Genomic DNA, 57671 nt, shown 5'->3' with positions numbered 1-57671 from the left:
TGGCTGCATGGTAGCAAACAGCTCACAGCCTTTCTGACTGGGGAAGTCCCGTGGCAGACTCCCGGCCTGAATACGCGCTGCGACAGACAGTTCCGTCGCAATACGTTCTCTCTCGGCTGCTGCCTGCTCCAGTTTCTTGATATAGCGCCGCAGCTCATCAGTCATTTGATTAAAACTTTCTGCCAGCTGCTCAATCTCATCGCCTGTTTTAAGCGAGAGCTTTTTTTCCAAATTGCCGCTGGATATATCACGCACACCGGCCGTAAGGGTGAGCAGTGGCTGCACAAAACGGTCTGCTGCCTTGCGGCTGGCGTAGTACAACATCAGCAGCAATAGCAACAGGAGTACCGCCGTACGCAGCAGATTATCCCGGAAATATTTGCTGAAAGCAGCAAAAAAGTTCTCCGCCTGTGTCAGCAGATGGTCCTTAGCTGCCTGTGCCGGCTGAACCACAACGTCCTTTTCTATCAGGGTGCCATAACTCCACTTCATGGACGGTATCGGCGCATAGGCAATATAATACTCCTTCCCCTCTACCAACACCATGTCAACCGCAGATTGTCCCTCTACCATGCTCACAGCTTTGGCCGCTAAATCCTGCTCTGTGCCCTGCCGCAGGTCGTCTCCTTTTTCAGCCGCTGACAGCACACCAGCCTTCTCCGATGATAGTACCACCTGCCCCTGGGCATTCAAGATGAAGTTAACATTCGTTCCTTCCAACTCATTGGTGGCGAGCTGTTTATAAAGTGAATCGATATTATGTGCTATGCCAGCGCCCCCGGCAAAACCATTTTTATCATAGTAAGGTGCCATGCAGGCAATGGCTGGATACCCTTCTATGCCTACGAAAACATTCGTGAATATAGTTTTTCCTGTGGCTTTAGCCTCCTTGTACCAAGGACGGTTTCGCGGGTCAAACGATGGCGCATACCACTCATCATAAAACTTTACATTCTCATTGCGGTCTGCCATGACATCTACGCTGATAATATAACCAAGCTCAGCGGCATAAAAATAAGTCAATTCATGGCCTGGTTCATAGGTATTCGCCCACAAGGCCATAGTATCAGCGGCATTGGCGGCGATATCAGCCTCAGGCATAACATCGGCGATATGTCCGCTCGCGCGCAGTGCCGGTGTAAAAAACAGATAAGGCTGGCCGGAGGCAATAGGTGTTTCCCCACCAACAGGCAAACGGCGGGGCAGATATTTATCCGGCTTTGTCAGAATCTGCGTCATTGTCTTGGCCAGCAGTTCCGTGTCCTCTTTAATTCTGGCCATTTCACTGTCTATACGCTTGGCCTTTTCCCGCGCCAGCAGCGCAAACCGCTGCTTGGCCTGTTCATCAGCCACTTGCTCAGCAAAAGCAGCCGACGCCGCGCCCATTTCCTGCCCCTGTTCTATCGTATACCGGCGTACATCATTGAGTCCATAGAAGGAAACTGCCTCAAAAGCCAGAAAGCATACGATTCCTGTCCAGAGAACCAGACGGAACAAGCGCTGCTCGATACTCATTCTGACCTTCACGTTGATTCCCCCCTGCTTTATTCATATATGGCTATGTCTTTTTCATAACCTTAATATAATAATTTTCTCCTTTTCTATTGTCTATTCCTCCTAAATCGCTGTATATTTCTTTTCTCTCCCCTAATCGTTTGCCATAAAAAAGCGGATATAGCAATGAAACCATTGCTATATCCGTCCCCAAAGCTTTATATTTCATCATCAGCTTGTACTTTCCCATACAATAAGTCCTCAGCGCTGTCATTCGATTTCTTTATTGTTTTTTTCCTGCAGGGCGGGATTACCTGCAGCTACTGCCATATCCAGTTCCTCATCACTGAGGTTCTTGCTCCATTGAGCTGACATATTATCCATACGGTGCATAGTGAGCAGCTTGCCCAACAAGGTCTCTTTAATGTTATGGCACTGCGAAAAATCAAACCGTTCCAATTTGTTATCAAGTAATTTGTCTTCCATTTTATATTCTCCTCTCTTGCTTTACCGAATCTTTGTTTTTCTTTTGCTCTTTATATCCCTGACAAAGCAAAAAAGTGTATTGGTTTTAAAAAAATTTATTCCTTATCCTCCAACAATTTTTTCAGTTTTTCACGGGCTTGCCGCAATGTCGTACGGACTGTGTTAGCATCAATCCCCAAGGCCTCCCCTATTTCTCCTGACTTCATGCCCAGCCAATAGGTCATTTCGACAATTTTCTGCTGACGTTCGGACAAGCTTGCCAAAGCCTGCAGCAATTCCTCATTTTCTTCCCGCGTCAGTGCCTGCTTTTCCGGTGTGTACTGTTCCGGTGCGGCCGGGTCAAAATTTTCTTCCCAGGGTGCATGCATAGTAACAGTTTTGCTGCCGTAATGCTTGTAGAGCACATTTTGTGCGATACGAAACAGCCATGTGGAAAATGCTCCTTTATCCGGGTCATAATCTTTGAGATGCTGATACATGCGGATAAAGGTATCACTTACCATCTCATCCGCCAGTGCAGAATCCTTTGTCTTTCCCATCAGGTGCTGGTACACACGGGGAAAGAAATGTTCATACAGTTCCGTAAATGCCAGTTCGTCCGTCACTGCGCGCTGGGCCAGGCGGCCCCAGTAATCACTGTCTTTTTTTTGGGGAAAGGTTACAATTCCTTTATTCATAAGTGAATCTCCTTACTTACCGGCAAACTCCTGTCCAACCGCACCAGCGTCCAAGACTTTTTCCGTGTCGTTTTTCTCTTTTACAGGACTGTCTTTGACAGCTGCTGCCTGCAAAGCACTATTGGCGGCGGCACCTTTACGTTCAGCCTCGGCATAAAGGGCAGCGTCAAAGCCCACTGGTACTCCCATGGCTTTTTCCAGGGTAGCACGGTACAGATTGTACTGGTAAAGTGCTGTGCTGTAATTGGAACGCGCCTGAGTGAGTTTTTCCTGTGCGTCCGTCACGGAAAGCAGGATATCCACGCCTTCCTCGTAACGCACCTGCGCAATCATATAGCTTTCCTCAGCCTGCTTAACAGCTGCGGCTGCGGCATGGATATTTTCCTCTGCCGTTTTCATCTGAATATATGCTGTGCGTGTTTCCAAGCGGATAGTTTTCTGAGTACGTGCGGCTGATTTTTTCGCCTGTTCCACCAGCGCCCCGGCCCGCTTGACATTGGCACTGGTCACACCATTGTCAAAAACACTCCAGTTAACGCTAATACCTGCCTCCCAACCATTACTGCGTTCACTGCGGAAAGGAATATTGGATGAGATACTCTGACCTGCCGTTCCTGTAACTCTGGGACGATAACCGGCCTTAGCCGCATCCTGTTGTGCCTGTGCAGCTTTTACAGCATAATCGGCGGACAGGCCATCGGGACGATGTGCCAGTGCGTAATCCTCACAAGCAGGCAGGTCACGGGGATAGGGCTCATAAGTGAAAATATCTGTCGGCGAAACCACACTGTCCTGCGGCAATCCCACAATACTGGCCAAGGTACTGCGCGCCACATTGACTGCGCCCTTGGCACTTGACAGGTTCTGCCGGTAATTGGCCAGCCGTACCTCCATCATCAGTACATCGGCCTTGGCTACCATACCTTCGCTGTATTGGTCGGAAATCAGCTTTAGCTGGGTATTGCCCATGTCTACAGCCTCCTCAGCAATACGCTGCAGATTCTCCCGGTGGAGCAGGTTGGCATAAGCCTCGGCCGCCCGGTAACGCACCTGCTGACGCGTGTTCTCCAGATCGAGGTCAGCCTGATTTAACTGATACCTGGCACTATCAATCTGTCCTTCACGCTGCCCTCCCGTATAGATGGGGATAGTAAGTGTCCAGCTATTGGAAAAGGTGTTGTTATAAGCATTAGCATTATCACCCAACAGTTCACGCATAAGCTTGCGGGATTCATAATCCCTGCCGCCCAGACGTAAGGCACGCGATGACCAGTCGACAACCGGTCCGGTGCCACGCCGCGCACTGGACAGCTGCCATTTCGCCGCGTCCCGGCCATCTTCACTGGCCCCAATGCTCTCATCTGTATCCAGAGCCATCTGCACACACTCAGCCAGGCTCAGGTCTACAGCCGCGCCCGTTTCCTGTTCTCCGTATGGTGCTGCACCAGCCTCCCCCCACAGGCAGGAGGCCGCTACCAAACTTGCTATAATCATTTTCTTCATAAAAGGTCACATCCTTATGCTACTTGCCGTTTCACCAGTTCGGAAAAGATTCCGCCTTTCTCTACCAACTCATTGAAGGTTCCCATCTCGGCAACACGTCCTTCATCCATAACGATGATACGGTCGCAGTTGCGTATGGTGGAAAGACGATGTGCTACGATAATGCGTGTAGCATGGAGACGGTCAAGGCTTTTGGTCACGATGCTTTGCGAACGGTTATCCAGGGCACTGGTTGCCTCATCAAATATGAGTATGGACGGCTTGCCCACCAAAGCCCGGGCAATGAGAATTCGCTGCCGCTGTCCGCCGGAAATATTGCTGCTGCCTTCACTGATGACAGTCTGCATGCCCATGGGCATTTCGGCAATATCTTCAGCAATACCGGCAGCCTCGGCCGCCTGCCAGGCATCATCCTGCGTTAATAGTTTCGTCCCCACGATATTGGTGTAAATATCGCCGGTCATCAGCTGGCCATTCTGCAGCACCACGCCCATCTGGGAACGAACCGAAGGCAGGTTTACATCAGAAAGGTCATGCCCATCAAAGTACACAGCACCACTCTTGGGTACTTCAAAGCCCAGCAACAGGCGTACCAAAGTACTCTTGCCGCTGCCGGACTTGCCTACGATAGCGACATTTTCGCCGGCAGCCACGGAAAAGCTCACATCATGAAGGACTTCATCGCCCTCAACTTCCGTAACATTACCTTTCTCGTCAGGAACCATATTGGTGTAGGAAAATGTAAGGTGGCTTACCTCCAAGGCACCGGATAATTTACCGGCATCCTGCTTGTCGCCAGCACTTTCTGGTACAGCCTCTAATATCGGCCGCAGATTTTCCAGCTGGGGCTGAATCCCAAAATACTGGCTGATCAGTCCGATAATACCGCCCATAACCCCGTTGAAACTGGAATACGCCGCATTAAAGGCGATGAACTGGGCATAGCCAATACCCTTCTGCACGGTCTTGCCGTCCGGCCCCAGCTCATTCATGCCATAAACAGCAATCCAATAGAGAATCAAGGTGAGGATAAAGGGCTGCATACTGGAAATAATGGAAGTATAGTTGTTCTGCCAGCGCAGTTTCAAGCTCCAGTTCCAATGCTCACCAAAGGTACGTGTCCACAGGCTGTAGGCCTGCTCCTCCGCCCCCTGTACACGGAATTTAGCCAGGCCGGCAAAAATCTGCTGTACCGTCCCGGCGGTCTTGTTCCCGGCAGCAATGATTTTCCGCTGGAAGAACAATACCCTGCGCAATACCACAGCAACAAACAAGGCATAAACAATCCAGACAACGATAGCCGCTGCCGTAAGTTTAATACTGTAATAGCACATGAGGAAAATACTCCAGAAGGAAAATATGAAAGACAAGATTGACCCCACAAATTCCCCGGAGGCAATGCTCTTGGCAATACCAATGCCCCCCATGCGGCTGGCCAGTTCGCCCACTGTATATTTGCGGAAGAACTTGGTAGGCAGCTGTGTCAGCCTGCCCCACATAGCAGCCTCCGCGGCAATTTCAATGCGTGTACCAATACGCATAACAGCAATGGCACGCACAATCCCTAAAGCAGCGGTAGTAAAACTGGTCACCATCAGTGCCTGCGTAACTGTTGCCAGCCCCTGACGGTCAAGAATCGGTATGATATCCTGAAAGATTGTTTCCGTAATTATCGGTGTTGCCAGCGGTATTAAGCCGCCAAACATACTGCAAAGAATAATCGTGCGATAATCAGCTGTCCAGCACTGCCAGAACATGAATTTGATTAAATCCCACAATTTGAGGGCGCGTGACGGAAAACCGGCATAGCATTGAAAAGCGTCTTTGCCAATGCGCCCGGCCTCGGCATCAGTCAGTAAAATGCCCTCCGGCCGTTGGCGAAGTACGATGCGGTAGCGTTCCGGTGTTTCAGGAATGAACGCCGCCATTTCTTTTTCTGCTGCCCCGGGAGGTGTATAGAAACCAATCATAACACCGGTGTCTTTCTTGTACCAGTTTTCGGGCAGCGTCACCAGACGCATCTGCATATTACCCTTTTGCATGAGACGCCGGAGCAGAGCCACATAGTCCAAATCCCGCGCTGTTTCCTCAGAAATGCTAATCGTATCAGTCGGCATTTTGAGAGCTTTGGCCACCTGCTGCACGATAAAAGACGCGTCCTCTACCTGCCTGCCGGTGCTCGGATTATCCGCCTCGCCAACAAACAGCATTTCCTCGCCTAACAGACTGCGAATACCATTTTCCACGAGGAGCTTTCTGGCTTTCTCCCGCAGCAGAATTCGCCGTGAAAGGCGCTTATCTTCTGCACCAAATCGCATGCCCATAAACATGGACAATACTTCTTCATGTTCGGCAAACTCGGCCAGCAGTTCTTCTTTGCTGTCCAGCTTGCGGAAAACACGCCCCTTCTTCCATTCCTGCAGCATGTCGTCGCCCTTGTCTGCCATTAACCGTAGCCAGGGCAGCTCAACCAGCCGTGAGAACCAGCGTGTCATGTGGGCGCGCAATGCCTCCGTTTCCACATTTTCCAGGGGACAAAGTGTATATTCCATCTCCTCCAGCGCATAAATCTGCACACGGATTTCTTTGAATTCATCAATAGCCGGAAAAGCAGCTTCTCCCGGTCCGATATCCATAAGATAACAGCGGCGGAAAGAAAGTGCATCTTCCGTCCCATCTTTTTTTCTGGTCACGCCATAGACTTCAGCACTGCCTTTGGTGACCTGCAACAATACCGCATCACTCTTCAGGAGAAGGCGCTGTCCTGCGGAAAGTATTCCCTTTTGTTCCACGTCTTTGCCTCCTTCCTCATTCTTCCAAACTCCCTGTTTCCTCGTTTTCCCGTTCCTCAATCAGTCGTCTGTACGGCCCGTCATGCTTTACCATTTCCCGGTGCACGCCGCGCTCGACAACTTTTCCTTTTTCCAGAACGATTATCTCATCACAATCGCGGATAGTGGACAACCGATGTGCCACAATAAGACAAGTACAGCCACGATGACGGATATTCTTCAGCACCTGTTTTTCCGTAATGGGGTCCAGGGCACTTGTCGCCTCATCAAGCACCAGAATAGCGGGATTTACCGCCAATGCCCGGGCGATTTCGAGTCTTTGCCGCTGGCCGCCGGAGAAATTCATGCCGCCTTCAGCCACCTGGGCTTCATAACCGCCGTTCAATTTGAGGATATCATCATGAATGCAGGCATCTTTAGCCGCCTGTACAATGTCACTTTTCCGCACCGTATGGTCAAAGAGTGCAATGTTTTCCGCTACCGTACCCGTGATGAGAAAAATGTCCTGGTCTACAGCAGCCAGTGAACTCAGAATAACCTTACGCGGCAGTTTTCGTCTGGGTACGCCATCAAAAGCCAATATGCCGCCCCATTCCTCATAAAGGCCGGTGACAATCTTGGCCAGGGTAGATTTACCGCTGCCCGAGGCCCCCACCACAGCAATCCATTCTCCAGGCTCCGCATGGAGGTCAAAGTTTTCAAGGAGCGGCTTTTCCAGCGGGCTGTAACCAAAACTTACATCAGTCAAACGCAAATCACCAGAAAGACGGTCGGCGGAGAAAGATTTTTGCAATTCTTCCTCCTGGGACGGAAAGTTCAGATTATCCACCTCATAACGGCGCACATCATTCAGACGCTGCATCTGCATTTCTGTGGTCTGCAGGGTAGAGCCAAGTCCCACCAAAGCATTTACCGGTGCCTGAAAACTGCCCATCAGGTGCTGGAAAGCCATGAACATACCAGCCGTCATGGCACCTTCCATAATGGAGAAACCACCGATGGTCATAATCAGCGCCCCGTTAATACCAGAAAGCAGCGTGGGCAACATCTTTACCGACATGGCCCACAAAGTTGTTTCCTGCGAGGCGGACAAAACCTTTGTCTGATAACCGGCCCATTTCGTGAAAAAGTCTGACTCGTCACCATTGGCCTTGATGGTTTCTATCATCCGCAGACCATTCATGGCTACACCATAGGCCTTACCTGCATCCTGCTGGATACGCATATTAAGGTCAGTCAGATGCCGGCGCATGGCAAAGAACAAAATGAGTTCCACCGAAGTAAAAGCAATGCCGATAAGCGTCAAGGTCACATTGTACTGCAGGAGCAGCAACAAGTAGAAAATAGCCACAAATAAGTCCAGCACAGCCGTCGCTGCCGGGCCCGAAAGCACACCGGCAATTGACTCATTAAAACCTACACGCCCCGCTACTTCTGCGGCATAACGCTGATGAAAGAACTGCATGGGCAGCTTTAGCAGATGCCAAAAATAACTCGAGGAATCGGCCAAAGTCAGCTTACGCTGCCACTTGGTCAGCACCACCGCACGCAGCCAGGCAATGATACCGGACAGGATAAATGATACCACCATCGCTATGCAGAAATTCACCATCCAGTCCGGATGTTTTTTGGTCAGAATATCATCAAGGAAAATCTGGCTCATAACAGGACTGGCCAGACCGGGAATAATAGCACAGAGCTCCAGAATAAAAATAAACAACGCTGCCCATTTATCCTCCAGGAGCTTTCGGCCCATATCCTTAAACACATTATAGCGATGTCCTGCTTTTTGGAAATTCTCCCCCGGCACTATATAGAGGGCGACACCCGTATACGAGGTACGAAATTCATCAAGCGGCACTGTACGCCGTCCCATAGCCGGGTCGTTTAAGTACGCCCTGCCGTTTTTTATCCCCTCGAGCACCACAAAGTGGTTGAACTCCCAATGAATTATCAGCGGAAAGGGATTTTCGGGCAAGAGTTCCAGAATATCGTTTACCGTCCAGCGATACCCATCGGCCTCGCAGTTACGGTTACGGGCAGCCTTGATAACACAGCTGGCTTTGGAACCATCGCGGTTTACGCCGCATTCCGCACGAAGTTTTTCCAAGGGAATCCACAGGCCGTAGTGAGCCAGTATCATGGCCAAGGACGCTGCCCCACACTCCGTAGCCTCCATTTGAAGAATAGTAGGCACTTTGACACGATTTCTGTTACGGGAAAAAATGCCTTGCAATTTATCAATAAAGCTCATGGACTCACCTGCTTCTCAGCCATTGGCTCAACTTATAGAACACTTTTTCAATAGGCGGCCGCCGTTCAATGATAATGGAACCAGTACAGAAACTGCCTGCCGTAACCGGCTTGTGCTCCCCAACTTTAGATGTCCAGAGATAACCGGACTTGGAATCGGGGTCTTTCACCAGGTCAAAACTCACTTCCATAACCGCGCCCTGCGAACCCTGAATAATCATTTGTGCCAACTGTTCGTTGCCACCCAGATTCTTCTTCATGGACTGCAGCGTAGCCGGATACTGGGATACACTTCTGACCACACCGATAAGGCTGCCGGTCTGGGAAATATCCACACCGCCGGGTGCCAGCTGAATGCTTTGTCCCATCTCAACGCGTTTGCCCTTATCTACCGGAATGTACAGAATGCCCTTAAGGTCATTTTCCCGGTTGTCCAGCCGTACGCTGATAACCGGTGTTCCACTGGTTACGATACCACCGTTTTCCACCAAGACTTCATCAGCAATACCATCATAAGGAGAATAGATATATTCCGCCGTTTCCTTCTGATAGCGCTTGGAATCAAACTCATGCACCCGGCTGATGACATCACGGCTGCTGCCGGCCATTTCTGGACCATACTGGGCCATACGCGTGGCGGCATTTTCCTGCGCCAGATTCACATGCGCAATTAAAGCACCCTTCTTTACCCGTTCACCGGGATGCACATATATTTCATCCATCGTCCCATTAGCCATCGCTGAAATCTTAGCAACACCGGCCGAATCCATAATCAGTCCCATGCCGTTTGCCTTGACCGTGAAGGAACCAAAAATGGACCAAATGACCACCGCCAGCAGCATTACCGCTACAGAAATCAGCCCAATCCAGCCCATGGGCGTAGTAATGGAAAGTACCGTATCCAATTTCTCCGGCGAGCGCATCTTGTCAAGGGCTTCCTGACTGAAAATCTGCTTACCGCCTTGGTTCCAGCGTTCTGTATAGCTGGTTTGCTGTGCCTCAGCAGTCCCAGTCTGCTTATCTTTTTCCTGCATCAGCCATTCTCCCCTTCCAGTATGATTTCCGCTTTCATGCCCTCAGCCAGGCCTTCCATGCTGTCCACTACCACTATATCTCCGGCAGACAGTCCGCTATAGATTTCCACATTCTTGCCATCGTCCGAACCAACGGTGACTTCTTTAAGATGCAGGATACCATTCTCATCAATAACGAAAACTTTATTACGGGCAGCGTCTACCATGGCTTTAAGCGGCACGGTCAGACAATGATAGGACTGGCTCATCTGCATGGTCACGCCCGTATAAGTCATTGGTTCCAAAAGTCTGGTACGATTGTCAACTTCCCAGACAGCACGCCGTACATCAGCCGGCTCGGAAAGGGGCGGAACAACCTCCAGCAGCTGGGCACTCACTTTCTGATTCCAGCCCTGATTTCCTGCACCATAATCCGTATCATAGGCTTTGCCCATCGTCCAACGGTCCGGGAAAGTTAACAGCGCCTTATCACCCACCTGTAAATGACGGGTATCAGCGTCAGCCAGATTGAGGGAAAACTTCAGTCTGTCAAAATTACCTACTAAGGCCACAGGCATGCCAGCCTGTACGGCCGCCCCCTCCCGCTGGTAAATGATTAACACTTCACCGTCCACTGGTGATGTCACGTTCAGCCATTCCTGCTGCAGGACATTCTGCGCGCGCTGTGCCTCTGCTTCCTGCAGAGCTTCCTGTGCGGCCAGATACTGCGCCTCAGCAGCCTCGTACTTCTCCTGCGAAGTAGCTTTTTTGGCGATAAGCCGGCACTGACGCTGATATGCACTATAGGCCTGCGCCAGCACGGCCTCTGCCTTGCGGACGGAACTGTTAGACTGCTGTATCTTCAAAGGAATCTGCTCATTATTCATGGAAAGAAGAATATCACCCTTATGCACAGCACTGTTTTTTCCTACATACCAATTCTGAATGCGGCCATTAGTAAGCGCAACGGCATCGGTCATATTGTCGCTGGCAAAACGCACAGCCTCCATATTTATAACCGGGTGCATATCCTGCACTGTTGCCCTGGCCCCTTTCAATTGCAAGGTACGGCTGTCCATGCGTTTGGCAATCTGATTCTCGTCACTATAGTTCAGCCATGCTCCATAGCCCACCATAGCCATAGCCATCAGCAGGATGATAGCTATACCGAGATAAAAATATTTTTTCATGCTTTATACTCCCTTCACATGCTATATGTGCCCCAAATAGATTATTGCAATGAATAGAATAATAATACCCTAATTTTTTTATATAAAATATAAATTCGACATTATAAAAGGAAATCCTCCCCTTTCCATCTCTGTCCCCTTGCCCACAACGGCCTTATACCGGCACAACAGAATATGCGGCAGGAAATTTACCCATTTTGTAGAAAAATAAACATATTATCACGCGAGGAATTTGCGCCGTAATGTCCAAAGGAGGGACGTCATGGTTTTTTCGTCAAATATATTCTTATTCATGTTTCTGCCCATGGTACTCATGTTATATTACAACCCCTTTTGCCGTGGCAGAAAGTTCCGTAATGTGCTGCTGTTATTAGCCAGTCTCTTTTTCTATGCCTGGGGAGAACCTTTATTTGTATGGCTGATGATTATTTCCATCATCGCCGGCTGGCAGGCAGGGCTGAAGATAACCAAGGCAGATTCGCCTGGTGAGCGCAAACTGTGGCTTACCCTGGGGACAATTTTTCATTTGGGTATGCTGTTCGTCTTTAAATACCTGACCTTTGCCGCAGCCCAGCTGGGGCTTTTACTGCAGAAAGATTTTTCTGCCATTCATCTGGCACTGCCCATCGGTATTTCCTTCTTTACCTTCCAGCTGCTTTCCTACTTGTTCGATATTTATTACGGGAAAGCCAGTGCCCAGAAAAACGTTCTGCATGTAGGACTATACATTTCCTTATTCCCCCAGCTCATCGCCGGCCCCATTGTACGTTATGCAGACATTGAACGGGAAATTCTCTACCGTCAGGAGACGCGGCAGGATTTCACCAATGGCATGATACGTTTCAGCTATGGCCTGGCCAAGAAAACTCTGCTGGCTAATTATCTGGCTATCATTGCCATGCAAAGCAGATTTATGTCAGACCAGGAGCCCCTTTCCATAGCTGCTGCCTGGCTGGGGGCTGTTGCCTACACACTCCAGATATATTTTGACTTCTCCGGCTACTCGGATATGGCCATTGGACTGGGGCAGATGTTTGGTTTCCACTTTCGGGAGAATTTCAACTACCCTTACATTTCCCGCAGTGTAACCGAATTCTGGCGCCGCTGGCATATCTCCCTATCCTCCTGGTTCCGTGATTATGTCTACATACCACTGGGCGGCAGCCGGTGCAGCCGCAGCCGCCTGGCCCTTAATCTCTTTATCGTATGGTCATTGACAGGTTTCTGGCACGGTGCCAATTGGACATTTCTGCTGTGGGGATTGATTTATTTTCTATTGCTGATTTTGGAAAAGTTTACTGGGTTTACGGACAGGCTGGGGATATTAGGCCATGTTTACACCATGCTGGCTGTCATCATGGCGTGGGTTGTGTTCCAATTTCCCAGTCTGGAGCAAAGTCTTTCCTATCTGGGCATGATGTGGGGTCTGCCAGGCAATCCCTTCTTTGATGAACTGGCTGCTCATTTTCTTGCCAGCGGCTGGCTGGTCTGGCTAATGGGGCTTATATTTTCCCTGCCTATATATCCCTGGGCAGCCAAACATTGTCCGCTCTGGCATTCAGTTGCTGAGCCCTGTCTGGCCGCAGCCTTGTTCGTGCTTTCCGTTATAGCTACCGTAGCTGGGAATTACAATCCCTTTATCTATTTTAATTTTTGAGGTGCAGTTATGAGCATGCGTGACTATATTATGCGTTTTTGCGCCGGCCTGTTGCTTTTTACATTTTTCATGATACTTCTGCGCTGGTTTACTGTAGTGGTGCTGATTGACAGCTGCAAATGGGACAATGAACTGACGCGTCTGGTTCTTTGGGATAATTGGCGTCTGCCCGAGCTTATACATCCCAGGGAAAAAAATATCGCCTGGGCCAGTCTCTACCCCTTCCAGGAGCCGGAACCGGAAAAAAATCTGCTGGCAGAGCTGCGTCAGCAGGAAAATAACCTGCGCGTGGAGCAGTCACGGTTCGCACGCTGGAGTCAAACTTTTTTGCCGGGATATACGAGCATTGTCGAAACAGGCCGGCGCTATGACAAACTCATAGGCTGGGATATCAGGCCTATAGCTCCCGAAGGCGTGCAGGTACTATCAGATGGCTGGCTGTTTTATCCGAGCCTGCCCTTTGACATTCACGAACAGCTTGCCGAAACCGCCTCTTTTGCCGCGTTTTGTCAGGAGCAGGGCGCCAAATTCCTGTTTGTCCCCAACGCACCAGCCCTGGACACAAAGACCGATGGCCACCTCATCGGTCGGCTGGATTTCTGCCTGCAGAAAAAAGATAATATGGTGCAAGGACTGCAGGAACGCGGCGTAGCGACGCTTGACCTGTATCCGCGCATGCATGAAGATTTCCCTGATACGCCCTACCATCAGCTGTTCTTCCGCACGGACCATCATTGGCTGCCGACTACAGGCCTGTACGCCGCCCTGCAGATTGGCCGGTGGCTGCAAACTGAAGGCGGCGTCCCTCTTATAGATACGCCCCTGCGCCTGGAAAACTATCAGCAGAAGATTTACCCTGCCTATTTCTTAGGCAGTCAGGGGAAAAAGCTGACCACGGTTCTGACGCAGCCGGACGATTTCATGTTGCTTTATCCCCAATTTCCCACATACCTGCATTACGAAATACCTGGGCTTGACATCGACACCTATGGCGATTTTTCCATCACCTATGATATGCATGAAGTAGAACGTAAAGATTTCTATGGTTCCAATCCCTATGCAGCTTATAACTATGCCGATTGTTCCCTCATTCACATGGAGAATTTCGCCCCGGATGCGGCTAATGTAAAGATACTCGTGGTGAAAGATTCCTTTACCAACAGCGTAGCCCCGTTCCTTGCACTCTGCGTAAAACATATGGATATCTTAGACCCACGCTGGTTCAAAGGCAGTATCCGCAGCTATGTGCAAAAAACAAAGCCCGACTTCGTGCTGGTTATTCACACCGTCAAGATAGACTATCCTATAGAGCGTGAGTCTCATCAAAACGGCTATGATTTTCGCTAATAAAAAAATCTGTTGACGCATTTAGTCAACAGATTTTTTATATGGGGATTTTTTACCTACAGTGCACTACTCCCCTGTGCCATATTATCTTTGCCGCCGCCTTTTCCGCCCAGCTTTTTATTAAGTATACTTATACGTTCCCGGCAGCTGCCCGGTACATCAGTGCCCTGTGTCAAAATATAGTTAAGCCTGTTTTTAGATTTATAAAACAATGTAACCTGTGCCTGCGGATTCTCCGCCAGCCGCTGTGCTAATTTTCTGGCTGCCTCGGCCGATATATCGTCAAAATGTACTTCTATTACTTTAACCTCATTTGCAAGCTCCGCCTGCGCCAAAAGCTGTGGAGCTATTTCATTTATCCAGCGTTCTTCCGCCAAGGACAGTTTTTCCTGTAATTCCCTGTTTTCCGTCTGCAGCCGCTCTACCCCGAGCTTTATTTCTTCGTCCTTAAGGGACAGCAGCTGTACCGATGCGCTGAGCTCCTGCCAGCATTTTTGAATTTTTTCCATTGCCAGCCTGCCGCAAAGGAAATAAACACGCGTGCCAGCCTTATGTTTCTCTGTCCTAAAGATTTTGACCAGTCCAACCATGCCCGTCATGGGCGGGTGTGTGCCGCAGCAGGTGCAGGCGTCACTGCCAGCAATGCTGACAACTCGTACCAGGCCAGTCAGTTTGTCATTGAACTTGCGCGTGGCACAAGCGGCCGCCTGCTCAACATCCATCCAGGCCGTTTTTACCGGCAGGTTTTCCTGAATCTGCTGATTGGCCAGCGTCTCCACCTGCATAACTTCTGCCTCGCTGACTTCACGGTTCAGGTCAATTGTCACCATGTCCTCTGACATATGAAAGCCCACATTATCGGCCTGACATAATTTCCAAAAACCATAAGATAAAAGATGTTCACCGCAATGCTGCTGCATATGGTCAAAACGCACCTGCCAGTCGATTTCCGCCGTAACTTCCGTCCCCACAGCTACAGGCTCAGCGGTTTCATGCAAGATATGCCCGTCCTTCTCACGTACATGCGTGACCTTGACAGTTTTATTGTCAAAAAGCAGTTTGCCGGTATCGCTTAGCTGACCGCCGCCCTCGGGATAAAAAACCGTCTGCGCCAGCTCCAGCCCAAAACCATTTTTTAGTTCTACACAGGCTGTAACTACCGTCTGACAGCTGCGCAGCATGACCTGTTCATCATATAATCTTATGGTTTTTGTTTCTGTCATTTCTTTCACACCTCACCATTACGCATGGTCTGATTTTAAGCCGGCACCGCACACGGACAACAATACCCTCTGCGGTCTGCTATATCATTATTCTTGCCCGCTTGTCTTAATCCTGCTAAATACTGCCTTTTACTTGAAAAAAACCTCTTGTTTCCATAACATAGCAAACATAATAGGCGGTTCGCCGCCCCAACTGGTCTGAACCGCTCCCCGTCAAGAGGACAATAAAAAATTATAAGATTTCTTAGGCCGGTAGATTCGTCTGCCGGTCTTTTTATGCAGCTAAATACAAGGTGTGTTTCTCTATCGGTGTTAGGATTCCGAGATTACGTTGCACACGCTTGTAGTTGTAATACTGAATGTAGTTTTCAATCGAATCTATTAGATTCTGTTTGCTGGTAAATCGTTTGCCGTAGTACATCTCTCGCTTTAGGATGCCCCAGAATCCTTCCATAGGCCCGTTGTCAATGCAGTGGGCTACACGGGACATACTTTGGGTCATTCCCTGTTTTTCCAATTTGTGATGGAAATTCCTGTTCGTATATTGAAAGCCTCTATCGCTATGGAACAGCGGATGGGCATCTGGATTGGCTTTTACCGCCTTGTCCAAAGTCTTGAATACCAATGGATTGTCGTTACGCTCACTAATGACAAAGGATACGATTCGTCTATCGTAAAGGTCAAGGATGGCACTCAGGTACAGTTTATGTACCACAGGCCCCTCATACCACTTGAATTCTGTGACATCGGTCAACCATTTCTCATTGGGCGTATCGGCATGAAATTTGCGGGAGAGGATGTTTTCTGCGATGTATTGAGGATTTTTCGCCCGTCTGGTGCAGCCATAGCTGCGGTACTTAATGGTGGATTTTATGCTTTTCTTCCGGCATATCCTAAGGATACGCTTGTCATTTACATGAATGCCGTGGTCGTGTCTTAGGTCATCATTTATGCGGCGATAGCCCTTGTCCGGGCGTTCATTGTGGATTTTTTCCAAAAGTTCAGCAATGGCTATGTTTTCCTGAATCCTGTCGACAGTTTTTCCAGAAGCCCATTTGTAATAGGCTGACCTCGATACATTCAGCAATCTACACAGTTCGTCAATGGGATAATCTTTTTCCTGGTGGCAGTCCCGTATAGTCTTGTAGGAGCGAATACGTCTTACTTGTCCAAGAATTCCCCCCTCTCCAGTTCGTTCAATTTTTTTAAGAGGTCACGCTCCATCTCAGCCATATACAGCTGATGTTTCAATTTCTGGATTTCAATCTGGGCCTTTTCCAGCTCAGTGCGTGGCGTCTGGTCTTTCTTACGCTTGCCACGGCGGTCCTCAAGCCCGGATTCGCCGAGTTCTATGTAACGCAAAGTCCATGTCCGTACTTGTTGATAGCTGACCTTGTGTTTCTTGGCCATTTCACCGTAGTTCTTATCTGAAGCCAGGCATTCCTGGACGATTTGCAGACGTTCTTCCTGTGTGGTGCTGCGTGCTTTGCTCATGTAGCTTCCGCCTCCTGAATATTTCATGGAGCTAAGGTCTCCATGAGCATTATACACCTTAATCCAGGTCTGAAGCTGGCATCTGGAACGAATTTTGTACTTCCGACAAATATCCAGCTGACCAGCCTTACCGTTTAAGTATTCTAGAACGGCCATTGTCTTGGTTTCTGGTGAATAAACTCTGTTACCGTTGTCCGTATAAAATCCGTCAACACCTTCTGCCTCGTAGCGCTTAATCCACATTTGTACTGAGGATAATCTTACTCCTGTAGCTTTGCTAATATCACCTTGAGTAATTTCTCCGCGCAGATAAGCTCTTACATATTCTATTTTTTCTTCTATTGCTATTTTCTGGTGTTTGGGCATAGAAAACTCCCCCTATGATGACAGTTATATTTTTTACTGTCTCTCATAAGGGGAGCATATCAGTCTGCAAACCGCCTATTATGATATTTCTCCTAAATTATAATTTACTCAAAATAAACTCTGCCTGTCCCTGCAACTGGTAATTCCCCAGCCCGGCCGGTACAAAAACCGTCCGTCCCTTATCAACAGTAAGACATTCATCATTACCAGTGAGCTTTAAAGCCCCGTCCAGCACCGTCAGGCACTGAAATGAATCTTCGCCGGCATGCATAGTGCTATCGCCATGCAAGCTGCCATGATATACCTTAAAATACTTGCACTCCGCCAATAATTTAACATCCATATTGGGGAACAAGTCAATGTCAACCATTTTATCAGACGTGGCTTGCGGCACTTCCAGTTCCGTCACGGCCAAAGCTTTATCAATATGGAGCTGACGCGGCTTGCCATCTTTGCCCACACGTCCATAGTCATAGACGCGGTAAGTAAGATTGGAACTTTGCTGTACTTCATAAATCAGAATACCACTGCCAATAGCATGTAACGTCCCTGCTTTGATAAAGAACACATCACCTTTATGTACAGGCACCTTATTACAAACATCCAGCAATGTGTTATCCTCTATGCGCTGCTTGAATTCTTCTTTACTGATTTTCTGCTGAAAACCATAAATAAGACTGGCACCAGGTTCTGCGTCCACCACATACCACATCTCTGTTTTGCCCTGCTCGCCTTCTTCCCGCAAAGCATATTCATCATCAGGGTGAACCTGTACAGATAATTCTCCTTTGGCGTCAATAAATTTAATCAGCAGTGGGAAATATGCCATATCTTTAGCCTTGCTGCCCAGCATGGCTCTGCCAGCCCCGGTCAAAAGTTTTGACAAAGTTTCACCTTTATACTCACCACTGTCAACCAGACTCAGGCCAGCCTCATGACAGGAAAGTTCCCAGCTTTCCGCAACTATATCCAAATCTGAAGTCTTGCCATATTCATTCTTCAAACGATTGCCGCCCCAAAGATAATCCTTCAACGGTGCTTTTAAAAGCATAGGTTTTAACATGAATGCATCACTCCTTGCTCATATATACGTATATTATATAGCGAATTACTTAAAAGTACAAACAAGAGCGCATTCGCTGTTTATAAGAAATTATCTTGTATTCGAATATTTTTGTGAAATGAACACCTTACCTTTCCAGGGTTCTAAACACACAAAACTAGGTTATGCACCCCAAAATGCAGAACCTGGTTTTCATATACAATGTTCAGTTCTATTTTATTCCTTTAGTAAACACTTGCCCAAGTCATAAGCCGCAGCACATTGCCGGGGGAACATCTCTTCACGATAGGCAGCTTTGGCCTGTGGGCCTTCATAAGCCACATGCACGGACTTGTTTTCATCAATGGCCTTGTTGCACAGGCAGCCTTTGTGGTCTTCGGGCTTGCCGATGGCATATTCTTGAGGTCAACTACCTTCTTTCCTCAATCTTTCAGCTTAAATACTTTCTTCGGCTGGCCACATAGCGGGCAGGCAAAATCATCCGGTTCAGCGTCCAAATCACCGACATGCTCATAGCCGCAGACCGAGCAGACATAGATTTTCTTGCCGGCAGCCTCCAACAGGCCTGGGCAATGTTTTTCCAGAATTTTCGCCAGAACAACGCCATGGTGGCCTTCCTGCTTGGCAAAAACTTCCATTTCGTCAGCAGCCTCAGCAAGGCCGGCCTCGCGGAATTTATCCGCCATGGCCTTAACTTTCTTTTCCCCGCTGGTTTCTGCGCTCATCAGGCCACGCACGAGCTGCCAGAAATCCTTGGGCAGCATGCCGTTTACCGTCGCATAGAAACCGGCATGAACAGCCTCTTGATTAGCCGCCTCGATAAATTGTTCGGCCACATCATCAAGCCCCTGCTCTTTGGCAAGGCGCGCCAGCGTATAATACATCATCGTCCCCTTGGCCTCACCCAGGGCCATCATTTCTGCCATTTTCTCCAGCGAGGTTCCCTTCGTTATACCATGTAAGCTCATGAAAATCTCTCCTTTACAAACCTAATACACATTAAATATAATACACATTTATAACAGCTTTTCGATTGCTGCCATCATCGCAGACGGACTGGTGGTCGGTTCAAAACGCTCTACCACATTACCATCTCTATCGATGAGGAATTTGGTGAAGTTCCACTTGATGCCATCGTCTTCCAGATACTCCGGATAGTTCTTTTTGAGCGCATCCATGAGTACCGCAGCAAATTCATGCTCTTTATCAAAGCCCTTGAAACCTTTTTCAGCCGTTAAATACTTAAAAAGCGGCTGGGCGGTTTCACCGCGCACATCACCCTTCTCAAAAATCTGGAAGCTTACGCCATAGTTGCGGCGGCAGAACTGCTGTACTTCGCTATTGCTGCCCGGTTCCTGTGCACCAAACTGATTGCAGGGGAAACCCAGGATTTCCAGCCCCTTGTCCTGATACTTATCATAGAGCTCCTGCAGTTCCTTATACTGCGGAGTGAATCCGCACTTGCTGGCGGTATTGACAATAATCAGTACCTTGCCTGCATAATCCTTTAAAGATTTTTCCACACCGCCATTCGTTCTGGCTGTAAAATCATAAACTGTCATCCTTATCTCCTCTCTGATCTCAATCTCTAACACGCTTTTGATTATAATGACCAATTGTGACCTCTATGTGACTTTTATTCGATTTTTTACAACCTTTTTGTAAAAAATCTATTTTGACGATATGGCGAGCACACAGGACTTGCCACTGTCAAGCGGCAGGGCAACTGTCATTTCCGTTCCCTTGCCCGGCTGACTTTGACAGTCAATCTGACCGCCCAGGAGTTCCAAAATACGTTTAACAATGGACAGCCCCAGTCCATGGCCTTTTTCCTGATGGGATTCATCACACTGATAAAAGCGTTCAAAGATATGCGCCTGTTTATCTGCAGGAATTCCCATACCTTCGTCACGAATGCACACGCAGATGGAATTTGATGCCAGTTCTCCTGATATATGTATGGTGCTGCCCTCTCCTGAATACTTCACTGCATTGTCAATCAGATTCAGCCACACCTGCTTAGTCAAATCCGGGTCGCTTTCAATCTGCAGGGGCGGCAAATCAATGGCAAAAGAAATATCTTTGACCTCCCATCGCTCAGCCAGCAAAATCACACACTGCCGTATTTGCTCGTCTACGGCAATATCTTCATGACGCATGACAATAGCCTGGGCATCGAGCCGCGATAAACGCAAAAGATTTTCCGCCAATCGCGAAAGCCGCAGAGCCTCCTCATGCACCAGCCCTGTATATTCCCGTCGTTCTTCCTCGGTCAGACCGCCCTCCAACAAGATTTCCGAAAAGCCGACAATGGAAGAAAGCGGCGTCTTGAATTCATGCGATACACTGCCCGTAAAACCTTTTTGCATATGGTCAATACTTTGCAGTTCCTTGGCCATGCGGTTGAAATTATCTATAAGCTGCACACCCTCTGCCGTACTTACAAAATCTTCTGGTGGTGGCACACGCACAGCAAAATCCCCCTTGGCGATACGCCCGGTGGCCTCTACCACTGACTGCGCCGGACGAATGTAAAAACCGGCCTCCCAGGCCAGCAGCAACGCCCCGGAAACAATCGTTAGCAAACTGCAGATAATGAGTGCCACCGGCAGTTCCAATTGCAGCCCCGTCAGGCTGTCCAACAGATAGACCAACAGGCTGGACACGCCACAGCACAAGGCCAGGGTGAGCAAGGTGGTCAGGCTATGATAAAGCCGCAACGGCAAAATAAACTGTTTCTTCATGTTGTTTCTTCCTTAAACACGGCCTTATACCCCAAGCCCCGCACTGTTTCAATGGCAAAGTCGGGATTATCGGCAAAGCGATGACGCAGTTTTTTGATATGGGCATCGACATTGCGGCTGTCCGTATCCTTATCTACGCCCCAAATCTCATCTAACAGTTCCTGCCGGGTAAAAATCTTGCCCGGCTGATTGAGCAGCTTGAATAACAGATAGAATTCCTTAGGCGGCAGAGTGTCCGTATTATCGCCGGTCTGCACCGTCAAAGATGCATAATCAAGCACCGTACTGCGAATCGTTAACCGTTTTTCACTCAGCAGCTGCGCCCGACGCAAGAGTGCCCCCACACGCAGCATAAGTTCCCGCAGCTGGATAGGCTTTACCATATAATCATCCGTCCCGGCGCGGAATCCTTTTTCCATGTCCTCCATCTGGCCTTTAGCCGTGATTATCAAAATTGGCAAATCCATCTTCGCCCCCCGCAGGGCACTCGTCAGTTCCAGTCCGTCCATACGGGGCATCATCACATCGCTGATAACGAGGTCAATATGCTCCCGCTCCATAATGTCAAGCGCCTCCTGCCCATCAAAGGCCGGAAAAACATTATACTGTTCCTGTTTCAGCTTTGCACAAATCATGCGGTTGAGATTTCTGTCATCCTCCGCTACTAATATTGAAAACATAGGCTGCCCCCTTTACATAGAAAATCGCATCTTATGTAAATTTTATTATCCCTATGTGACTTGTATATGACTTTATTTCGCCCTGCCAATATAAAATCCTGTTTACGCCATAAAGATAAATTGCAGTTTGACAGTTAGTGCCTGCTTATTTTTATTTGTTACAGCTCATCGAGGTGGAGGTGGTAATACTTTTCGCTGCTACACTAAATGTCCCACCAGCAAACGACTGGGCTTTTTAGCAGCCTTGCGCCGGGCAGGCCAGCGGCGCGATTATTCATCAAGGTGTCCAGCGACTATAGTTTGTGGGCCAGTCCTCACTTTGTTCGGACAGTCGTTCCGCTGCGAAAAGCATCACCACCTCCGCCCTAAGCGTCGTCCGTTTAAAAGAATTATTTCGCAGTGACAGGGAACAAGAACATCGATGTTCTTGTAACGGGAGCAACGAGTTCGTGGCAATTGTAAAGGCCGTGGCTAGGGGCGAACGGGGGAGTGATTTTTATGCAGGGAGCGACTGCCTGAGCGCAGCGAAGGCCGGCACACTGTAGTCAATCGCTAAGCAACTACGCTGAAAGGAGCGCCGTTGGCCTGCCCGGCGCAGGTAACTGGACAGTGCTATTTTCCGAGGTGTGTCGTTCAGCGGAGGCAGAAAAATTACTCCCCCGTGAACCCCATGCACGTATGAACGGGATACTTTTAAGAACTAATTAACTGTCAAACTGCAATTTATAATAAAAGTCCGCTGAATTTCGTCAGCGGACTTTTACTATAAGAGAATATTTCACCTGGCTCAGCCATTAATGACTGCCAATTTCTTTTCCAACACCAGCACACCGTGACGCACACAGTCGTCACAGTCGCAGAGCATTTTCCCGGTGTCTATGCCCTTTAACTCCCGGCAGATTGTCCCCCCGCCGGACATTTCCTTGAATTCCTGCAGCATATCTTTCGCAATCATCTTGCTAGGCGTATCGGATTTATTGAGCAGGCCTAATGCCATTACCGCCCCACATAACGCGCCGCAAGTTCCTTCCATGCCGCCCATGCCAGAACCAAAGCCGGAACCCATCGCCAAGATATCCTCTGTGGGCCTGCCCAGTTCCTTTTCATAGGCCATCAGCACAGCCTGTGCACAATTACAACGGTTATGTTTGTACTCCACAGCTTTTTCAGCTCTTGCACTTACTACGTCCATCTTTCTTACCTCCAAAATATAATCACAGTTACTACTTTGCTATTTATTATTTTTTTCCTCTTTTTTCAGCGGCGAACCATCCATAGGCAGATTTTCCTTTGCATATAGGAAACCAATATCGTAAAGCCGCCAAAACTGCACACATACCCTAGTGCCGTAATTCCCACCAGACTTTTACGCTTTTTACTTAGGTCATCACCAGCAAGCGGCAAGCCGTAGCGTAGTAAAGACTGAACGCAGTATACCTTAACGCTAAAAAAGTCCTGACACTTTGTGCCAAGCCTTTTTTAGCGAACAATCTTTTTCGCTCATTTATTTTTCCGGAACCACTGGCACCAGAAGATAACTTTCATATTTGCCGCCAACATGGATAATGTGTTTTCCCTTGTTGCGGGCAGCCGGTGCTTTGACAGCCAGTTCCGGGTGAGGGACTTCTGTATGGTTGCCGCCTAAAGTTTTCATGGCCGGTTTCTCGCCCGGCATAAAGGTATATCCCTCGGCGGGGACGGCAATCTTTGCTATGCCAAAAGGCGGCACGCTGTCGGCCTTGGGCGGCTGGTAAGCCGCTATGGTCAACTGCAGCTTTTCACCGGCATGGTATTTCATGCCCATGGGCCAGATACCAATATCCACAGGCACAATCTCGCCTTTTTTCAGTAAATCCTCATGGGTATGTTTTAAAACCGGCTCGGCAGGCGTGGATTTTTCCTTATCCAAAGCCCGCTGAGACACGCGCAGGTACCCTTCGGCAACAATGGGCATGTGCGTCATCTTGTCAACGATAGCCTTGCCATCTTTATCGAGTTTTTGCACTGTCACCTGCAGTTCCATATCATCAGCGCCGTCTGCCTCAACATACGTATGCAGGTTCATATAGCCGGTCAGTTCCGTATCCTGGTCAAAAGTCAGCACAAAGTTGGCCGCCGGCCGTTCGGCCTGCGTATCGTAACTGATAGTCTGTTCCTGCGTTTCTTTATCCCCGGCCAGCGTTTTTTGACTTGTCAAATACAGCTTTTTGTACTGCGTTCTGGCCAGTGGAAATTCCTGCTCGACTCTGTCCACTACGTCTTTATGCCCGGGGTCAAGCACCGACAGGCGCACGCGCGGCGTCTTTTCCCAGTCATTGTCCACGCCTTTTAAGTAATGGTCAAAGAACTTGCGCAAGTCCTCCACATGTTCCGGCTGGTAGTAATCTGCCCATTCATTGGTGTTGTGGACGCGCAGCCATTTATCCTTGCTGGGAATCTGACGGAAACCAGCAAAGGTGCCGTGCGTATGCACCGGATTGGTAAAGCTGGCCACGACATAAGCCGGTATGTGGATATTCTGCAGTTTGGCAATCTTGTCCTGCCAGTAGGCATCCAAAAGCGTATGCGTCACCACCATACGCGGCTGGTCCTCAATGTAATTCTTGCTGGCAAAAGTTTCAAATATCCCCTCCGGGAATACGGGATTCGGAATTCCCCCACGATTGGCCGTTTCACGGAAATGGTCAACAAAACCTTCCCAGGGGGCAATCGCTGCTAAATGCGGCGGCTGTTCGCCGGCAATAAACCACTGCGAAACTGTCAGCCAGGAATTGCCAGACATGCCGATTTTGCCATTTGACCAGGGCTGCTTAGCCGCCCATTCAATCGTATCATAGCCATCTTTAGAATTCTGACTGCCCCAGTAGTTTAAGTTGCCCTCCGAATGATAGGCACCGCGGCTGTCGGGATTGATGATGACATATCCCTGCGCCACCCAGTAAGCTGGGTCAGGAGCCTCAAATTTTTCCAGCCCGGAAGTTGCCAGCTGCGGCACCCCAGCCCGTCCCGGCACATCGTCGAGCCACTGGCCGCCGATTTCCTTGCCATAAGGGCTCCACGCCATAATGGCCGGGTGCTTGGCCTCGTCTACCGGCCGGAAAATATCCGTATAGATAACCGTACCATCACGCAAGGTGACCGGTACGTCCTTTTCAAACAAAATATCACAGGTTAGCGGCTTGGAACCTTCACGGCGGATTGAACCAGCTTTAAGCACCATCTTTTCCTGTTTTAATGCCGCAGCACGGGCACGCGCTGCCGAAACAGGCAAGCCTTTACGATAATATACCTCAATCGTTTCACCATTCGCCATCTTCTGCGGCAAGCTGATAGACGCCTTCTCCGCTGCCACTGTCCCCGGCACCAGCACCCCCATCGATAGTGCTGTCAGTCCCAGGCAAAGCATTTTTCGCATAGACCCCTTCATTTGATAGCCTCCCTATAATTAGAATTATTTATCTTTTTCCCTTGATATATTATAATACTTTTATATTGATTTGTTAAATTTACTATTCTTTTTAGCATAAGGAGCTTATTATGGTCACATATGCCTTTTATAATAGTCCTTTCGGCCTGCTCAAAACTGGCACTGCTGGCGGAAAAGTTATCCTCATCACCCTTGTGCCTAAGCAGGACGTGCGCAATCAGCCGACGTCTCTTAGCGAAGAAGTTTTTGCCCAGTTGCAAGCATACTTTGCCGGCAGGCGCACAGAGTTTTCCCTGCCGTATGAACTTATCGGCACAACTTTTCAAAAGCAAGTCTGGGCCCAAATCGCCAAAATCCCTTACGGTAAAACTGCTGCCTATAAGGACATCGCCGAGGCTATCGAAAAGCCCCGTGCTTTTCAGGCAACAGGCCGGGCGGTAGGGGCTAATCCGCTGCCCATCATCATTCCCTGCCACCGCGTTATCGGCAGCAATGGCACATTGACCGGTTATGCCCTGGGACTCGAAATGAAAAAAGCCCTGCTAAAACTAGAGCAGGGCCTTGCCATTCCTACGTTCTCCTCCAAACCTATTCCATGTTTTCCCACCACGGGGTAAATGAATCATTTTTTTGACCGTCAATATAGGCCAGTTCACCAATCTCCGGCGTTAACAGCTGATAGCCCTTGCCCTGGCTGGCCTTACTAAGTTCCCGATAAGGTTCCTGCCACGGATGACGGGACAGGGCAAACTTACCGCCATGCGCCGGCAATAACTGCCTGGCCCCCACGTCAACCGCGGCCTGCGCGGTTTCTTCCGGCAGCATGTGTATAGCATGCCAGGCCATGTTGTACTGGCCATTTTCCCCAAGCATCAGGTCAAAACCACCAAATTTCTTCCCAATGGCCTTAAAATGCTCACCATAGCCGCCATCACCGGTATAATAGACCTTGCGCTGCGGTGTCACAAAGGCAAAGCCACACCAAAGCGTGGGATTGGCAGTTAAAAAACGTCCGGAAAAATGCTGTGACGGCAGGATATGCACAGACAAATCAGCCGCCAATTTAATTTCCGTGTCCCAATCTTCTTCGTGCAGCAATTCTTTCGCAAAGCCCCAGCCTTCCAAATATTCCCCCACACCTAAAGGACAGACAATATTTTTCACCTTTGGCTTTAACGCCATTATCGTAGGATAGTCCAGATGGTCCCAATGGTCATGGGAGATAGCCAATACATCAATCGCTGGCATATCCTCTGCAGTATATACATTGCTGCCCGGAAAAGCCTTGTTGATAAAAAACAGCGGCGAGGCATAGGGGCTGAACACGGGGTCAATTAAAATGCGATAGCCACCCAGCTGCATAAAGAAACTGGAATGCCCGAGCCAGACCACCACATCATCATGCTGATTCAAACTGCGCAAATCCGTTTTCTTGGACAACATCACCTGCTTTGGAGATAAATGCGACTTATCCCCAAACAGGAATTTCGCCATAGCCACAAAACGGTTTTCGCCATTTTGTTCATTCATAACCTGTACGGGGACAAGATTTTGAAACCTGCCATTCACATAATGAGGTGATGCCTCCAGCCGTGCCAGGCGTTCTCCCTGCGGCAGCCGGCCAAATTCCGGACGCTGGGTAAACAGCACACCGCCGCCAGTTAATAAGCCCAAGGTTCCCAAACCTCCCATGATAAAAGTTCTTCTGTTCATTATATTCTCCTGCCAATAATTTCTATGTTGCTTTTAATTCTAACACTTGGAGCATACTTCAAGTCAAGAAAAATCCCCTTAAAGCCAAAAGAGCTTGCAATCATGCAAGCTCTTTTTGTTTACCTCTTACGGCAGTTTGTTATATTCATTTTCCGCTACCGGCTCACACCATTCATTGGAAGTGTTTTCGCCCGGCACTTCGATGGCGATATGCTGGAAAGCAGAATCCTTGGCCGCACCATGCCAATGTTTGACATTAGCCGGAATATGCACGACATCGCCGGTCTTTAATTCCTGTGCCGGCTTGCCCCATTCCTGATACCAGCCACGGCCAGCCGTCACTAAAAGCATCTGTCCGCCGCCTTTAGCCGCATGATGGATATGCCAGTGATTACGGCAGCCAGGTTCAAAGGTTACATTGCCAATAACCACCTGTTCCGTGGAAATCATATTGAGGTAGCTTTTGCCGTCAAAATACTGGGCATAGTTGACATTTTCGCCGCCCACCGGGAACATACTGGTTTCTTTGATAGTTGCTAAATCCATATTATTACTTCCTTTGTCAGCTTTATTATTCGCGGACGGCTCATTATAAACCTCTTTCGCCAGGTTAAAAGCCGCCCAGGCCTTAGGCCAGCCGGCATAGAAACCAAGCTGCGTGATGACTTCCGCCATTTCTTCCTTAGTCACACCATTTTTCTTGGCTGACTGCAGATGGTATTTCAACGAGCTGTCCACCATGCCGCTGGCGACCAAGGCCGAAACGGTCACAATACTGCGGTCATGCAGAGATAAAATGTCATTCTTCGACCAAACCTCACCAAAGAGAATATCATCATTGTAGCGGGCAAAGTCCGGGGCAAATTCCCCTAACAGCTGCCGGCCGGCGGTCTGCGTCACCTTTACTGCTTTTTTCGTCTGTGTCATAGCTGCCTCCGTATATGCAAAATTCGTCATCATCATTCCTGCTGCCAGTACTGCAGCGATTATCTTGTTATTTTTCATAGTACCTCCTTTATCCTTTACACTCATACTAGCACTTGGAGTTTACTTCAAGTCAAGCAGAATTTTACTGCATGCCCTGCGGTGCATTTTTCATCCATACCTGCTCTTTTTTATTGCCGTCCTGTGTATTCTGCGCCATTACCCCTACGAGTTTATGCGGAACATAAAGTTCTTCCAAATAAGCTATATCTTCAGCCGATAATTTAAGTTCCGCAGCCTTGGCCAGCTGGCAGGCATAGCAGTTGGCAATACCGATATAACGGACTTTTCCTGCCTTTACCTGCTTGTTTAAGCCGTCTAAAATATCGTAAACAGGCGTCTGATAGTCCCACATATGATAGATATATAAATCCACATAGTCCATGCCCAGGTGCTGCAGACTTAAATCCAGCTGTCTGGCAATATGTTCCTGACCGGTCACACCAGCTGCGATTTTCTGCTGGCTGCGCGGCAGGAATTTTGTAGCGACCACCACATTATCGCGTTTGGCATAATCCTTAAGTGCCCGGCCCAGATACTATTCACTGGTACCATTCTGATAAGCAATCGCCGTATCGAAGAAATTTATCCCAGCCTGCAAAGCATGTTTAATAATATCCCGGGTTGCAGACTCATCAACCGTCCAGCTATGCTGTCCCGTTGTGGCGTTGCCAAAGCCCATACAGCCCAGACAAATACGCGATACCTGCAAATCAGAATTACCCAGCTTTGTATAATCCATAACCTGCCGCCTCCTAAAAATGACACCATGTCAATAAAAAATCCACTGACAACATAGTCAGTGGATTTTTATTACCTGCGGCTTTTGGCCAATTTTTCTGCAGCAGTTGTATTGCCGCCTTTCATAGCCAGCAGCACACCAAAGCCACTGGTGTAATCACACCTACGGTCAGGCGGACAGCAATAAACATGGCGCCCCAAATACTGCCGGCCAGCGACAATAGCAGCGAACCGATTAGTAAATTACGCAAAATATTTTCTCCTTGTATATGATGTTTGCAGCGTCATTGTTATAAAACTTTTTTATATACATGACGGGCAATAACCAGCTGCAAAGCCACAAGCCCCGCCAGCAGGCCAAAGGCAGCATACAGACTGGTGGCATGAGCCAGGGCACCGATTGCCGCCGGCCCCATCAGGATTCCTAAATATCCTAAAGTGCTTACTGCCGGCACCGCCAGGCCAATGGGCATATCCTGCTGCCTGCCCAACAGTGAGAAAAATACCGGCACAATATTAGCACTTCCCACACCAATAGCAAAGAACCCAACATATAACAGCCAGGTCACTGGCGTAAAAATCACCGCCAGAAATCCCATAAAGGCCAGCATACTGCCGCCTAAAACAATTATTTTCTGTCCGAGTTTCTGTACCAGCTTGTCCCCCATCAGACGCATAACCAGCATAGCTGCCGAGAAAACTGTAAAACCTGTACCGGCCATTGACATGTCAAATCCACGCACCACAGTTAAAAACACGCCACTCCAGTCCATAATGGCCCCCTCCACCAGGAAGGCAATACAGGCGATAATGCCGACAAAAGCCACAATTCCCTTGGGCATAGCCAACATTTCCCCCCCGGCATCACCGCCAAAGGGCAGTAAAAAGCGGGCAAAAAATACGGTAACCATGGTCATAATCATTGCGGCAATTAACGTAGATACCACAGGCGTCAGCCCCAGCATTCCTACCCAGACACCAAAAAGGCCAGCGCCGACAAAGCCGCCCACACTCCACAGCGCATGCATGCCGGACATCAACCGCCTGCCAGAGGCTTTTTCCACAATGACCGCCTGTACATTGGCCACTACATCAATACAGCCCATAATCGCGCCAAAAAGCAATAACACGGGTATAGCCAGCAGTATTTCTCCCACCTGGCTGAGCAAAAACAACAGCAAAGCAAAGGAAATACTGGCAAAAGTCAGCACACGGCGGCACCCTAGACGCACAGCCGATGCTCCCGACAAGGGCATGGTTAGCAGAGAGCCCACACCGATACATAACAGGAGCAGCCCCAAAACATCTTCACCAACAGCCAGCCGCTCACGCAGCAATGGCACAAGCGGTGCCCAGGAGGCCGCACCAAAGCCGCCGACAAAAAATATAGCACTGGTGGCATACTGCGTCCATTTATCCGCCGGATTAAATTCTTCTGCTTGTATTGTATGTTCCATTCCGTAAATCCTTTCATCATGCTCAATAAGTTCTTCTATTATAGAAGTTACTTAAACAGAACACAAGTGCTACGGAACGAAACATAGCTTATTCATAAAAATATGACAATATCAACCAGTATCATATTACAGAGATTTTTTCATACTCAATTTACTTTTGGCTGCAATGGCCCATAGTAATAAGCGGCTGTCGCCCCGCCATCTACCAAAAATGTTGAACCAGTAATAAACTGCGCACGTTCACTCATTAAAAGCTCTGCTACATCAGCTACTTCATCGGCAGTTCCCGGGCGGCCTGCCGGGCATTTGGCAAACATATTCTTGTAAAAATCGCCACGCGGGCCATTGAATTCATCTATAGCCAAAGGCGTAACGATAATTCCGGGCGCAATATCATTTTATCTATCCCCTTTTTAGGCAAGATTCTTCTTTGCCCAGGCAGCCACTTTTTCTTCAGAACCTGCGGCAGCTCCCCCTTGTATAGCCAGGCCTTCACCGACCACGGCTCCCTGACAATACTTCTTTAAGGCCGCAGGAGCCCCGGCAATGCCGCTGCCCTCGTGTGTCATCACAGGGAATACCTTTTTCCCAGTGAAATCCAGCGTTTCAAGCAGGGTGAATACCGCCACAGGATAAGTTCCCCACCAGCACGGACCGGCCACAACAATATTGTCGTATTCCGCCACCGAGTCCAACATTTTCACCAATTCCGGGCGGTCATTGTTACGCAGTTCCTCTTTGGTCTCAACCGTACACTGCGTATAGTCAATCGCATAGGACTTTTTCGTTTCTACTTCAAACAAATCCGCCCCTACTGCCTTTTGGATAAACTCTGCCACAATTTCGGTATTGCCTTTTGGCAAATCCACAATACTGCCGCTTACATAATTCTGTCCCTTGCGGGAATAATAGATTACCAATGTCTTGGCCATGTTCTCTACTCCTCTCGAAAACTTAGTCTAAATTCTTTATAAATCCTGTTTCTTCGTAATGACAAAATGCTGCTCGCGTTCTTTGATGAGCCACCTACCGTCTTGCTTCACGAGTTTATCCGTATAACGGATGTAGTTGTCCGACACCACATCATGGCCGTTTTCCTCCATCACGAGGGCCGCCCGGCAGTAATGTACATCCGTGGCCGTATCGCCATCTAGCGTAATGACCTGCTGGCCATTTTGATGGTGCGACGCCTTGATGCCGCCGGTAAAGGCGCTGAACTGTTTTTCCAATGTATCGCGGCCATGAATATCCATCGTGAGCTTATCGCCCATATAAACCATGACATGAACATCCTCAGTAAAATAAACCATCTGCGCCGGCACATTGCACTCCAGATTGGCAAAACCATCAATAACCTCGCGAATCGCTTCTTTTGCTTCTAAAATCTCCAGTGACATTTGACATTCCCCTTTCAACATATCTGCATTTCCTTTTGTTGATTTCATTATAGCGATGTTATATCAGAATATCCAATCGTAAGTTTAGATTATCAATTTAATTATTTTATTAAGTTTGTTACAAGAAAAATCCAGGGCAGCCTCGTTGGGTTACTGTCCTGGATTTTTTTTTACAGATTAGCCAAAATATCCTCTGCGACCTGCACAGCCGTCAAGTGATTTTCCTTGGCTAAGGCCTCATAATCATAGCGGTCATAGAATTTTTTTGCCAAGCCGAAGTTCAATACCTTCATGTTTTATTTATAGTAGACTTCTGTATAACATGTATATAACTCCCATAATAGCATAGGTTTTACATTATATACACAAAATACTGTCTACTACGTCCTCCTTTTCTTATTAAAACATTCTTTGTCATTATTGGAACACTAATTTTTGATATAATTTCATCAGCTCGGCCACGCAATCTGCTTCGGTAAACCCCTTGACAGGAAAACCATAAGCAGTCATGACAGCCTTGTCGTTAGCTCTGTGAGCATTGAGTAATTCAGTCGCTTGCGTCATCCCTACGGGGTCATAAAGGTCAGCAAGGCTTTCATTAGGATATAATTTACGGGCATCTAAAATTAGTTGAGCTGTTTTTTCTATCATATCTTTTTGTGCTTCTGTAGGAGCAGGCCACGGAAAATTATTATAGACAACATCTTTAGAATAACGATAATCACTCTTAAGCCTGCCTGCAACTGCTCTCATCCATGCCATATGAACATTACTAGTAAGAATACCAAAATCATAAATAGTAGCATTAGGAATAATTTGTACTGCATCATTTACAATTACTTCAGGTGTTATAAATCCTATGGGCACGTATCTTCTATTTTCTGATGAATGTCTAGGAATAATTATGTAATTGGATGTGGGTTGTCTTATTTCTTGAAATAATGTAGGCGTCTTTGCGCTTTCTTTGGTAGCCTGCTTGGTACTGGCCAATCTAAATTCTTGAACTTTTCTTACCCTATTTTTAATGAATTTAGATTTTTTCACTAATGAAGGAGGTGCTCCAAGCAGCCAAAGACAAAATCTCAACTTGTTATTTATGTACTCGTTAGCACCATATATTTGCTTTATATAAGGACCAATTTCTGGCTCTTTGGTCAAAGCCTCATCTCTATCTTCTGGAGTCAAAAACAAAAAGCCTCCATCAGTAGGTTTGTTGCCATATACCATCTCAGATACATTACTTAAAGGTCTTCTTCTACTTTCGATGAATACATTAGGTGCATTAACAAGATATGGATTAATATTATCTACGTGTTGAATTAATTCCCCAGAGATAAGAATTTTCTCTTTTGGACTTATACCATGACTAAAACCAATAATCACACAATGCACATGTGCCTGAGAATTCGATTCACTATTCCATCGAAATGTTCTATACGCAAAATCAATATGTATGCCAAATCTATTATAGAGTGGTTGCCATACATCGGCTACTTGTTCTCCTTGTGTAATGGAATTAGTGGACACAAAAGCTGTTCGTATAGAAGTTCTATACATATATTTAGCTGCCTTAAAATACCAACCAGCAACATAATCTATTTTACCAGCTTTCGAGTAAGTGGTTCCTTCTTCATCAACATACACAGATAGAATATCATTTTTTTGACTTTCAGACTGCAGTGAATAACCTCTAAAAGGAGGATTACCCATTAAATACGAACATTTATCTTTAGGTAATACATCTTCCCATTTTATTCTTAAAGCGTTAGCTTCGATTATATTCGTATAACTTTTCAAAGGAAGAAAATCTATACTGTCGTTAACTATTTGCTCTGTTTCGGCAAGCATCTGACTTTCTGCTATCCAGAGGGCAGTCTTGGCAACGGTCACGGCAAAGTCGTTTATCTCTATGCCATAGAACTGATTGATGCCGACTTTGATATAGCTGTACCCCTCGACGAAGTTCAGAACAATAGATTTTTCTTTGTATCTTTCAAGGATTACTTCATTCTCAAGGCGACGCAGGGAGATGTAGGATTCAGTAAGGAAGTTGCCACTTCCGCAAGCTGGGTCAAAAAAAGCTAGAGAGGCAAGCTTATCCTGGAACTCATTGAGCTTTTGGTTCTTCGTTTTAAGATACTTAGTCTGCTTGATATCCTCGAACTCCTGCTTGAGACCATCTAAGAACAATGGGTCTATGACCTTATGTATGTTCTCAATGGAAGTATAGTGCATGCCCCCCTTGCGTCGGGTGTCAGGATTCAAAGTACTTTCAAAGACTGCGCCGAAGATAGTTGGGGAGATGCCGCTCCAGTCAAAATCTGCGCTGGCATGAGTAAGTAGGAGTTCTACTATCTCATCGTTGAAGGTCGGTATGATGATGTTCTCATCTGCAAAGAGGCCGCCATTGATATAAGGGAAGGCCGCCAAATCTTCATCTATATATGGATCGCGGTCTTCAACTTTTGTATCCAGAACTTTGAAGAGTTCTTTGAGAGCAGAACGGGCATGCTTTGGTCCAGCACTTTGCAGGAAGTCATGGAACATATCTTTCTTGCCCAGGATACCAGCGTCTTCAGCATAAAGCAGAAACACTATCCTGACGCACAGCTTGTTGAGGCTCTGCATGACTGCCGGATCGTCAGGATCTTTGTACTGTGCATGCAAAGCATTATATAGCTTGCCGACTATTTCGCCGGCTTGCATGGAAAGATCCATTTCTTTCTTGGTATTGTGAGCCTGGATGTTGACCAGAAACTGCAGACGATAGAATTCTTTCGGCAAGTCCTTCAAATACAGGACTTCCCTCTTGACCTGGCTATCATCCAGGTCATATATATTAAACTCGCCGAAGTTGCAAGTAACAATCCAACGTGGGCGTTCAGAATATTTGAACTCTGCAGCATAGCGCTTTGCTTGCTGATAGGGGGTAAGGAATGTTCCGTCAGACTGCTTGATGGGCTTCTCAAGATCTTTGCCCAAGCTTTTCTGCTCAATGATTACGTGAGTTGCTGGGATTGTGATGTCTACAAAACTGGTGTGTCCCAGTTGTATCTTCTTTTCAAAATCCAAAAGTCCTGTAGGATCTTCTACTCCGTACACTTTCTGCAGCAATTCAATCCAGAACTTCTGGCTGTCTTGCTTTTCATCACCTTTGCCAGCCCATTTTTCAGCGAAGGCCTGTGCAGCCTTCTTTTGCTCTGCGTTAGTCATAAAATCCTCCGATACCCCTGCATTATACACATCCATTAAGTCAAAACATCCTAAATATGCGTATCTAGCATATACGATTAACCTTATATGCAATTGCACTTAACACCATTGTACTCTTATCGCCATCTATGCTTTTAACTTTGATTTAAGTCTTTCATTTTCAAAACGCAATTCTTCGTAATCAACAAGTTGTTCTATTAGCTTCTTCTTATCCTGCTCCAATTTTTGTACCCGTAATCTAAGGGCGGCAATCTTCTCATCCTTGAGTTGCATCCTATCCTTTTTCACAGCGACTATATCATCTAAGGGGCCGGCCTTTGCGATAGCTCTAAGGCTCAAAATACGCTCTTTTAGTTGCGCGTTGTTATAAAGGGTTGCTCTGGCCACCCCAGCTTCTTTGCTGACCGTTTCAAAGTTGATGGTTATATTCTTCTTCCTCTTAAGCCTGTCGATAGCCTTATTGACCTTATCAATGGTCGCTTTGTTCCTTGCCTCAGCATGAGCCTTTATGCCTGCAACCTGACTGTCAGATACTTTCTTTGCCATTCAGCTGCACCTCCAGGCTTTCAACTAATGGTTTAAGATACTTGTGCTTAACTGCTTGCACTTGATACGCCGGCTCTTGTCCAAGCTCTTTTAGTCGCGCCATCTCCTTTTCCAGCAAATTCAATTCATCCTTTAAGACAGGATAGAACTTGACCTCTGTAATATAGTTGGGGCAGTTATAAAAGAAGCATCCATCTCCATCTGTACAATTCCCACGCCTAAAGTCGTAGAGGCAAACTCCAGTAGGCAGAGGATTAAAGCTCATGGTTTTGGCAAGCCCTGTAATAATATCATCAATCTCAGCCTCAGTTTTACCATGAAAAAGCGTATCCAGCTTACCCTTGATTTCTTTAGCGCGAAGTCCCGCAATCTTTGAATCCGGGCTTAAAATCATATCAGAATATATTTCTTTGACTTCTGCTTCTTGCAAGGTAAGGTAATGTGCCGTCATCTCTATTGATACATGAGAATACTGCTTCATAATCATGGCAATGGGGACTTTTCTTTTAACCAGTTCCCTTACGAAAGTTGCCCTGAACTGATGTGACTTTAGTGAATATAACTTACCTTTATTGTCTCGGATATCGTGCCTTTCAATAAAATGAGGCAACCGAATGGTGCTCCACTTTTCCGTATTCAAGACTCTAATACCATGATTCCTAACAAGAAACAATTCTTTCAATCCGCTTTCCTTGCGAAGTTCTGCTGTGTACTCTGAAAGCTCATCTATGGTGTCTTTTACAAGGTCATTTATAAAAACCTTATGTATGACAGGCTCACCTTTCTCAGTCTTACTAAGTGTGACTTCCATGTAGTCATATCCATCTGCTGTATGTTTTATACAGCCCTCTCGTATAGATAAAACCTCGTTGATACGAAGCCCGGTCTGACTCTGGATGATGATGCCAGCTTTTGTAAGCACATCCTTTTCATCATGTACCGCATGATACAAAACCTTATCAAACACATCTTCTGGAATAGGTTTTGTCCTAGAGTTTCTCCTCGTTTTTTGCACATCCCATAACTGACCAGCAGATGCCGTCTTGGGCAGATGAAATTTGGGCACATTCCATCCCTTTATCTGACCGATGCGGATAATTTCCTCTACTATATGACAGATTACATTTCCTGTACTTACTGCCACCTTTTTTTCATCCTTCATCCAATGATTAAAGCCAAGATAATCTTCTAAGGTGACATCCGCAAAACTATGAATACCTGTTAAGGAGCAATATTCTACGAAGTTAGGAATTCTGCCATTGATATAGCCTATTACAGTTTGTGGCTTAGTCTTCCCAAGTTTATAGTAAGCATATTGTTTAACAACTTCTTTCATGTCCGCATTAGAAATGTATTCAAAGCGAATGTATTTATGACACTCCTGTATCGTTTTGGCAGGAATTAAAGGTCGTAAATCCCATATGTCATCACTGTATTTGGAATTGCCTATGGTTATGTTACTTATGTCTGTACCAGGCTCTATTACCTGTAGCTTCGTCAAGTCAGTTGCCATTTTGCAATCCCTCCAATCTTTCAATGATGACTTTTAAAACTTGTATCGTTGTAATGAAATGCTCTGCATAGTGCTCGCCGTAGATTTTTCCTTCTTCCATCTGTCTCTCAAGATTTGCCAAGTGCTGCCTATGAGTCTCCAAGTATTCTGGCGTTGTGATGTAACGACTGCATGTATAGCATTTCTGTCTTTTAAGAAGCCTCGGACAGATATTGCCATCTGTAACAGGCTTCGTGCAGTAACCATCGCATAAGCCTGCAACGCACTTGTCCTTGTTGGCCTTGAACCATTCAAACTCAGTTATACTGTCAAAAGCACTGCTCTGTATCTGATTGATGTTACCAATGATACCTATATTGCTAAACACCTCGGCCCGCTCCTTGTCTTTGACGTCTGCATAAAATCGCTGTGTGACTGATGGAACCGAGTGCCCTAATACTTGTTGAATGACATTTATATTAGTTCCTTTGGATAGCATATCAGTCCCCAGTGTGCGTCTAAACTGGTGGGTTGTGAGGTGGAAGTAATCACCATTGGTATCTTTGATGTTATGGTCTCTGACAAATTTATCAAGCCATATGTAATAAAATGTGACTGCTCCAACAACTCTTACACGTCCTGCGGCTTGGCCTGTAGGAGGGCGCCATATCATAAGTGTATCTTTATCCTTCTCATCAGCTTCATTACGAAGTTCTGCTGTGAGCTCAATAAGATTTTCTATTGCAGCTACACATTCGGTTCTAACAGGCATAGGAGCCTTATTTCTGCGTACTTTATGCTGAGTCCACTCGATTGTATAACCACTAATCGGGTGTGGCTTAATACAGTCAATACGAAGCTTTAAGAGGTCTCCTATACGCATTCCAGTCGATTGTAGAATAATAATGCCATACTTCAGATAAGGATTTTCTTCTGTCTTAAGTGCCTCATTTATCTGTGCAACGACATAATCTGGAATAAAATCTATTTTGAGCTTGCGATTGGCACCAGTATACTCATTCCCTGTAAAGATTTCATTTACAGGTACATCATTAGGTCTATGAATTTGACACCAATAAATTATATTTTTTAATACATATAGGCATTTTCTTTGGGAGCCTGATGATAAAGGCTTATTTCTTTCTTTTGAAATAGTCGTATGTAAGTATGAGATAAAGTAGTCTACATCTATATTGGTAAGTTCCGTCAAAGATGTAATATTCCTTGTATTTGCAAAGTTATTGAAATAATAGAAATCACCGTTGACATAATTGTACAATGTGTACAACACTATATTTCCGACCTTGTAATTCTGCCAAGTATAATCCTTTACAATATCCTTGATTATTTCACTTGAAATATATGAAAAATCAAATCTGAAGTTTTTCCCATAGTACTGTGACTCTTTATCGTTGTCAATGATATTCCATTCATCACTTTCTGGCCTACCTGTCATCAGAGCCACCTCCTAGCAATGAACTACAACTCCAATATCTTGACAGGCTATCCTCTATATACGGAGCAGAAAGATGTGTATATATCTGTGTAGTAGAAATATGTTCATGTCCCATCAGTATTTTTCTAAGGCTTATGTCCATGCCCATCTCAGCTAGATGTGAATTGAATGTATGTCTCAAATCATGGAAGTTGAAGGCAACCCCAACCTCTTTCTGCACCTTTTTAAGTTTGTCATAGGCAGCACTATAGGTAAGCTGCTTGCCAAGCTGCCTTTTCTGTTCTGATACAAAGATATAGCCATGCTCCGTATCGATTAAATTTCTTTCTTCCAAAATGAAGTCATCAATCTCTTTTATCAATAACATTGGCGCATATAAATCTCTATGCTTGCCTTTAGATTTAATCTGCTGGAAGCATCCTACAGCCTTGGACATATCCGGTAGAGGGACAGAATCAATTTCAAGGTCTAGTATTTCCTGAATCCTTGCGCCAGTAAGATAAAGCATCTTATACAGGAGAATATCTCTGCGCTTATCCAGATGATTCAAGAATAACCTCATCTCATCATCTGTAACCAAGCGCACCCTATAGTTACTCTCTTTAACTTTAAATATCGAATGCTTTGTCTTATTGTCAGCCTTGGCATGCTCCAATATTCCCTTGAAAGCATTGAATGGCCTGTTTACATCGTGCATCAAGATGGGATTGTTTACTTCATGCATATCAACTTCAAATTGATAAAAATTATAAACCGTGCTTAAAATCCTGTTGATTGTCTTGTTCGTCCTCTTGCTCTCTTTGTGGAGAACAGTTACATCTTCTGATGCCCTGAGATAATCTATAAACTCAGCAATCATCATCGGTGTAACCTTATCATACTCATATCCGTACTCACCAAGGAACTCCCAATAGGTTCTTAAGTCACTTCCATTTGCCTTCAAGGTATTAAGCGCTCTATCCTTTTGTCGCTGAAACTTCAGGTAGTCGTATACTGGCTTAACAATCCTCATTTCATTATCCAGTAGAACAACTGCCTGGCTTCCTGCACGTCCTATAACATGTAACTCCATGTATCAAATCCCTCCAATACATCAAATCCATGTCTAATACGTCTATCTTCCTATATTATATAACATAAACTATATTTATTCAATCATTATTCTACAGAATAATATCAATGAGTATATTCAATTTTCAAGGAACACTTACTATACGTCTATATGTCTATCCCCCCTTGTATTTACTGGTTATATCACTACCTCTATAGTAACCAACTTATAATACACTACCTACTGTAGATATCATTTTATCTGCACCATAGAAGCGGGCAATCTTTTCGCCAAAGCCGCCGTCCAGGACGCCATCTTCCAAGGTTACGACCAGTTCATGGTTGGCTTTCAGTTTTTCCAACAAATCCTTATCCTGCCCACTGATGAAGATTGGATTGATAAGTGTGGCATCTATGCCTTGTTCTTTGAGTTTAGCCGCCGCATCTTCCGCCAAATTGTAGAAATTCCCTAAACCAATGATGGCAACACGGCTGCCTTCCTTCACTACTTCATACTTATTGAGTTCATCATAGGATTTGCGCACCGGACGATTCGAACTGCCCACCATCATGTGGGGCACCCGAATGGCCACAGGATATTTTTCCTGCGGAATTGCCCAATCCAGCATGGCCTGATATTCTTCCGGCGAAGTCGGTGCCAAATACACGAGGTTCGGAATATTGCTCATCATGGGGATATCGTAGAACCCCAAATGCGTCACATCATTCATACCATACATTGATGCCCAGAACACCAGGAAAGTGGCAGAGCTGTTATTTACGCACACATCCTGGGAGAGTTGGTCATAGGTACGCTGGAAAAAAGAGGAAAAATCCCCAAAGACAGGATGAGCACCATTTCTGGCCAGTCCCGAAGCCATCGCCACGGCCTGTTCCTCGGCAATGCCCACGTCAATGTAATGCTCGCCCAGTTCCTTACGGCGTTCCTGGGTAAGTCCCATGCTGGAAGGAGTGGCTGCCGAGATAGCAATAAATTTCTTATCCTCCTTCGCCAGACGCAGGAAGGTTTCTGCCGTCTGCTCAGCATAAGGGTCGACCACCGGCTGCTTTACTTCACCCGTTTCGATATCAAACGGCATATGCCAGTGCCAATCTTCTTTATTCTCTTCGGCAATCTTGTAACCTTTTCCCTTCTGTGTCACAATATGCAAAACAACAGGATGGTCGATATCCTTGACTTCCTTAAAAGCAGCAATCAAAGCCTCCGCATCATTGCCATCCGCTACAAACCGGTAATCAAGCCCCATTGCCTTGAACAGATTACGCTCCGACTTACCGTTGGTATCACGCAACTCTTTGAATCCCTTATACATGCCGCCGTGAACTTCAGCGATACTCATATCATTGTCGTTAAATATGATAATCAGATTGGAATCCATTTCCCCGGCAGTATCCAGCCCCTCCAAAGCCTCACCACCGCTCATGGAACCATCACCGATAGCCTCAATCCCCTGCTCCTTCAGCTTAGCTGCCGTTTCCTCTGCCAGATTGTAGAAACTACCCAAGCCAAGGATAGCCACATGACTGCCCTGCTGTACCATCTCATACTTGTTCAGTTCATCATAATCCTTGCGAACAGAACGATTGGAACTTGGCACCATCATATGGGGGACACGGATGCCCACGGGATATTTATCCTGGGGGACAGCCCAGTCCAGCATAGCCTGATATTCTTCCGGGGAAGTCGGTGCCAGATACACGAGGTTCGGGATATTGCTCATCATGGGAATATCGTAAAAGCCCAGATGCGTCACATCGTTCATGCCATACATGGAGGCCCAGAACACCAGGAAGGTTGCGGGGCTGTTATTGACACATACATCCTGCGCCAGCTGATCATAGGTGCGCTGGAAGAAACTTGAATAGTCTCCAAAGACAGGATGAGCACCATTTTTAGCCAACCCAGATGCCATGGCCACGGCCTGCTCCTCGGCAATCCCCACGTCAATGTAATGCTCACCCAACTCCTTACGACGAGCTTGAGTAAGCCCCATGCTGGCCGGAGTAGCTGCAGAGATGGCAATGAATTTCTTATCTTCCTTGGCCAGCCGCAGGAAAGTTTCGGCAGTCTGCTCTGCGTAGGGATCAATCATTGGCTGTTTTACTTCGCCCGTTTCAATATCAAAGGGCATATGCCAATGCCAGTCTTCTTTGTTCTCTTCGGCAAACTTATAACCTTTTCCTTTTTGGGTAACGATATGCACTACCACTGGATGGTCAATATCCTTAACCTCTTCAAAAGCAACTATCAGTGCTTCCGTATCATTACCGTCAGCGACGAACCGGTAATCAAGCCCCATAGCTTTGAACAGATTACGCTCTGACTTACCGTTGGTATCGCGCAGCTCTTTGAAGCCCTTATACATACCGCCATGAACCTCAGCAATGCTCTGGTCATTATCGTTGAACACAATAATCAGATTGGACTTCATTTCCCCGGCCGTATCCAGTCCTTCCAAAGCCTCACCGCCACTCATGGAACCATCGCCGATGATGGCAATGATGTTCTCCTTGTCTTCTACTCCTGCCAGTCGCTGCTGATAGTCCTTTTCCACCATCACAGTGCATTCCTCATCAGGAACCTCCAGAACGGTTGGATGACTCTTGTCTTCGTAGTACAATGTGATTTTCATGATAGTGTCCTTTCCCCTGAGCCGGGCAAAGGACACAGAAAAAGGCCTGTGAACCTTCTGGAGTCCACAGACCTGTATTTCCTCAAAATGGGTGCAATAAGGAGAGGGTACTCCAAAATGGCAAAATAGATTTTATAAAATCAAAATCATTTTGCCATATAAGAATATCCTTTGCCCTATTGCAACTCAGGCACGATATTTTGTTTGTCTAAGAAAAAAAGCCGGAGAAGACTTCGACACGATAAGTGTCAATTGTCTACTCCGGCTTCTTCATAAAATGAACAGCACACCAAGTATTTTTTGATACTATATGCTATTGGCTAACATCTTTTGTCCCTCATATTGTTCACGAGCACATATAAGATGAATCACAGCATAGAAACAACACAATTAAGATTTATTACCATATCAACATGGAATTGGTTTCATTTAATCAAATAATATAACTCGGAAGAAGATGTCTCCCACCTCTATAGGTGGCGAGTTCCTAATTTACTAACAGGCGGTGAGCATATATCTCCCGCCTCGTTGAAACGCCAAGAGGAAGTTTTGCCTGCGGCAAAACTGGAACAACGGCGTTATAATTAATCCGTTTTTTGCAATAAATTAAATCAGTTCAATATCAATATTTTTTATATAACTACAAAATTCAACATTGATGTAGATTGTTGTTCCTACATTTTTAATAATATCACTGGGCAAAATATGCGTCAATATATTTTAATAAATTTCTAATATTTATGTTACGATATTCCATGTTTATCGAAATTCTATGTATTCTCATAGCACATCACTATCTTTTATAGACTGTCTTATTCTATACCCCCATTAATCATTTTTTTCAAGCATTCGGTTTGCGTTAGCTACTGGCCACTCAGCAACGCAAACCGTATGCTGTTTCAATTCTGCACTTTTAGTTCACTATGGAAAAATCATCAGCCTCCACCCCTTCATGGTCATGTACTGTGATGCTCACACGGATGGGGCTCCCTCTGAAAAATATTAGCTCTATTAATTTTTCATTTTGGGCAGAGGAAATCCAGCAATCTGTATATCACCTTGGTCCGGGGCAATCTCAAGCCAACCGCTTTCTACAGCTCGTTTGTACCATTCCTCACCACGCCTTCTGTCAGGATAAGCTGTACATACACCATCACGATAAAACAGGCTCATAACATATTGGGCTTCCGCATTCCCTCTTACTGCAGCCTCATATATAGGGATTCCCCATGTATAATGCTTGGCAATATACTCCCCTTCATCCTCTGTCAGTGCAGGAGAATAGGTTCTCAACAATCTGCCTTCTACAAGCTTGCGGTAATAACTTAGGTAATAACCAGCGCGCGGTGTTTTTGACATCATTTCCAAAATGCTCAGTTTTTCCCATTCTTGATCCTTTTGCACTGGCTCCACATTAAAGGGCTGATTCAACGCCACATAAGAATCATCATCGTTTAGGCATAAATTTCTTTCCAAGCCGTTACGTTTCATCCAATAGAGGAAGGCAATATGGCACTTTGCCATCAAGATATAATTCTTGTATTCAGGAAACCAATCCAACATAACAGTTTTGTCTTGCAACCAGATAAAACCCAGATATCTGCCATTCCGCTCCACAGCAAAGCAGGAAATTGACTTTTCCTTCACTTCATCCATCCGTTGCGTTACATGGGAGGAAGAAAGGTTCCAGGCCATACGTTTAAATTTATCAATGGAAGGTATCAGTCGGAAATTATAACCATTGATTTTACACTCCCAGTCAGGTGCTTCTGGGTAATATTGAACATTCTTCCCTAACTCATGCTCCTTCTGCTCCAGGATGGAGAGCTTGTCTCGAAGATCTGCACTTAGTCCATTAGCTATGAGCTCATCCTTCCACGCCTGTGGCACCTGGGAATAATATTTTCTAAAATATTCAAGAGCAACCAGCTTCCAACCACGCCAATTTTTCTGGGCTACCAGAAGACGCTCTGCCAATTTCTCCTCTGAAATGTGTTGGCGGAGCCACTGGCAGTAAAATCTCAGGCTTTTGTACGCATTGGTTTCATCATCATCCTCATCATTTTCTTTTTGGTGCAACGGATCAAAAAACATCCTGTTCCTATATGTATCTTCGCCTATACGCTTACCGCAGAAGCTTTCCAGATGATCAAATTTACTTATCAAGTCGGAGGTCTCTATGCCAAGCTCAGGTAGCACAATGTGGAGAATCAGTGCTAATGGATTACTCTCATACAATTGTCGATGTTCTTGGGTGGGCTCAAAATGCAAGTGCTTGGCAAGAGATAGGAAATTTTCCCTTTGATCACGGGGGAACAAGATGTCAAAGTCATTTCTTTCCGCTCTTGTATCTCCTTCCTTATGGGGCGGGAAAAATTTACGGAAGTAAAATATGCTCATGTCGAGCGGTCTTTTCAAAAATGCTTTGAGCTCAAGATCATAACCACTTTGATAGCTACGTGAGGAGTATTCATCCTCCGGCTTGGAGTTGATAAATACCCTTGGAGTAAAACCATAAATTGACGAAGCGTTATCCTGCAATGCTTTTAAAGCACATACCATGACAGCATAGGGCAATTTGATATATGGATTATCAGTCGTTCCTTCTGCTATAGATAATGAAACAGTATATTTATGGTTTCCCACAAGAGATGGTACAGCTATAAATTCATTTGTTTTTTCCTTTTCCCAGTTAAAGAGTATATCTATCGTGTCATATTCTAAATACACCATTTTATCTGCAGGACGATTATGTACCTGCCAGCATACAGTAATGCTTGATGGTTCATTGAAAAATCTATTCTCCGATTGATATACATAGTTCTTTACAGGCACTACCAATCCTTCTAAATTGCAACCATTTTTAGTAATGACCTGATCATTTTTACAAGACTGAATTTCCTCATAGGCATGATGTTTCTCGCACCATGCCTTTTCCCATTTCTCACCTGTACGTTCTAGATAAAATTCAACAATAGGTACAATTGGGATCTCGGAAATGTCTTTTTCGAGAAAAGAAGCATTTTTACGTTCCTTCCATGCCCCATTTTCAATATGAAACGTAAAAGCCCAGTTATTCATATCCCGTCCCCCCTATATAGTACTGTTAAATTCTCTCAAGCTATTACGTATAGCAGTTACAGTCTTGTCATAACTGGCTTCAGAATAAGACTGTACCTCCGGTAATAGAGGTGTTTCACTCAAAAGTTTCACTTCCTCAGAGGAAAGAAATGTATACTGTTGGCGAAGTATGGCATTAAAGGAATCTCCACACTGCACTGCCAATATACCGGCCAGTATTTGCCGTTGAATTTGAGCTGCCTGAAACGAACTGTTCTTTTCCCTAAAGGATAACAAAAAAGCAAAGAGAAGTCCTAATATAAGGAAAATCGCGGTTATCCCTATTAACAGTTCCATACCTTCTACTGATATTTCCTGCGCCTTGATCATACGACCACCGTAGGCAAGGCCGCCGATAATACTTACGGAAAAGCCAATATAGAAAAACAGAAAGCCTATTTGCCGCAAATAGCGCACCTTCAACTCCCTCCGTCTTTGCATTTGACGGATATTATTTAAAAGCACGGACTTGACAAAATCCGGATCCATTCCATCTATAACCATATTTTTTCCCATATGGTAAATAAAATTGTCATATTTACCATTCATGAACTTTTCCAGTGCTAAAATACCACCACACCGGGCAATACAAGACATGCTCATAAAGATACGGGCAATTAAGGCTGGTTCATGAGGGATAGGTTTATACCCGACTGCTGGACAGTAAGCTAATGCTTCCCTCAAAGTTGTCATGGGTACGCTGGCCGCCAAACAGATACTGACGGAGCCAATAATCACTAGGATTGGAGCCCAAGCATTATTGAAGCTAAAGATACCATAACTTCCAGCCAGCAAAAGCAAGACTCCCGCAAAGATGAACCACAATTTATTCCCTTTCATTTTATTACCTTCTTTCTTTTTAACTGCTCGAACCTTGACCGATTCCAAAAATCAGCACTTTCTTTATCGGGTGGAAAAAGTGTCTCACGTTCACGACCATTGTAATAGCAAAGAGAAAGCGCATACATAGCCTCGCTGTTTCCATCAAATGCGGCCTCATAAAGACGTTTTCCGTAGGGGAACAAATCCATAAGATAGGCCATTTCTGTCTCAGCATCATCAATTTCACGAGGTACTGTATCAAAACAAAGTGGACGTGATTTCAAAAAAGCCTGGTGAAGCCTCAGATAATAGCCGTCTTCTGTTTCAGGCAAGTGCAAAAGCTCGTAAAGGCTTATCCCAATATCTTTTGAAATCGGTTTTGCTTGAACCTCTTCATCTAATACGATAAGGTCATCCTCATAGTATGGCCCATATTTTTCCCAAAGCCCTGTCCATTTCAACCAATGCAGAAAAGCCACGCGAATAGAAGCAGAACAAAAGCTGGAACGTGCCTGTAACGCATCATTATGCATGATAATCTTGGCAATACCATGTAATTCTATGTATGCTACTACACGTCCGTCCTTGTAGACAGCCACACGCAGGATTCCTACATCTGGCAGAACAGTATCTTTTCCAGGAAAGTTAAATACCAATTCCCCCATAATAGTTTGATATGCGTCATTATTGTAAATAAGGCGGAAAGAAAAACCATCAATTTCACATTCATAACCAACTTGTTTTTCACTGTAGATGAACTCAGGCCAATCTAGCTTCTCGTTGTTAATAATATGTACCATTTCATTGTGAACATTCATACTGAAGCCTTCTTTTCCCAGACGATCTTTCCATTCTGAAGGCAAATCTGGATAATAATTAAAAAAGAGCTTAAAATCATGCAAGTATTTATCCTGCCAATGTTTATGCAGAAGCAACAGATGATTTGTAAGATCCTCTTCCCCATATTTCCACAATCGCCAATGGCAGTAGAAAAAAAAGGAAAAACATGTGTTGAAGGTGCTTCTGTATTGGTTAAGAAAAGTTCGCATTTTCGCTTTATCTTCAAAACATGAATTGGTAAAGCTCTCGTAATGCATTCCACCATACGACTGGCTCAGTATATATTTTTTACAGTCTTCAGCTAAAGAACTCCCCCATAATCCCTCAATCTGAAGCAATGATTCCACCAGTTCGCGACGTTTGATTCCCAAATAGTTTAGCAAAGACACAATAGGAATTGACAAGGGATTATTGTCATATAAATTTTTAATATATGCGGAACTATTGAGCCCCCATACATTGCATAAACACGAGAATCTATCCGATTCATTCTCTATGAATAACTTGTTGTATTTACGTTTGTCATTAAAGTAATCTTTCAGACACCAAAGATTCATGTCGAATGGAAAATGGACAAACGCTGTCAGACGTGATTGATTAGATTTAAAACAATCTCCTGACCAACTTGCAGGCAACCTGGGTCGTTTTCCATAGAGCTTTTCAGCCTCATCCTGCAAGTAATGCAGGGCTGCTTCCACAACAGGTAATGGTATCTGTTGAAATTTATCCTTTGGAATAATTTTTTTATCTGACAACTGAATGGACAGGCTATCTGTACGATACTGCCGCAAATGAGGCCGATATACCCGTTCATCCAAACTTTTATCCTTGTATAAGGTCATCACGATATCTGCATTGTCTGCGCTTATGGTAACAATACCAGACTGCTCACAGTAGAAAACCCGCCAGCGTATCGTTGTCCTTGTAGAGAAAGATGGTGGCTCCATTCCAATCAAGCCACGAAAACTGCAACCTTTTTTAGTGGTTAAATGATAATTTTCATAGGACAGCACCTCCTCATAGGTATCATGATCCTGACACCAGACAACATTCTTAAAGGAGGCAGCAGCTCCTTTCTGGCGATGGACAATAAAATGGACTGGAATATGTTCAAGGAACTCCGAGCCCAAATCACTGTCTTGGCATCGCTCCCACGCCTTGTTGAAAAAGTCATAGCAAAAAGTCTTCCCTTGCATTAGTTATGCTCCTTTCTTTTAGAAGCCTACACCAATAGCTGCATTCATCATCTAATAGTTGTCATACCTCCTCGTTGATGAATGGTAGTGTCCTGTAATCTATGGTTTCATTTTATAATAGATTAATCATGCGGTTGGGAGAATTTTTTTTAGTCACTCATATTTGATAGAGATAAGAAAAAACAAAAAAATACCGATGTTTGGTTTAATCCAATTTATCATCGGTATTTATAGACCACTACATATAAAGACATAAAATCACAGTATAGCAAAATTAAATATCATGCGATTTTCCTATTATATACAAATCCATCTTTATCATTCATTGTTATTGGAATTTAGCCAGACTTTGACTGCATATAACAGAAAGTAGATGCTCATAAAACAACTTTAGATAATTTTTCCAAATCGTAATTACAATAACAGGGAACAATCTGTTCATTTGAAAATTTATGTTCCACCAATATATTTCTTTTAGAATCCAAAGACATCCTTACAACAAAATACTGTATTATTTCCAGATTATCACCACTACCATCTATTTTTAATTCTTTTCCATTTGTAAACAACGTCGTTTTTACACAAATCACAGATTGCACTATACTATGTTGATTGGTTTTATACCAAATATCAGCAGGATTAACATTAACTTTTTTTAGTATTTCAGATGATACATCATCTGATTCACATTGAAAGCCCCTTGTCGCTTGTTTATCATTAACCCATCCTATGTTTTGCCATGATTTAATTTGATTATCTAACACAATTTTCTGTGCATGTTGTTCCGCTAAATGCTTTATTCCATCAGCATAAAATGTATCATATGCCATATGGGGTTCATCCGGCATAAACACAGATGTATATGCCGTTGCTAAAGATAAGTATATCGACAAGCATACAGTATATATGCCATAAGCCACTAAACAAAATATAATAAACGCGGCTCCACCTTCATCCTTATTTTTCGGTATAAATTTCCCCAAATCTGTATCCCAATGTCCCTCTACACGCATCTTACATTCCTCCCACATATTATAATTCACAAGCGACAACGCATATTATTTTCGGGGCACATATGCTTCTATTATGAATTTTTTACCATCGAAATACATAAGATAATCTCTCTTGGCATTATTACTATAAAATGCTGTTGTTTTTCCTGCGACCACTTCATCAACAGCCTCATTTAAAACATCTGGAGAAACATCAACATAAACCACTTTATTTACAAACAATAACAGTTTATCTTTGTTTTCTATATATTTTCCCTCTGGCAGCTGGAATGCTGCCCCATAAATATAGCCATTTTTGTTAACCAAAAAACTGGCTTCATACCCTCCGTTAAATTTCCAAACATATAAATCACTATTTTGGTCACTTGCCTGCAAACCAACAGATACTGTTTTATAATCCTCCCATCTTTCATCACTTTCAAATGAGGCCACCACCCTATCAACTCCGACCGCATCATTTATTTGTTCTCGAATTTCTTCTTTCTTTATACTTTCGACCAATGCAATTTTGCTACGATCCATATTATCATATATATCTGTTGCCTGGGCATATAACAAGAAAATGCAAAAAACGACTACTGCTGATATTATTTTTACGGCATATAAAAAAGCATCATTACTAACTTCATCAGGAGTTCTTTGCTTTTCACCAGACCACAGACCATACATGACATATAAACCATATCCTATTGCAGCAAAGAACATAATAATGAAAACTATCGCTATTATTGTATGTTCTCTTTCAAAATACTGCATCGTCATATCTATTTTATCCCAAGCAGCAGCTATAGTTCTCAATACATCCATTCAATCACCGCTTTCCCAAAAACGTGAATGACTTAAAAACATTCTTCATTGCTGATTTCACTTGATTAATTTTCTTTTTACTATCATAGTAAGAATGCAATTCTATTCTAAAAGTTTCTTCTTGCTCTTTTGTAATTTTTAAATTATCAATGAAATTATCAAGTGATTTTTTTTCGGCAAATATTCTTACAACATCTGGTATTATCCAAACAAAATACTCATGGATATTCTCCTCTTGTCCATCCATAATCAAGGGAGAATAATGAGCCAATTCATCCCAGACGATATGCCCAGTTTTACAATTCTGCAAATAGCAGCCTAATTTCAGCATACATAATCTACTTGGCGGCTGTATCTGTTGACTGTTCACACAATCATCAGCCATACCAATAATGTTCATCAATTCTCGATCCAGCTTTTTGAACGGTATCTCACTCAATATATCTGAAATCAAATTGGCCACATATTCGATTGAACGTTTAGAGTTTTGGGTTTGTTCCAATAATTCAACTTTATATTTAAATGATTTTTGTCGATCAAAATCATTAAGTCTATCATAATAGTGCCTCAAGAAAGGATAGTAATAATTTTCTATACGAATTTTGCTGTCTTTAACCATATGGGATAGCAACAGAAGCAAATATCGGCATATACCAATTTCTTTAGCTTCTTCCAACGCTTGAAATATCACATTAAAGATTACCTTCTCACATTCAGCTGTTATTTCATCCAACCAAGAGTTTCCATGCTGCAACCGGCTTTGCAATCTTTCAATGAAGAAATCACGCTGCCATATTTTTCTCTGTTCCAACGTTATACTGCCAAATTCAGCAAACGTCTGATCCTCATGCATAATCATATCTATGTTCAAGCCCAGTTTATCTGCATTTTCTGACAGGCTCTCCATTTTTCCTTTAAAATCAGTTCCATCCTTAGCTGCTGTAAATAAAATGATGATCATATTGGCAAAGCGGCCTTTCAGCTGTCCACTCAAATCCCACCCTGTCCTATCTACAGCTTGGACGAAAAATGATTTCAGGCATAAGAACAGCTCCAGATCGTTGACTCCATTCATCCCATCCATTATTGGCGGAATAACACGTTCTAAAAATTCATTATTACCATATTCATTAGCAAAAGTCAATGCTCTATCCAGCTTATGTATATCCATTGACTGATGCTTTTCCATCATTAAATACAATCTATAGGCATCATACAATTTGTCGTTAGCTAAATGGAACGTGAAATTTTCCTCCAAATATCTATGGAAGATCTTCAGTTCGTCATATTCATTATCATCCAAAAATCCAGATAAAACAAAATCCAGGAATTCTTCTTGGGGAAACTTAGGATAACAATCACGTTTCAAATCAAACACATAATGATGCATTGCATTATTTACAGAAAACTTTGTTCCTTCTTCTAAAACGCCACATATCCTTGCCTGTGAAGTGTCTGGATTATATTCATATGTGTTAAAATTCAAGCGCTGAGCAAAACTCAAAGGCAAGGCATATTCCAAAGCAGCAATCCAAAAAATGATATTCTCTGCTTCATCTATAATCACTACCCGTTTTTTTTCACGACGAAAATACAACAATGCTGCCAACATATGTTTATAGATTTCCAAACGGTTAGCCTGCCCAAGGAACTCCTTGATAGAAGCAACACTTATCATGCTGCCAGGTTCCCCAGTTGGCTCCGGCAAATAAGCCGGTACATTAGGATCATTGACCTCTTCATATTTCATCGCTCTGCGGAGCATAGGGCTTTCCCAAAATTCACAGGGATATTGCTGCGTCAGCTGCTTCTGAAATACAATCACATGGCTCATGTAATTGCCAAAACGCCCCGTTGCCCCCATATAGTCATGACCCAAATATGTATTCTGGGCTAATGCACAGGAACCATCCCTAAAAAAGCGGTAAAAGAAAGATGATGGCATCGCCTTTGCTAATTCATCCGTCATAGATTGTCCGGCAGAAAGGCGAGGGTGCGTATATGAAAACATATTCTGCACCTCGGCAATCATAGACTGAGGAAACTGCCTGTCATGTGAAAAAATCTGCAGGCCATCACCTGCTCCCCTTATGCCGCACCGGCATGATGTGTATATTATTTGGTGCAAACTCATATTAGTAATCACCTCTTATCCATTTCGTTATTGCACAGCTTTCAAGATACCTTCCTGATGCCATAACCAAAGCAGAGGATCTGCTATGCGATGTGGACTAGGCCGGGCAATTATATGTTCACCTTTTTCATTGGTTTTCGGATTATTATTCTTCCCTAATGCCGACACTGCAAAATAATGCACATTACTGAAATTATTGGCTAATTTCCGGATAAGCCCCCCAGCGCCATTTTCTTCCAAAAATCCTTTTACCTCGTGGTCTATCTGATTGCCATCAGCTGTCACAAACCCCCGTGCCTGTATATGAGGACTCGTCTGACCAATAGCAGCATCCGCATCCAAAAAAGGTATGAACATATCGCATTTTGAAACCACAACTGCCAAAGGTATGTCGATAAGTTCCGTGCCTTTCAGACCTTTCTCATGCCTTATGCGCTCTGCTATCTGCTCAATAACGTTCAATGTCGTATCCAATCCGTCCATTATCAAATCTTTTTTCGCTTTACCATATGCCGCATTACGGATCGCCTTCTCATCCTGCAATTTGGACACGAATTCCGTCAGATGCATCGGATCCAACAAAAACACGATACCTGTTGAATAACTCAGATAACGGTTGGCGATATTGATACTGCTCCTATTTTCCAGATCTTCACCAGCAGCATCAAATAGATATAAATCAAAACTCTTCCTTATAGGATTTCCTAAAGACGGAATCCACGAAGGAAACATCGATTTCTCATCATACTTGAAATTATAAATAAACGGACGATAAGCACCACTCTCCTTCGCATTAAGAATACTACTCTGTGTCTGTTCTAAAATTCTTCTTGCATCATTTGGTGCATACATGAATTTACCAAAAACATCATTATAGCGATTCCTGGAATCATTTACACTTTCTACACATCCTGAATTTTTATTACGCCCCAGAATTGATGTAAACACACCATCTGCTTCAAGTATTTCATGAAGCAGTACACCTAAAAAAACACTTTTACCAGCACCACGCTGTCCCAATACAGATACAATCATATTTTTTTCATTTTTAGGGTTGTATACATATTCTGATAATTCATTGTGACAATTCGGACAAATTCGCATATAGCTTCTCTCACCGCATTTATCGCATATAGCCCCCTTATTCTTAATTGCGTCTTTAACATTTCCAGAAGGAGAAAACACATGGGCATATCTAGCAGAAATGTTCATTGTCATTTCTTCATCTTCTATTTCATTACCTACATCCACATCATTCTTACGGCGTGCAATCTCCTTCGCGTTATTTTTCATCCCGCTTTCATACCATTCCAGCCTGTCATCTGGTTCTTTCTCGCAATGTGGATTAGCACAGCGAAATAAGATTTCTTCCACGTCATGTTCGGTATAGCAAAACGGACATAAAAACTTCACTTTTTTCACTCCCTTGCACCTTAAAGCTCATATATTCCCTTCGTACTTCTCAAAGAATGTCCATCCTCTTGAAACACGCTTATATACATACCTTTTTCCAAATCATTCACTTCAAGCTCTTTTTCCCACATTATTTTTCTTTCATCTTGTTTAGATATGATCCCTAAAACACGTCCATCGTTTATGTTATTCGGTGAACTCCCATGTTTGCAAACAATTGTCAATTTAGGCAAGGGAAAGGAAACATTATCCACATGAGAAAATTTGAATTTTATCTTTTCAATTTTACCAACTACCCAATATTTTTTCTCTGTACTATAGTCAAAACGAATTTTCTGGCGAATACGTGACGACAATTCCATATGTTGCGGTTTTGATAAATCTGCAGTTTCTCCATTATCGTTCATCTTCCAATTGTACACAGTAAATATCGAAATATATACTTTATCAGCAGGAATGTTCTCTATCCATAACTTCCCACTGTTTTCATACGCTGTCATGGAAATATAATTCTCTCTGCTTTTATCTCTGTGCCGCCCCTGAGGGTAATCCTCACTGTCATATACCACCAAAAATCCATCCATTCCTCCAGGGAGCTGTTTTGGAATGGACAAGCTAATCGTTGCCCCATTTGTCACCATAGAGTCCGATACCCGGCAGACTTCGCCCAAAATGCCCACAAAAGGCAACGCATATGCATTTTTGTATCCTCTCTTAGCCAGAGGAGAATCTGTTCCTGTTGAATACTTTTCGCCACGTTTGGCAAAAACATTGTAATAATATGTTTTTCTGGTTCTGATGCTCTTGTCTTCAAATGATATTGCTGCTCCGCAGTAAATCTCTTCACCATCATCTACTTTTATGATGGGTTTATCGCCACGAACCAGAACATATTGACAGGCGGCTTCATCTGGCAATGACTTCCAGGATATAAAATTGCAGCATTTATCTGCATCACAAATTATCTGCAATCCTTTTACTGCCTTAGGTGGCGGCATCCATTTTGCTGCGTCTGGTAAATCCCTGCATATACGCAAGGCCTCCGCACATGCTTCAGCCTGCCTGCTGATATTTTCATCCGTGCGCGGTTCTTTATCCAATGCCTTAGCCTTATCCAACATCTTCATTGCTTCGGTGTAGCAGTGGTTCATCTCAGTAGCAAAAGCATCATTCTTAAAGTCCGGTGCCTTTTCCTGAATCTGCTGATAAAGTTTTCTCGCTTCACAGTAGCGCCGTTCCCGCATGGCTTCTTGCATTTTATTGCTCAAGGGTTCCAGTTCAGACCTTTGCTTCTGCATCCTGCCCAGCAGTTCCTGCCCTCTTTGATTTTTCGGCCAAATATCTTCTGCCTGCTGCCAATACCCCTCAGCCTGCTCAAACTGCAAAGAGTGAAGCGAATCCTCAGCTCGCTGATACAGACCGAAGATTTCCTCTAGCCCTGCCATAGGTGCCCCACAAGAAACACAAGCCGTCGCACTTTGATAATTCAATATCTGGCAGTTATGACAATTAACACATTGAACATCCAAATTATTCTTGGCACAAAACGCTAATATAAGATCTTTAGCTTCAGCTCCGTTGTCCATACATTCTGATAATGCCTGCTCTGTTTCAGACACCGATGCTGCATCTACCCTTAAGGAATTTGCCCGATTTATCAAATCATCCAGCAAGGATTTACGTTTCTCAAATGCACGATACATTTCTAAAGAACGTACACCATATTTATATTTTGCAATATTTATTATACTATCATATATTTTCCCCTCTTCAGTTTGAGCACTATTTTTAGAATTTTTTAACTTTCTTGCTTTTTCATCACAGCGGCGTATAATTTCCTCTTCCATGGCTGTTTCCGGCAAATCGAGATATGTATAAACATTATCTTTGCCTAACTTTTTTTGCAAGGCACGAAGACTTCCCTTTTGGCCTTCACTTATTCCTGACGGCAGCTCATAGTATTTTGCCAACAAGTCAACCTTTTGCCCACTCTGACACTCTATAAAATGTATTTGTGATAATTCAAGCTGATAACGTCTGGCTATTTCATGGCGTTTCTTGTCATCGAGAAGATGATTTCTTGCTGCTTCATTCAAATCTCCTCTGACCAGCTGGAAGATCTTTCCGGCCTCAGTTTGCATCTGCTGCCGTTGAGGGCTTGCAGTCAACAGTATATTAATTATCATTTCCTTGTTTCTGTTTAACCAATTCAGGTGATCATTATTCCCATTCTTTGACCAATATTCCTCTTTTGTTACTATGGCTTTTTCTATTTTCTCTTTCTCCGTCACTGGAGGATCAAAAGGCAGTTGCAGCAGAAGATAGTAATTCACATTTCCTTGCCGATTCATATTTTACACTACTCCTAAGTTATAATCTTATTTATTTTACTGCTAGTTGAACCTATAACTTGCGCAATACGTGAAAACTCACTCCTCAAATTATCCAAATCAGTCAGAGATGATAGGTCCTTCATGGAAGATATCTGCTGCAAATAGTTTTCGTCCGCCGCACCGAATCCTAAGGCGATAATCTCTATGCCTCCAATTTTACAACGCTCTGCCGCTGACAAGCCTCTATCATCAGCACCATCAAACCAGTAGCCATCTGTAAGAACCACGATATACTTAGCATCATCACAATCTGCTAATGCATTATAGGCAGACGTCAATGGCTGTTCATTCGTCAACGCGCCATAATCACCTATACGGATGTGGTTCACGATATACATCAATGCATCATAATCATCAGACAGCGGTGCAATCAACTTCGCTCTTTCTGCAAACCCAATTAGGCCGATTCTTGTCTGGGGTGCTGTGACGGAAATATTTCTGATAAAATCATTGACTGCTTTTTTAGCCATATCAAGCGGCGCTCCGGCCATACTTCCTGATACATCAATGGCCAGCATAATCGAAATATCCTTTACAAAATGATCTGCAGGATTTTCGTCCGTCCAGTTCATATCCTCTGGAACTTTCTCTATACGCACCGGCAAATCACCCCGCCTGCCATCCTGACTGGCAGATACCTTCACCACGCCATTGGCATCATATTGATAATTTACGGCAATCCTGGTCGTATTTGATTTAGTTGGCGTAATCCCAGAAATAACATAACGATGCACAATATCATTATCCAGCGGACGCAGATATTCCCCTATCAAAACATAAACATCCATTTCTCTTGGCCGTTTGCCCGTCACCAATTCATAGGTCTTTGTGCCGCTGGCAGGTACCAACGTATTTTTCGATACGATCGTGCTGTTGATATAGGAGGTGCCCTCCAAAGATACCGCTATGGTTCCCAAGGCATGAGCCGTCACATCCCGTATGCTCTTTGCTCCTTTCAGCGACAATACTGGTTTCGTTTTTGCCGCTGGCAGAGAATGCCTGACTGCTGTCTGTTCCATATTGGCACGGATTGCCGCCCCCAATGCTACAGCTTCATCAGGATGCACTCCAGCCAACGGTTCTTTCCCCGACATTTCTCGCACATAATCACGAACCATGGTCATCCTGGTAGAACCGCCTACCAGAATAACTCCATCTATCTGATGCCAAGTTATACCTATAGATGACATAAGATCATCAATTACATCCTTGGTAATCAGCATTAGGCTGGCCGATATCTCCTTGAAAATTTCTTGAGAGAACTCCAGCGAACACCTGACGCCACCAAAATTCATAGGCACATTGATTTTCTGCCGCTGACTGAGTTGTTTTTTGACCTTCTCCGCCAATACACGCAAAGTACTTCTTGCTTCCCAATCATCATAAATATCAACATCATACCTTTCCAGCAACTCATCCATAAGATATTCGGCAATACGGTCATCCCAATCCTTACCTCCCAGGGCATGATTCCCATTTGTTCCCAAGACCGTAACACAGTCCTGCTCTATGCGAGCAATGGTTACATCAAAAGTGCCGCCGCCCAAGTCATAAATCATGATGGTATTGCCAACTGCCGTATCATTCAATCCATAGGCTAGGGCTGCCGCTGTAGGCTCATTGATAATGGTCTGTACATGGAGACCTGCCCTCTTGCCAGCCTCCAGCGTAGCCTCTCTTTCACGATGTCCAAAATATGCTGGCACCGTTATAACTGCTTCCTCAATGCGTTCTCCCAGACCGGATTCTGCCTCAGCCTTCAGCTTGCTCAGCAGGATAGCGGATAAGTCCGTAGCATTATAACGTTTTCCGTGCATATTC

Annotated in this window: 44 protein-coding genes and 2 pseudogenes (2 of these 46 running past the window's edge); 3 read left to right on the top strand and 43 right to left on the bottom strand. The window is 44.9% G+C overall.

Annotation, left to right across the window (positions count from 1 at the left end; translation table 11 throughout):
• The 9 genes from DL94_RS15165 to DL94_RS0103700 all read right to left on the bottom strand — a co-directional run.
• On the bottom strand, positions 1–1527 hold the 5' portion of the coding sequence (locus DL94_RS15165; RefSeq protein WP_051586288.1) for a SpoIIE family protein phosphatase. It extends 651 nt beyond the left edge of the window; the window shows 1527 of its 2178 coding nt (coding positions 1–1527); the start codon lies at positions 1525–1527; its stop codon lies beyond the left edge, outside the window.
• A gap of 31 nt (positions 1528–1558) precedes the next feature.
• A complete protein-coding gene (locus DL94_RS0103735; RefSeq protein ID WP_037371238.1) occupies positions 1559–1744 on the bottom strand; it encodes a hypothetical protein in 186 nt (61 codons plus the stop codon).
• 20 nt (positions 1745–1764) lie between these two features.
• Positions 1765–1980, bottom strand: coding sequence for a hypothetical protein (locus tag DL94_RS0103730; protein WP_028128986.1), 216 nt, complete (start codon positions 1978–1980; stop codon positions 1765–1767).
• A 95-nt stretch (positions 1981–2075) separates the two neighbouring features.
• Positions 2076–2657, bottom strand: a complete 582-nt coding sequence (locus DL94_RS0103725) for an RNA polymerase sigma factor (RefSeq protein ID WP_028128985.1) — start codon at positions 2655–2657, stop codon at positions 2076–2078.
• Positions 2658–2669: 12 nt separating this feature from the next.
• Entirely contained in the window at positions 2670–4160 is a 1491-nt protein-coding gene (locus tag DL94_RS14165; protein ID WP_051586287.1) for a TolC family protein, read from the bottom strand.
• A gap of 14 nt (positions 4161–4174) precedes the next feature.
• Positions 4175–6952 (bottom strand): NHLP bacteriocin export ABC transporter permease/ATPase subunit, encoded by a 2778-nt coding sequence (locus tag DL94_RS14160; protein ID WP_037371237.1) that lies wholly within the window; start codon positions 6950–6952, stop codon positions 4175–4177.
• A 16-nt stretch (positions 6953–6968) separates the two neighbouring features.
• Positions 6969–9206 carry an NHLP family bacteriocin export ABC transporter peptidase/permease/ATPase subunit gene (locus tag DL94_RS14155; protein ID WP_051586286.1) on the bottom strand — a complete coding sequence of 746 codons (2238 nt, stop codon included), beginning with the start codon at positions 9204–9206 and terminating at the stop codon, positions 6969–6971.
• A 4-nt stretch (positions 9207–9210) separates the two neighbouring features.
• Entirely contained in the window at positions 9211–10239 is a 1029-nt protein-coding gene (locus DL94_RS0103705; protein WP_028128984.1) for an HlyD family efflux transporter periplasmic adaptor subunit, read from the bottom strand.
• Positions 10239–11408, bottom strand: coding sequence for an efflux RND transporter periplasmic adaptor subunit (locus DL94_RS0103700; RefSeq protein ID WP_028128983.1), 1170 nt, complete (start codon positions 11406–11408; stop codon positions 10239–10241). Before DL94_RS0103700 ends, DL94_RS0103705 begins: the two co-directional genes overlap by 1 nt.
• Positions 11409–11670: 262 nt before the next feature.
• Between DL94_RS0103700 and DL94_RS0103695 the strand changes: the two genes are divergently transcribed.
• Positions 11671–13065 (top strand): MBOAT family O-acyltransferase, encoded by a 1395-nt coding sequence (locus DL94_RS0103695; RefSeq protein ID WP_028128982.1) that lies wholly within the window; start codon positions 11671–11673, stop codon positions 13063–13065.
• A gap of 9 nt (positions 13066–13074) precedes the next feature.
• Entirely contained in the window at positions 13075–14412 is a 1338-nt protein-coding gene (locus DL94_RS0103690) for an alginate O-acetyltransferase AlgX-related protein (RefSeq protein WP_028128981.1), read from the top strand.
• A 56-nt stretch (positions 14413–14468) separates the two neighbouring features.
• On the opposite strand, the gene DL94_RS14150 is transcribed toward DL94_RS0103690, so the two are convergent.
• The 11 genes and pseudogenes from DL94_RS14150 to DL94_RS14140 form a co-directional block, all read right to left on the bottom strand.
• Positions 14469–15635 carry an alanyl-tRNA editing protein gene (locus DL94_RS14150; RefSeq protein WP_051586285.1) on the bottom strand — a complete coding sequence of 389 codons (1167 nt, stop codon included), beginning with the start codon at positions 15633–15635 and terminating at the stop codon, positions 14469–14471.
• A gap of 274 nt (positions 15636–15909) precedes the next feature.
• Positions 15910–16791: an IS3 family transposase gene (locus DL94_RS16285; RefSeq protein WP_255326878.1), complete on the bottom strand. Its 882-nt coding sequence runs from the start codon at positions 16789–16791 to the stop codon at positions 15910–15912.
• Between the two features lie 5 nt (positions 16792–16796).
• The gene (locus DL94_RS16435; protein ID WP_231464511.1) at positions 16797–17129 is read right to left on the bottom strand and encodes a helix-turn-helix domain-containing protein; all 333 of its coding nucleotides are present in this window, start codon (positions 17127–17129) and stop codon (positions 16797–16799) included.
• Between the two features lie 207 nt (positions 17130–17336).
• Positions 17337–17495, bottom strand: a pseudogene (locus DL94_RS16575) (helix-turn-helix domain-containing protein); the annotation flags it as partial.
• Between the two features lie 97 nt (positions 17496–17592).
• Positions 17593–18558, bottom strand: a complete 966-nt coding sequence (locus tag DL94_RS0103670) for a type I phosphomannose isomerase catalytic subunit (RefSeq protein WP_028128979.1) — start codon at positions 18556–18558, stop codon at positions 17593–17595.
• A gap of 422 nt (positions 18559–18980) precedes the next feature.
• Entirely contained in the window at positions 18981–19526 is a 546-nt protein-coding gene (locus DL94_RS0103665) for a ferritin family protein (protein ID WP_028128978.1), read from the bottom strand.
• A gap of 48 nt (positions 19527–19574) precedes the next feature.
• Positions 19575–20120 (bottom strand): glutathione peroxidase, encoded by a 546-nt coding sequence (locus tag DL94_RS0103660; RefSeq protein WP_028128977.1) that lies wholly within the window; start codon positions 20118–20120, stop codon positions 19575–19577.
• Positions 20121–20228: 108 nt separating this feature from the next.
• Positions 20229–21302 (bottom strand): HAMP domain-containing sensor histidine kinase, encoded by a 1074-nt coding sequence (locus tag DL94_RS14145; RefSeq protein ID WP_037371235.1) that lies wholly within the window; start codon positions 21300–21302, stop codon positions 20229–20231.
• Complete coding sequence (locus tag DL94_RS0103650) at positions 21299–21982, bottom strand: response regulator transcription factor (RefSeq protein WP_028128976.1); 684 nt, start codon at positions 21980–21982, stop codon at positions 21299–21301. Before DL94_RS0103650 ends, DL94_RS14145 begins: the two co-directional genes overlap by 4 nt.
• A gap of 787 nt (positions 21983–22769) precedes the next feature.
• Complete coding sequence (locus DL94_RS0103645) at positions 22770–23174, bottom strand: C-GCAxxG-C-C family protein (protein WP_028128975.1); 405 nt, start codon at positions 23172–23174, stop codon at positions 22770–22772.
• 312 nt (positions 23175–23486) lie between these two features.
• Entirely contained in the window at positions 23487–25409 is a 1923-nt protein-coding gene (locus DL94_RS14140; protein WP_051586284.1) for a CocE/NonD family hydrolase, read from the bottom strand.
• 110 nt (positions 25410–25519) lie between these two features.
• Between DL94_RS14140 and DL94_RS14135 the strand changes: the two genes are divergently transcribed.
• A complete protein-coding gene (locus tag DL94_RS14135; protein WP_051586283.1) occupies positions 25520–26026 on the top strand; it encodes a methylated-DNA--[protein]-cysteine S-methyltransferase in 507 nt (168 codons plus the stop codon).
• On the opposite strand, the gene DL94_RS0103625 is transcribed toward DL94_RS14135, so the two are convergent.
• The 23 genes and pseudogenes from DL94_RS0103625 to DL94_RS14110 form a co-directional block, all read right to left on the bottom strand.
• Positions 25998–27122: an MBL fold metallo-hydrolase gene (locus DL94_RS0103625; protein ID WP_028128974.1), complete on the bottom strand. Its 1125-nt coding sequence runs from the start codon at positions 27120–27122 to the stop codon at positions 25998–26000. The two genes, DL94_RS14135 and DL94_RS0103625, sit on opposite strands and share 29 nt — an antisense overlap.
• Before the next feature lie 126 nt (positions 27123–27248).
• The gene (locus DL94_RS0103620; RefSeq protein ID WP_369793696.1) at positions 27249–28079 is read right to left on the bottom strand and encodes a carboxymuconolactone decarboxylase family protein; all 831 of its coding nucleotides are present in this window, start codon (positions 28077–28079) and stop codon (positions 27249–27251) included.
• 112 nt (positions 28080–28191) lie between these two features.
• Positions 28192–28788: pseudogene (locus DL94_RS14130) on the bottom strand (aldo/keto reductase).
• 181 nt (positions 28789–28969) lie between these two features.
• Positions 28970–29098, bottom strand: a complete 129-nt coding sequence (locus DL94_RS16520) for a hypothetical protein (protein ID WP_255326875.1) — start codon at positions 29096–29098, stop codon at positions 28970–28972.
• A gap of 39 nt (positions 29099–29137) precedes the next feature.
• Complete coding sequence (locus DL94_RS0103605) at positions 29138–30304, bottom strand: MFS transporter (RefSeq protein ID WP_028128972.1); 1167 nt, start codon at positions 30302–30304, stop codon at positions 29138–29140.
• Positions 30305–30450: 146 nt separating this feature from the next.
• Positions 30451–30696: an SDR family oxidoreductase gene (locus DL94_RS15985; protein WP_304412635.1), complete on the bottom strand. Its 246-nt coding sequence runs from the start codon at positions 30694–30696 to the stop codon at positions 30451–30453.
• 21 nt (positions 30697–30717) lie between these two features.
• Positions 30718–31236: a flavodoxin gene (locus DL94_RS15980; RefSeq protein ID WP_028128970.1), complete on the bottom strand. Its 519-nt coding sequence runs from the start codon at positions 31234–31236 to the stop codon at positions 30718–30720.
• Positions 31237–31272: 36 nt separating this feature from the next.
• A complete protein-coding gene (locus DL94_RS0103590; RefSeq protein WP_028128969.1) occupies positions 31273–31701 on the bottom strand; it encodes a nuclear transport factor 2 family protein in 429 nt (142 codons plus the stop codon).
• Between the two features lie 417 nt (positions 31702–32118).
• Positions 32119–34950: a DNA methyltransferase gene (locus tag DL94_RS0103580; RefSeq protein ID WP_231464508.1), complete on the bottom strand. Its 2832-nt coding sequence runs from the start codon at positions 34948–34950 to the stop codon at positions 32119–32121.
• A 90-nt stretch (positions 34951–35040) separates the two neighbouring features.
• Positions 35041–35460, bottom strand: a complete 420-nt coding sequence (locus DL94_RS14125) for a DUF6262 family protein (RefSeq protein ID WP_051586282.1) — start codon at positions 35458–35460, stop codon at positions 35041–35043.
• Positions 35441–36973: a tyrosine-type recombinase/integrase gene (locus tag DL94_RS0103570; protein WP_028128967.1), complete on the bottom strand. Its 1533-nt coding sequence runs from the start codon at positions 36971–36973 to the stop codon at positions 35441–35443. Before DL94_RS0103570 ends, DL94_RS14125 begins: the two co-directional genes overlap by 20 nt.
• The gene (locus DL94_RS0103565; protein WP_081798753.1) at positions 36963–38408 is read right to left on the bottom strand and encodes a tyrosine-type recombinase/integrase; all 1446 of its coding nucleotides are present in this window, start codon (positions 38406–38408) and stop codon (positions 36963–36965) included. Before DL94_RS0103565 ends, DL94_RS0103570 begins: the two co-directional genes overlap by 11 nt.
• Positions 38398–39480, bottom strand: a complete 1083-nt coding sequence (locus DL94_RS0103560) for a tyrosine-type recombinase/integrase (protein WP_028128965.1) — start codon at positions 39478–39480, stop codon at positions 38398–38400. Before DL94_RS0103560 ends, DL94_RS0103565 begins: the two co-directional genes overlap by 11 nt.
• 205 nt (positions 39481–39685) lie before the next feature.
• Positions 39686–42112: a 1-deoxy-D-xylulose-5-phosphate synthase gene (locus DL94_RS15555; RefSeq protein WP_231464505.1), complete on the bottom strand. Its 2427-nt coding sequence runs from the start codon at positions 42110–42112 to the stop codon at positions 39686–39688.
• Positions 42113–43123: 1011 nt separating this feature from the next.
• Complete coding sequence (locus DL94_RS0103545; protein ID WP_028128964.1) at positions 43124–45193, bottom strand: SEL1-like repeat protein; 2070 nt, start codon at positions 45191–45193, stop codon at positions 43124–43126.
• Between the two features lie 12 nt (positions 45194–45205).
• The gene (locus DL94_RS0103540) at positions 45206–46072 is read right to left on the bottom strand and encodes a MotA/TolQ/ExbB proton channel family protein (protein WP_028128963.1); all 867 of its coding nucleotides are present in this window, start codon (positions 46070–46072) and stop codon (positions 45206–45208) included.
• Positions 46069–48090 carry a hypothetical protein gene (locus DL94_RS0103535; RefSeq protein ID WP_028128962.1) on the bottom strand — a complete coding sequence of 674 codons (2022 nt, stop codon included), beginning with the start codon at positions 48088–48090 and terminating at the stop codon, positions 46069–46071. Before DL94_RS0103535 ends, DL94_RS0103540 begins: the two co-directional genes overlap by 4 nt.
• A 377-nt stretch (positions 48091–48467) precedes the next feature.
• Complete coding sequence (locus DL94_RS0103530; protein WP_028128961.1) at positions 48468–49103, bottom strand: hypothetical protein; 636 nt, start codon at positions 49101–49103, stop codon at positions 48468–48470.
• Positions 49104–49148: 45 nt separating this feature from the next.
• Entirely contained in the window at positions 49149–49910 is a 762-nt protein-coding gene (locus DL94_RS0103525; protein ID WP_028128960.1) for a hypothetical protein, read from the bottom strand.
• A 4-nt stretch (positions 49911–49914) separates the two neighbouring features.
• Complete coding sequence (locus tag DL94_RS0103520; protein WP_028128959.1) at positions 49915–52044, bottom strand: GAP1-N2 domain-containing protein; 2130 nt, start codon at positions 52042–52044, stop codon at positions 49915–49917.
• A 27-nt stretch (positions 52045–52071) separates the two neighbouring features.
• Positions 52072–53466 (bottom strand): Rcat domain-containing protein, encoded by a 1395-nt coding sequence (locus tag DL94_RS0103515; RefSeq protein WP_156031660.1) that lies wholly within the window; start codon positions 53464–53466, stop codon positions 52072–52074.
• Positions 53467–53477: 11 nt separating this feature from the next.
• The gene (locus DL94_RS0103510; RefSeq protein WP_028128957.1) at positions 53478–55808 is read right to left on the bottom strand and encodes a tetratricopeptide repeat protein; all 2331 of its coding nucleotides are present in this window, start codon (positions 55806–55808) and stop codon (positions 53478–53480) included.
• A gap of 14 nt (positions 55809–55822) precedes the next feature.
• On the bottom strand, positions 55823–57671 hold the 3' portion of the coding sequence (locus tag DL94_RS14110; RefSeq protein WP_051586281.1) for an Hsp70 family protein. The gene runs 245 nt beyond the window's last position; only the last 1849 of its 2094 coding nucleotides appear in the window; the start codon falls outside the window, past its right edge; it ends in the stop codon at positions 55823–55825.

Source organism: Selenomonas sp. AE3005 (genome assembly GCF_000686945.1).
In the GTDB taxonomy this organism is placed as follows: Bacteria; Bacillota; Negativicutes; order Selenomonadales; family Selenomonadaceae; genus Selenomonas_A.
This window is presented reverse-complemented; position numbering and strand designations above follow the sequence as displayed.

Coding starts and splice junctions, on each gene's coding strand:
- DL94_RS15555 (WP_231464505.1), bottom strand. CDS start 42,112: ATGAAAATCACATTGTACTACGAAGACAAGAGTCATCCAACCGTTCTG.
- DL94_RS0103725 (WP_028128985.1), bottom strand. CDS start 2,657: ATGAATAAAGGAATTGTAACCTTTCCCCAAAAAAAAGACAGTGATTAC.
- DL94_RS0103535 (WP_028128962.1), bottom strand. CDS start 48,090: ATGCAAGGGAAGACTTTTTGCTATGACTTTTTCAACAAGGCGTGGGAG.
- DL94_RS0103620 (WP_369793696.1), bottom strand. CDS start 28,079: ATGACGAATTTTGCATATACGGAGGCAGCTATGACACAGACGAAAAAA.
- DL94_RS14135 (WP_051586283.1), top strand. CDS start 25,520: ATGGTCACATATGCCTTTTATAATAGTCCTTTCGGCCTGCTCAAAACT.
- DL94_RS0103650 (WP_028128976.1), bottom strand. CDS start 21,982: ATGTTTTCAATATTAGTAGCGGAGGATGACAGAAATCTCAACCGCATG.
- DL94_RS0103665 (WP_028128978.1), bottom strand. CDS start 19,526: ATGAGCTTACATGGTATAACGAAGGGAACCTCGCTGGAGAAAATGGCA.
- DL94_RS0103580 (WP_231464508.1), bottom strand. CDS start 34,950: ATGGATGTGTATAATGCAGGGGTATCGGAGGATTTTATGACTAACGCA.
- DL94_RS0103645 (WP_028128975.1), bottom strand. CDS start 23,174: ATGGACGTAGTAAGTGCAAGAGCTGAAAAAGCTGTGGAGTACAAACAT.
- DL94_RS14145 (WP_037371235.1), bottom strand. CDS start 21,302: ATGAAGAAACAGTTTATTTTGCCGTTGCGGCTTTATCATAGCCTGACC.
- DL94_RS0103705 (WP_028128984.1), bottom strand. CDS start 10,239: ATGCAGGAAAAAGATAAGCAGACTGGGACTGCTGAGGCACAGCAAACC.
- DL94_RS14165 (WP_051586287.1), bottom strand. CDS start 4,160: ATGAAGAAAATGATTATAGCAAGTTTGGTAGCGGCCTCCTGCCTGTGG.
- DL94_RS0103605 (WP_028128972.1), bottom strand. CDS start 30,304: ATGGAACATACAATACAAGCAGAAGAATTTAATCCGGCGGATAAATGG.
- DL94_RS0103540 (WP_028128963.1), bottom strand. CDS start 46,072: ATGAAAGGGAATAAATTGTGGTTCATCTTTGCGGGAGTCTTGCTTTTG.
- DL94_RS16435 (WP_231464511.1), bottom strand. CDS start 17,129: ATGAGCAAAGCACGCAGCACCACACAGGAAGAACGTCTGCAAATCGTC.
- DL94_RS14155 (WP_051586286.1), bottom strand. CDS start 9,206: ATGAGCTTTATTGATAAATTGCAAGGCATTTTTTCCCGTAACAGAAAT.
- DL94_RS14125 (WP_051586282.1), bottom strand. CDS start 35,460: ATGGCAAAGAAAGTATCTGACAGTCAGGTTGCAGGCATAAAGGCTCAT.
- DL94_RS0103695 (WP_028128982.1), top strand. CDS start 11,671: ATGGTTTTTTCGTCAAATATATTCTTATTCATGTTTCTGCCCATGGTA.
- DL94_RS0103730 (WP_028128986.1), bottom strand. CDS start 1,980: ATGGAAGACAAATTACTTGATAACAAATTGGAACGGTTTGATTTTTCG.
- DL94_RS0103510 (WP_028128957.1), bottom strand. CDS start 55,808: ATGAATCGGCAAGGAAATGTGAATTACTATCTTCTGCTGCAACTGCCT.
- DL94_RS14150 (WP_051586285.1), bottom strand. CDS start 15,635: ATGACAGAAACAAAAACCATAAGATTATATGATGAACAGGTCATGCTG.
- DL94_RS0103565 (WP_081798753.1), bottom strand. CDS start 38,408: ATGACAGGTAGGCCAGAAAGTGATGAATGGAATATCATTGACAACGAT.
- DL94_RS0103570 (WP_028128967.1), bottom strand. CDS start 36,973: ATGGCAACTGACTTGACGAAGCTACAGGTAATAGAGCCTGGTACAGAC.
- DL94_RS0103560 (WP_028128965.1), bottom strand. CDS start 39,480: ATGGAGTTACATGTTATAGGACGTGCAGGAAGCCAGGCAGTTGTTCTA.
- DL94_RS0103670 (WP_028128979.1), bottom strand. CDS start 18,558: ATGTTAAAACCTATGCTTTTAAAAGCACCGTTGAAGGATTATCTTTGG.
- DL94_RS0103530 (WP_028128961.1), bottom strand. CDS start 49,103: ATGCGTGTAGAGGGACATTGGGATACAGATTTGGGGAAATTTATACCG.
- DL94_RS0103660 (WP_028128977.1), bottom strand. CDS start 20,120: ATGACAGTTTATGATTTTACAGCCAGAACGAATGGCGGTGTGGAAAAA.
- DL94_RS14140 (WP_051586284.1), bottom strand. CDS start 25,409: ATGAAGGGGTCTATGCGAAAAATGCTTTGCCTGGGACTGACAGCACTA.
- DL94_RS0103590 (WP_028128969.1), bottom strand. CDS start 31,701: ATGTCACTGGAGATTTTAGAAGCAAAAGAAGCGATTCGCGAGGTTATT.
- DL94_RS0103690 (WP_028128981.1), top strand. CDS start 13,075: ATGAGCATGCGTGACTATATTATGCGTTTTTGCGCCGGCCTGTTGCTT.
- DL94_RS0103700 (WP_028128983.1), bottom strand. CDS start 11,408: ATGAAAAAATATTTTTATCTCGGTATAGCTATCATCCTGCTGATGGCT.
- DL94_RS0103625 (WP_028128974.1), bottom strand. CDS start 27,122: ATGAACAGAAGAACTTTTATCATGGGAGGTTTGGGAACCTTGGGCTTA.
- DL94_RS0103545 (WP_028128964.1), bottom strand. CDS start 45,193: ATGAATAACTGGGCTTTTACGTTTCATATTGAAAATGGGGCATGGAAG.
- DL94_RS0103520 (WP_028128959.1), bottom strand. CDS start 52,044: ATGAGTTTGCACCAAATAATATACACATCATGCCGGTGCGGCATAAGG.
- DL94_RS15980 (WP_028128970.1), bottom strand. CDS start 31,236: ATGGCCAAGACATTGGTAATCTATTATTCCCGCAAGGGACAGAATTAT.
- DL94_RS0103525 (WP_028128960.1), bottom strand. CDS start 49,910: ATGGATGTATTGAGAACTATAGCTGCTGCTTGGGATAAAATAGATATG.
- DL94_RS0103735 (WP_037371238.1), bottom strand. CDS start 1,744: ATGGGAAAGTACAAGCTGATGATGAAATATAAAGCTTTGGGGACGGAT.